The 55236-nt window shown below is 72.9% G+C and carries 56 protein-coding genes, 3 pseudogenes and 1 riboswitch; of the genes and pseudogenes, 24 read left to right on the forward strand and 35 right to left on the reverse strand.

Annotated features, from left to right (window positions below; genetic code table 11):
• From panC to ACYVPE_RS21680, 4 genes are all read right to left on the reverse strand, one after another.
• A partial coding sequence (gene panC / locus ACYVPE_RS21665) for a pantoate--beta-alanine ligase (protein WP_461035322.1) occupies positions 1–715 on the reverse strand: 715 nt, incomplete at its 3' end.
• Positions 712–1680: a Rossmann-like and DUF2520 domain-containing protein gene (locus tag ACYVPE_RS21670; protein ID WP_461035323.1), complete on the reverse strand. Its 969-nt coding sequence runs from the start codon at positions 1678–1680 to the stop codon at positions 712–714. The genes panC and ACYVPE_RS21670, both read right to left, overlap by 4 nt.
• A gap of 111 nt (positions 1681–1791) precedes the next feature.
• Positions 1792–2469, reverse strand: a complete 678-nt coding sequence (locus ACYVPE_RS21675; protein WP_461035324.1) for a response regulator — start codon at positions 2467–2469, stop codon at positions 1792–1794.
• A gap of 28 nt (positions 2470–2497) precedes the next feature.
• On the reverse strand, positions 2498–3718 hold the full coding sequence (locus ACYVPE_RS21680) for a sensor histidine kinase (RefSeq protein ID WP_461035325.1): 1221 nt from the start codon (positions 3716–3718) through the stop codon (positions 2498–2500).
• A gap of 92 nt (positions 3719–3810) precedes the next feature.
• Between ACYVPE_RS21680 and ACYVPE_RS21685 the strand changes: the two genes are divergently transcribed.
• Entirely contained in the window at positions 3811–4812 is a 1002-nt protein-coding gene (locus ACYVPE_RS21685) for an SAM-dependent methyltransferase (RefSeq protein WP_461035326.1), read from the forward strand.
• Positions 4813–4861: 49 nt separating this feature from the next.
• On the opposite strand, the gene ACYVPE_RS21690 is transcribed toward ACYVPE_RS21685, so the two are convergent.
• Positions 4862–6013: an NADH-quinone oxidoreductase subunit D gene (locus ACYVPE_RS21690; protein ID WP_461035373.1), complete on the reverse strand. Its 1152-nt coding sequence runs from the start codon at positions 6011–6013 to the stop codon at positions 4862–4864.
• Between the two features lie 47 nt (positions 6014–6060).
• Between ACYVPE_RS21690 and ACYVPE_RS21695 the strand changes: the two genes are divergently transcribed.
• Positions 6061–6573 (forward strand): PH domain-containing protein, encoded by a 513-nt coding sequence (locus ACYVPE_RS21695; protein ID WP_461035327.1) that lies wholly within the window; start codon positions 6061–6063, stop codon positions 6571–6573.
• 22 nt (positions 6574–6595) lie between these two features.
• Positions 6596–8014, forward strand: a complete 1419-nt coding sequence (locus ACYVPE_RS21700; protein WP_461035328.1) for a PH domain-containing protein — start codon at positions 6596–6598, stop codon at positions 8012–8014.
• A 126-nt stretch (positions 8015–8140) separates the two neighbouring features.
• Here the strand turns inward: ACYVPE_RS21700 and ACYVPE_RS21705 are convergent, their stop codons facing one another.
• Together ACYVPE_RS21705 and folP are read right to left on the reverse strand one after the other, a co-directional pair.
• Positions 8141–8647, reverse strand: a complete 507-nt coding sequence (locus ACYVPE_RS21705; RefSeq protein WP_461035329.1) for a nuclear transport factor 2 family protein — start codon at positions 8645–8647, stop codon at positions 8141–8143.
• Positions 8644–9513, reverse strand: a complete 870-nt coding sequence (folP, locus tag ACYVPE_RS21710) for a dihydropteroate synthase (RefSeq protein WP_461035330.1) — start codon at positions 9511–9513, stop codon at positions 8644–8646. The genes ACYVPE_RS21705 and folP overlap by 4 nt, the downstream gene beginning before the upstream one ends.
• Before the next feature lie 242 nt (positions 9514–9755).
• Between folP and folB the strand changes: the two genes are divergently transcribed.
• From folB to ACYVPE_RS21725, 3 genes are all read left to right on the forward strand, one after another.
• Positions 9756–10115, forward strand: coding sequence for a dihydroneopterin aldolase (folB, locus tag ACYVPE_RS21715; protein ID WP_461035331.1), 360 nt, complete (start codon positions 9756–9758; stop codon positions 10113–10115).
• Positions 10112–10723, forward strand: coding sequence for a 2-amino-4-hydroxy-6-hydroxymethyldihydropteridine diphosphokinase (folK, locus tag ACYVPE_RS21720; protein ID WP_461035332.1), 612 nt, complete (start codon positions 10112–10114; stop codon positions 10721–10723). Before folB ends, folK begins: the two co-directional genes overlap by 4 nt.
• A 65-nt stretch (positions 10724–10788) precedes the next feature.
• On the forward strand, positions 10789–11295 hold the full coding sequence (locus ACYVPE_RS21725) for a DUF3180 domain-containing protein (protein WP_461035333.1): 507 nt from the start codon (positions 10789–10791) through the stop codon (positions 11293–11295).
• A 30-nt stretch (positions 11296–11325) separates the two neighbouring features.
• Here the strand turns inward: ACYVPE_RS21725 and ACYVPE_RS21730 are convergent, their stop codons facing one another.
• Complete coding sequence (locus tag ACYVPE_RS21730) at positions 11326–12498, reverse strand: ABC transporter ATP-binding protein (RefSeq protein ID WP_461035334.1); 1173 nt, start codon at positions 12496–12498, stop codon at positions 11326–11328.
• Between the two features lie 50 nt (positions 12499–12548).
• On the opposite strand from ACYVPE_RS21730, the gene ACYVPE_RS21735 reads away from it, so the two are divergent.
• From ACYVPE_RS21735 to ACYVPE_RS21750, 4 genes and pseudogenes are all read left to right on the forward strand, one after another.
• The gene (locus ACYVPE_RS21735) at positions 12549–13313 is read left to right on the forward strand and encodes an ABC transporter permease (protein ID WP_461035374.1); all 765 of its coding nucleotides are present in this window, start codon (positions 12549–12551) and stop codon (positions 13311–13313) included.
• Position 13314: 1 nt separating this feature from the next.
• A pseudogene (locus tag ACYVPE_RS21740) lies at positions 13315–14073 on the forward strand (ABC transporter permease); the annotation flags it as partial.
• A gap of 181 nt (positions 14074–14254) precedes the next feature.
• On the forward strand, positions 14255–15262 hold the full coding sequence (locus ACYVPE_RS21745) for an ABC transporter substrate-binding protein (protein WP_461035335.1): 1008 nt from the start codon (positions 14255–14257) through the stop codon (positions 15260–15262).
• Between the two features lie 121 nt (positions 15263–15383).
• Positions 15384–16343: a hypothetical protein gene (locus ACYVPE_RS21750; protein ID WP_461035336.1), complete on the forward strand. Its 960-nt coding sequence runs from the start codon at positions 15384–15386 to the stop codon at positions 16341–16343.
• 35 nt (positions 16344–16378) lie between these two features.
• Here ACYVPE_RS21750 and folE read toward each other — a convergent pair whose 3' ends face one another.
• The 6 genes from folE to dacB all read right to left on the reverse strand — a co-directional run bounded on the left by folE (position 16379) and on the right by dacB (position 23896).
• Positions 16379–16993: a GTP cyclohydrolase I FolE gene (gene folE, locus ACYVPE_RS21755; RefSeq protein WP_461035337.1), complete on the reverse strand. Its 615-nt coding sequence runs from the start codon at positions 16991–16993 to the stop codon at positions 16379–16381.
• Between the two features lie 120 nt (positions 16994–17113).
• Entirely contained in the window at positions 17114–19108 is a 1995-nt protein-coding gene (gene ftsH, locus ACYVPE_RS21760; protein ID WP_461035375.1) for an ATP-dependent zinc metalloprotease FtsH, read from the reverse strand.
• 161 nt (positions 19109–19269) lie between these two features.
• Positions 19270–19860, reverse strand: coding sequence for a hypoxanthine phosphoribosyltransferase (hpt, locus tag ACYVPE_RS21765; RefSeq protein ID WP_461035338.1), 591 nt, complete (start codon positions 19858–19860; stop codon positions 19270–19272).
• A 55-nt stretch (positions 19861–19915) separates the two neighbouring features.
• Positions 19916–21079 (reverse strand): tRNA lysidine(34) synthetase TilS, encoded by a 1164-nt coding sequence (gene tilS / locus ACYVPE_RS21770; RefSeq protein WP_461035339.1) that lies wholly within the window; start codon positions 21077–21079, stop codon positions 19916–19918.
• Positions 21080–21253: 174 nt separating this feature from the next.
• Positions 21254–22378, reverse strand: a complete 1125-nt coding sequence (locus ACYVPE_RS21775) for a zinc-dependent metalloprotease (protein WP_461035340.1) — start codon at positions 22376–22378, stop codon at positions 21254–21256.
• A gap of 66 nt (positions 22379–22444) precedes the next feature.
• Positions 22445–23896 (reverse strand): D-alanyl-D-alanine carboxypeptidase/D-alanyl-D-alanine endopeptidase, encoded by a 1452-nt coding sequence (dacB, locus tag ACYVPE_RS21780; protein ID WP_461035341.1) that lies wholly within the window; start codon positions 23894–23896, stop codon positions 22445–22447.
• A gap of 85 nt (positions 23897–23981) precedes the next feature.
• On the opposite strand from dacB, the gene ACYVPE_RS21785 reads away from it, so the two are divergent.
• A complete protein-coding gene (locus ACYVPE_RS21785) occupies positions 23982–24479 on the forward strand; it encodes an inorganic diphosphatase (protein WP_461035342.1) in 498 nt (165 codons plus the stop codon).
• 40 nt (positions 24480–24519) lie between these two features.
• A riboswitch (guanidine-III (ykkC-III) riboswitch) is annotated at positions 24520–24584 on the forward strand.
• Positions 24585–24598: 14 nt separating this feature from the next.
• Positions 24599–24913: a DMT family transporter gene (locus tag ACYVPE_RS21790; protein ID WP_461035343.1), complete on the forward strand. Its 315-nt coding sequence runs from the start codon at positions 24599–24601 to the stop codon at positions 24911–24913.
• Between the two features lie 64 nt (positions 24914–24977).
• Here the strand turns inward: ACYVPE_RS21790 and ACYVPE_RS21795 are convergent, their stop codons facing one another.
• The 4 genes from ACYVPE_RS21795 to ACYVPE_RS21810 all read right to left on the reverse strand — a co-directional run bounded on the left by ACYVPE_RS21795 (position 24978) and on the right by ACYVPE_RS21810 (position 29228).
• Positions 24978–26633, reverse strand: a complete 1656-nt coding sequence (locus ACYVPE_RS21795; RefSeq protein ID WP_461035344.1) for a threonine/serine exporter family protein — start codon at positions 26631–26633, stop codon at positions 24978–24980.
• 64 nt (positions 26634–26697) lie between these two features.
• Positions 26698–27477, reverse strand: coding sequence for a MerR family transcriptional regulator (locus tag ACYVPE_RS21800; protein WP_461035345.1), 780 nt, complete (start codon positions 27475–27477; stop codon positions 26698–26700).
• Between the two features lie 90 nt (positions 27478–27567).
• Positions 27568–28311 (reverse strand): ABC transporter, encoded by a 744-nt coding sequence (locus tag ACYVPE_RS21805; protein WP_461035346.1) that lies wholly within the window; start codon positions 28309–28311, stop codon positions 27568–27570.
• Positions 28308–29228, reverse strand: a complete 921-nt coding sequence (locus ACYVPE_RS21810; RefSeq protein WP_461035347.1) for an ABC transporter ATP-binding protein — start codon at positions 29226–29228, stop codon at positions 28308–28310. The genes ACYVPE_RS21805 and ACYVPE_RS21810 overlap by 4 nt, the downstream gene beginning before the upstream one ends.
• Before the next feature lie 111 nt (positions 29229–29339).
• On the opposite strand from ACYVPE_RS21810, the gene ACYVPE_RS21815 reads away from it, so the two are divergent.
• Positions 29340–30818 carry a sensor histidine kinase gene (locus tag ACYVPE_RS21815; RefSeq protein ID WP_461035348.1) on the forward strand — a complete coding sequence of 493 codons (1479 nt, stop codon included), beginning with the start codon at positions 29340–29342 and terminating at the stop codon, positions 30816–30818.
• Positions 30819–30833: 15 nt separating this feature from the next.
• The gene (locus ACYVPE_RS21820; RefSeq protein ID WP_461035349.1) at positions 30834–31523 is read left to right on the forward strand and encodes a response regulator; all 690 of its coding nucleotides are present in this window, start codon (positions 30834–30836) and stop codon (positions 31521–31523) included.
• Between the two features lie 21 nt (positions 31524–31544).
• Here ACYVPE_RS21820 and ACYVPE_RS21825 read toward each other — a convergent pair.
• Both ACYVPE_RS21825 and ACYVPE_RS21830 read right to left on the reverse strand, forming a co-directional pair.
• Positions 31545–32405, reverse strand: a pseudogene (locus tag ACYVPE_RS21825) (ABC transporter permease).
• Entirely contained in the window at positions 32402–33418 is a 1017-nt protein-coding gene (locus tag ACYVPE_RS21830) for an ATP-binding cassette domain-containing protein (RefSeq protein WP_461035350.1), read from the reverse strand. The pseudogene ACYVPE_RS21825 and the gene ACYVPE_RS21830 overlap by 4 nt, the downstream one beginning before the upstream one ends.
• A 149-nt stretch (positions 33419–33567) precedes the next feature.
• Between ACYVPE_RS21830 and ACYVPE_RS21835 the strand changes: the two genes are divergently transcribed.
• Positions 33568–34191 (forward strand): PadR family transcriptional regulator, encoded by a 624-nt coding sequence (locus ACYVPE_RS21835; RefSeq protein WP_461035351.1) that lies wholly within the window; start codon positions 33568–33570, stop codon positions 34189–34191.
• Positions 34192–34233: 42 nt separating this feature from the next.
• On the opposite strand, the gene ACYVPE_RS21840 is transcribed toward ACYVPE_RS21835, so the two are convergent.
• The gene (locus ACYVPE_RS21840; RefSeq protein WP_461035376.1) at positions 34234–35073 is read right to left on the reverse strand and encodes a helix-turn-helix domain-containing protein; all 840 of its coding nucleotides are present in this window, start codon (positions 35071–35073) and stop codon (positions 34234–34236) included.
• A gap of 377 nt (positions 35074–35450) precedes the next feature.
• On the opposite strand from ACYVPE_RS21840, the gene ACYVPE_RS21845 reads away from it, so the two are divergent.
• Positions 35451–35972: an ATP-binding protein gene (locus ACYVPE_RS21845; protein ID WP_461035352.1), complete on the forward strand. Its 522-nt coding sequence runs from the start codon at positions 35451–35453 to the stop codon at positions 35970–35972.
• Positions 35973–36097: 125 nt separating this feature from the next.
• Here ACYVPE_RS21845 and ACYVPE_RS21850 read toward each other — a convergent pair whose 3' ends face one another.
• The 4 genes and pseudogenes from ACYVPE_RS21850 to ACYVPE_RS21865 form a co-directional block, all read right to left on the reverse strand.
• Positions 36098–36334 (reverse strand): DUF397 domain-containing protein, encoded by a 237-nt coding sequence (locus tag ACYVPE_RS21850; protein WP_461035353.1) that lies wholly within the window; start codon positions 36332–36334, stop codon positions 36098–36100.
• Positions 36335–36666: 332 nt separating this feature from the next.
• Positions 36667–37812, reverse strand: coding sequence for a CobW family GTP-binding protein (locus ACYVPE_RS21855; RefSeq protein ID WP_461035354.1), 1146 nt, complete (start codon positions 37810–37812; stop codon positions 36667–36669).
• An 86-nt stretch (positions 37813–37898) separates the two neighbouring features.
• Positions 37899–38138: pseudogene (locus ACYVPE_RS21860) on the reverse strand (type B 50S ribosomal protein L31); the annotation flags it as partial.
• A gap of 245 nt (positions 38139–38383) precedes the next feature.
• The gene (locus ACYVPE_RS21865) at positions 38384–39541 is read right to left on the reverse strand and encodes a glycoside hydrolase family 43 protein (protein WP_461035355.1); all 1158 of its coding nucleotides are present in this window, start codon (positions 39539–39541) and stop codon (positions 38384–38386) included.
• 224 nt (positions 39542–39765) lie between these two features.
• Between ACYVPE_RS21865 and ACYVPE_RS21870 the strand changes: the two genes are divergently transcribed.
• A complete protein-coding gene (locus ACYVPE_RS21870) occupies positions 39766–41181 on the forward strand; it encodes a cytochrome P450 family protein (RefSeq protein ID WP_461035356.1) in 1416 nt (471 codons plus the stop codon).
• A gap of 86 nt (positions 41182–41267) precedes the next feature.
• Here ACYVPE_RS21870 and ACYVPE_RS21875 read toward each other — a convergent pair whose 3' ends face one another.
• The 6 genes from ACYVPE_RS21875 to ACYVPE_RS21900 all read right to left on the reverse strand — a co-directional run bounded on the left by ACYVPE_RS21875 (position 41268) and on the right by ACYVPE_RS21900 (position 44778).
• Positions 41268–41963 carry a fascin domain-containing protein gene (locus tag ACYVPE_RS21875; protein ID WP_461035357.1) on the reverse strand — a complete coding sequence of 232 codons (696 nt, stop codon included), beginning with the start codon at positions 41961–41963 and terminating at the stop codon, positions 41268–41270.
• Positions 41964–42092: 129 nt separating this feature from the next.
• The gene (locus ACYVPE_RS21880) at positions 42093–42347 is read right to left on the reverse strand and encodes a helix-turn-helix domain-containing protein (RefSeq protein WP_461035358.1); all 255 of its coding nucleotides are present in this window, start codon (positions 42345–42347) and stop codon (positions 42093–42095) included.
• Positions 42347–42844 carry a DUF2975 domain-containing protein gene (locus ACYVPE_RS21885; RefSeq protein WP_461035359.1) on the reverse strand — a complete coding sequence of 166 codons (498 nt, stop codon included), beginning with the start codon at positions 42842–42844 and terminating at the stop codon, positions 42347–42349. The genes ACYVPE_RS21880 and ACYVPE_RS21885 overlap by 1 nt, the downstream gene beginning before the upstream one ends.
• A gap of 31 nt (positions 42845–42875) precedes the next feature.
• Complete coding sequence (locus tag ACYVPE_RS21890; RefSeq protein WP_461035360.1) at positions 42876–43622, reverse strand: isopentenyl transferase family protein; 747 nt, start codon at positions 43620–43622, stop codon at positions 42876–42878.
• Between the two features lie 104 nt (positions 43623–43726).
• On the reverse strand, positions 43727–43948 hold the full coding sequence (locus ACYVPE_RS21895) for a DUF397 domain-containing protein (RefSeq protein ID WP_461035361.1): 222 nt from the start codon (positions 43946–43948) through the stop codon (positions 43727–43729).
• The gene (locus tag ACYVPE_RS21900) at positions 43927–44778 is read right to left on the reverse strand and encodes a DUF5753 domain-containing protein (protein WP_461035362.1); all 852 of its coding nucleotides are present in this window, start codon (positions 44776–44778) and stop codon (positions 43927–43929) included. Before ACYVPE_RS21900 ends, ACYVPE_RS21895 begins: the two co-directional genes overlap by 22 nt.
• A 136-nt stretch (positions 44779–44914) precedes the next feature.
• Between ACYVPE_RS21900 and ACYVPE_RS21905 the strand changes: the two genes are divergently transcribed.
• Positions 44915–45133, forward strand: a complete 219-nt coding sequence (locus ACYVPE_RS21905) for a hypothetical protein (protein ID WP_461035363.1) — start codon at positions 44915–44917, stop codon at positions 45131–45133.
• A 10-nt stretch (positions 45134–45143) separates the two neighbouring features.
• Here ACYVPE_RS21905 and ACYVPE_RS21910 read toward each other — a convergent pair whose 3' ends face one another.
• From ACYVPE_RS21910 to ACYVPE_RS21925, 4 genes are all read right to left on the reverse strand, one after another.
• Complete coding sequence (locus tag ACYVPE_RS21910; protein WP_461035364.1) at positions 45144–45938, reverse strand: ABC transporter permease; 795 nt, start codon at positions 45936–45938, stop codon at positions 45144–45146.
• Positions 45935–46930 carry an ATP-binding cassette domain-containing protein gene (locus tag ACYVPE_RS21915; protein ID WP_461035377.1) on the reverse strand — a complete coding sequence of 332 codons (996 nt, stop codon included), beginning with the start codon at positions 46928–46930 and terminating at the stop codon, positions 45935–45937. Before ACYVPE_RS21915 ends, ACYVPE_RS21910 begins: the two co-directional genes overlap by 4 nt.
• Positions 46931–47006: 76 nt before the next feature.
• Entirely contained in the window at positions 47007–47855 is an 849-nt protein-coding gene (locus ACYVPE_RS21920; protein WP_461035365.1) for a DUF4097 family beta strand repeat-containing protein, read from the reverse strand.
• Positions 47856–47947: 92 nt separating this feature from the next.
• Positions 47948–48472 carry a hypothetical protein gene (locus ACYVPE_RS21925; RefSeq protein ID WP_461035366.1) on the reverse strand — a complete coding sequence of 175 codons (525 nt, stop codon included), beginning with the start codon at positions 48470–48472 and terminating at the stop codon, positions 47948–47950.
• A 208-nt stretch (positions 48473–48680) separates the two neighbouring features.
• Here ACYVPE_RS21925 and ACYVPE_RS21930 point away from each other — a divergent pair, with 208 nt between their 5' ends.
• The 6 genes from ACYVPE_RS21930 to crcB all read left to right on the forward strand — a co-directional run.
• The gene (locus ACYVPE_RS21930) at positions 48681–50759 is read left to right on the forward strand and encodes a dynamin family protein (protein WP_461035367.1); all 2079 of its coding nucleotides are present in this window, start codon (positions 48681–48683) and stop codon (positions 50757–50759) included.
• Positions 50760–50836: 77 nt separating this feature from the next.
• On the forward strand, positions 50837–52786 hold the full coding sequence (locus tag ACYVPE_RS21935) for an ABC transporter ATP-binding protein (protein WP_461035368.1): 1950 nt from the start codon (positions 50837–50839) through the stop codon (positions 52784–52786).
• Between the two features lie 36 nt (positions 52787–52822).
• Entirely contained in the window at positions 52823–54019 is a 1197-nt protein-coding gene (mreB, locus tag ACYVPE_RS21940; protein WP_461035369.1) for a rod shape-determining protein MreB, read from the forward strand.
• 61 nt (positions 54020–54080) lie between these two features.
• Entirely contained in the window at positions 54081–54530 is a 450-nt protein-coding gene (locus ACYVPE_RS21945; protein WP_461035370.1) for a fluoride efflux transporter FluC, read from the forward strand.
• On the forward strand, positions 54527–54835 hold the full coding sequence (locus ACYVPE_RS21950; RefSeq protein WP_461035371.1) for a DUF190 domain-containing protein: 309 nt from the start codon (positions 54527–54529) through the stop codon (positions 54833–54835). Before ACYVPE_RS21945 ends, ACYVPE_RS21950 begins: the two co-directional genes overlap by 4 nt.
• The coding region (crcB, locus tag ACYVPE_RS21955; RefSeq protein WP_461035372.1) for a fluoride efflux transporter CrcB at positions 54832–55236 on the forward strand (405 nt) is incomplete at its 3' end. The genes ACYVPE_RS21950 and crcB, both read left to right, overlap by 4 nt.

Consider the following 55236-nt stretch of genomic DNA (forward strand, 5'->3'; position numbering starts at 1 on the left):
CGACGGCCGCCGGGCCGCGGTCGGCGGCGGCCGCGCCGGCGCGCAGCGCGCCGCTGAGGGCGAGCGCCGAGGCGCGTTCGGCCGGGGAGAGGTAGCGGTTGCGGCTGGAGCGGGCCAGGCCGTCGGGGTCGCGGACGGTGGGGGTGGCGACGATCTCGACCGGGAAGTCGAGGTCGCGCACCATGCCGCGGATCAGCGCGAGCTGCTGGGCGTCCTTCTCGCCGAAGAGCGCGTGGTCGGGGCGGGTGAGGTGGAGCAGCTTGGCGACGACGGTCAGCACGCCGTCGAAGTGGCCGGGCCGGGAGGCGCCCTCGAGGCGCTCGCCGAGCTCGCCCGCCGAGACCCGCACCGCGGGCGGCCCGGCCGGGTACATCACGGCGTCGCTCGGCGCGAAGACGAGGTCGGCGCCGGCCTCGGCGGCCAGTGCCACGTCGGCTTCGAGGGTGCGCGGGTAGCGCTCGTAGTCCTCGCCCGGGCCGAACTGGAGCGGGTTGACGTAGACGGTGACGACCAGCTGTCCGCCGGGCGGCAGCAGCTCGCGGGCGGCGCGGATGTTGGCGGCGTGGCCCTCGTGGAGCGCGCCCATGGTCATGACCACGGCGCGGCTCGCCTCCGGCGCGTAGTGCCGGTGCAGCTCCTTCGCGTCGTGGGCGACGGGTATCGGCGTCCGCCCGGTCGCCCCGGTGGTCTCCGTCGTGCCGGCCATCTCGGTCATCCCTCTCCTCCCTCGGCTGGCCCCTCGGCTGGCCCCTCGTCGGCACGGTCGGCGCCGTCGGCCAGGACGCCGAGCAGCGCCTCGGCGAGCTCCGGCTTGAGCAGCCCGTGGTCGAGGGCGCGGTCCGCGGTGGTGCGGGCCATCGCGAGGTAGCCGGCCAGCGCGTGCGGGGCGTGGGCGCGCAGCTCGGCGAGGTGGGCGGCCACGGTGCCGGCGTCGCCGCGGGCGACCGGCCCGGTGAGGGCGGCGTCCCCGGAGCGCAGCGCGTTGTCCAGGGCGGCGCCGAGCAGCGGGCCGAGCATCCGGTCGGGTGCCGAGACGCCGGCGAGCCGCAGCAGTTCGAGGGACTGCGCGACGAGCGTGACCAGGTGGTTGGCGCCGAGCGCCAGAGCCGCGTGGTAGAGCGGGCGGTCCTTCTCCTCGATCCACTCGGGCTCGCCGCCCATCTCGATGACGAGCGCCTCGGCGGCGAGCCGCAGCTCGGCGGGCGCGGTGACGCCGAACGAGCAGCCGGCGAGCCGCTGGACGTCGACCGGGGTGCCGGTGAACGTCATCACCGGGTGCAGGGCGAGCGGCAGCGCGCCGGCGCGGAGCGCGGGGTCGAGGACGGCCGCGCCGTAGCGGCCCGAGCAGTGCGCGAGCAGCTGCCCGGGGCGGACGGCGCCCGTCTCGACGAGGCCGGCGACAAGACCGGGCAGCGCGTCGTCGGGGACGGTGAGCAGCACCAGGTCGGCGCGGGCCAGCACCTCGTCGGGGGCGACCAGCGGCACGCCCGGCAGCAGTTCCTCGGCCCGGCGCCGGGAGGCGTCGGAGACGCCGGAGGCGGCGACCGGCCGGTGGCCGGCCAGGGCGAGGGCGGCGGCGAGCACCGGGCCGACCCGGCCCGAGCCCACCACGCCGACGCGGAGCCGCGCGGGTCTGTCCCGCGGCTCGGTGCTCCGGGGCGCGTTGGGGGCGGCGTTCACGACGGGTGGTGCCTCTTTCGACTCAGGCGTTCCGGTCCCTGTGGTGGGTACCGGACGACGAGGCCATGCTACGGCGCGCGGGCGCCGCTGTGTCCTTCGGCGGAGCCGGCGTCAGTGCCCGCCGGCGCGCACCAGGCCCGTCTCGTAGGCGAGGACGACGGCCTGCACCCGGTCGCGCAGCCCCAACTTGCCCAGGATGCGGCCGACATGGGTCTTGATGGTGGCCTCGGAGACGAACAGCCGGCCGGCGATCTCGCCGTTGGAGAGGCCCTGGGCGATCAGGGTCAGCACCTCGCGCTCCCGGTCGGTCAGCAGGGCGAGCCCGGGGTGCGGCGCCGTGTCGGCCGTGGGCAGCAGGGGGACGAAGCGGTCGAGCAGCCGGCGGGTGGTGGAGGGGGCGACCACCGCGTCGCCGCTGTGCACGGAGCGGATGGCGGCGAGCAGTTCGTCGGGCGGCACGTCCTTGAGCATGAAACCGGCCGCGCCCGCCTTGAGGCCGCTGAACGCGTACTCGTCGAGGTCGAAGGTGGTGAGGATGAGCACCTTGGGGTCGCCAGGGCCGCCGGCGCCCTCCTGGCAGATCCGGCGGGTGGCCTCCACGCCGTCGAGCCTGGGCATCCGGACGTCCATCAGCACGATGTCGACCGCGGTGTTCCGCAGCGCCCCGATCGCCTCCAGGCCGTCGCCCGCCTCCGCCACCACCTCCATGTCCGGCTGGGCGGCCAGCACCATCTTGAAGCCGGTGCGCAACAGGACCTGGTCGTCCACCAGCATCACGCGGATCGCCATCGGATCCTCCCCCTTCTTCGCTGTTCGTTCATCGCCCGGCGTCGCTGCCGGTCAGCGGCAGCGTGGCGCTGATGCGGAAGCCGCCGCCCGGCCGTGGGCCGGCCACCAGCACGCCCCCGACCATGCCTACCCGCTCCCGCATGCCGATCAGCCCCTGACCCCGCCCGTCCGCGCCGCGCTCCTCGTACAGCTCGCGCTGGGCGCCGCGGCCGTCGTCCTCGGCGAGCACGGTGAGCTCGTCGAGATCGTAGGAGAGCCGGACGATGGCGCCCACGTCCGGGCCGCCGTGCTTGCGGGTGTTGGTCAGGGCCTCCTGGACGATGCGGTAGGCGGTGAGCTCCACGCCGCTCGGCAGCGGGCGCGGGGTGCCCTCTATCCGGAAGTCGACGGGCAGGCCGGTGTCCCTGACCTGGTCGACGAGGTCGGCCAACTGCTCGACGCCGGGCTGCGGGACGTAGTCCTGGCCGGTGACCTGGCCGCCCTCGCCGCGCAGCACACCGAGGAGCCGGCGCATCTCGGTGAGGGCCTGCCGGCCGGTGCCCGAGATGGTGTGCAGCGCGTTGCGCGTCTGCTCGGGGGCCGTGTCGAGGACGTAGGCGGCGCCGTCCGCCTGCACCACCATGACCGACACGTTGTGCGCGACGACGTCGTGCAGCTCGCGGGCTATTCGGGCGCGCTCGGCGGCGACCGCCATCCTGGCCTGGGTCTCGCGCTCCTGCTCCAGGCGGTTGGCCCGCTCCTCGAGCTCCGCGTAGTAGGCGCGGCGGGTGCGCAGCGAGTCGCCGAGGACCCAGGCGAGGAGGAAGGCGATGGTGAGGAAGACGGTGCCGGCGATGGTGTTGGCCAGGCCGCTCTCCTCCGAGTCCTCGGGCCAGCGCAGCACGGAGACGGTGGGTGCGAGCAGCGACATGGCGAGTGCGACCCTGGAGGGCCAACGCCTGGGGAGGGAGGCGACGGTGAAGGCGATGGCGAGGAACGCGAAGTCGGACGGCAACGGCCGGACGTCGGCGACCAGTTGGAAGAGGCCGATGGCCAGCGCGAGCACCAGCATCCGCTCGGGCACGACCCGGCGCAACGTCATCACGGCCCACGAGGCGAGCATGACGATCAGCGCGGCCCACTCGTCGCCCGCGTAGGCGCCGGTGCCGGGGGCCGTGATGACGACGAGCGACATGAACAGCGGCAGCAACGACCAGCAGCCGTCCACCCAGGTGGGGTGGCGGCGGATGAAGTCGTAGAGCTGGTTCACGTAACCCAGCGTAGGCAATCTGTGCGGCTCGGGAGTCAGCCCGTCGGCCGATACACGAAGCCGTCAACTACTCCTCAAGGTGGATGATGCGTGTGAGTGGGATCCCTGAGGTCATCCCCGACGAACGGCCTGAGGGCTGGCGCGCGGCGACCGAGCGCGCGCTGTACGGGCCCGGCGGCTTCTTCGTCAGCCAGGCGCCGGCGGCGCACTTCAGGACCGCCGTGCACGCCTCGTCGCTCTTCGCCGGCGCGGTGGCCGAGCTGCTGTTGCGGGTGGACGCGGCGCTGGGCAGGCCGCCGGAGCTGGCGCTGGTGGACGTCGGCGCCGGCCGGGGCGAGTTGGCGGCCGGGGTGCTTGCCGCGCTGCCGGCCGAGCCGGCCGCCCGGCTGCGGGTGCACGCGGTGGAGCGCGCCCCGCGCCCGGCCGGCCTCGACCCGCGGGTGGCCTGGCGGTCCGCGCCGCCGGCTGGCGCGGTGGGGCTGCTGTTCGCCAACGAGTGGCTGGACAACGTGCCGCTCGACGTGGCCGAGGTGGACGGCGCCGGGGTGGCCCGCCACGTGCTGGTCACGCGAGACGGCGAAGAGCGACTCGGCCCGCCGGTGCGGGGCGCGGACGCCGACTGGTTGCGCCGCTGGTGGCCGCTGGACGGCGCGCCGCCCGGCACCCGCGCCGAGATCGGGCTGCCCCGCGACGTCGCCTGGGCCGGCGCCAGGGCCAGCCTGGCGCGGGGGCTCGCGGTGGCCGTGGACTACGCGCACACCCGCGACCGCCGCCCGCCGCTCGGCACCCTGACCGGCTACCGGGACGGCCGTGAGGTGCGGGCGGTGCCGGACGGCGGCTGCGACCTGACCGCCCACGTGGCGCTCGACGCCTGCGCCGGCGCGGACGCGGCGCTGCTGACCCAGCGCGCCGCGCTGCGCGCGCTCGGCGTGGACGGCGCGCGCCCCCCGCTGGAGGCGGCGTCCCGCGACCCGGCCGGCTATCTGCGCCGGCTGGCCAGGGCCGGCGAGGCGGCCGAACTGACCGATCCGGCGGGCCTCGGCGGCTTCAGCTGGCTGGTCGAGCCGGTCGGGATCCCGGACCCGCTGGCCTGATCGGCCGGGCCCGCCGTCGTGTGCGGATCACCCGTCGATCACCCGTCGATCACTTGTCGATGTCGCCGACCACGAAGAAGAAGGAGCCGAGGATCGCCACCATGTCCGCGACCAGCGTGCCGGGCAGCAGCTCGCGCAGCGCCTGGATGTTGTTGAACGAGGCGGACCGCAGCTTCAGCCGGTACGGGGTCTTCTCCCCCTTGGACACCAGGTAGTAGCCGTTGATGCCGAGCGGGTTCTCCGTCCAGGCGTAGGTGGCGCCCTCCGGCGCCTTGAGCACCTTGGGCAGCCGCTGGTTGACCGGTCCTGGCGGCAGCTCGGCGAGCCGGTCCAGGCAGGCGTCCGCGAGGTCGAGGGCGTTCTTCGCCTGCTCCAGCAGCACCTCGAACCTGGCCAGGCAGTCCCCCGCCTCCCTGGTGACCACCCGCAGCACGTCGCCCAACTCGCCGTAGGCCAGGTACGGCTCGTCCCGGCGCAGGTCGAAGTCCACGCCGCTGGCCCTGGCGATCGGCCCCGAGATCCCGAAGGCGTGCGCCGTCTCCGGCCGCAGCACCCCGACGTCCCTGGTGCGGGCCCGGAACACCTCGTTGCCGAGCACCAGCTCGTCGAGCCTGGTCATCCCGGCGCGCACGTCGGCCACCGCGTCCCTGGCCCGCCCCGTCCAGCCGGCGGGCAGCTCGTCCTTGAGCCCGCCCACCCGGTTGAACATGTAGTGCATCCGGCCGCCCGAGACCTCCTCCATCACGTGCTGGAGGCTCTCGCGCTCGGTGAACGCGTAGAAGATCGGCGTGATGCCGCCCAGCTCCAGCGGATAGGAGCCGAGGAACATCAGGTGGTTGAGCACCCGGTTGAGCTCGGCGAGCAGGGTGCGCAGCCAGACCGCGCGCTCCGGCACCTCCATGCCGAGCATCCGCTCGACGGCCAGCACGACGCCCAGCTCGTTGGAGAAGGCGGACAGCCAGTCGTGCCGGTTGGCCAGCACGATGATCTGCCGGTAGTCGCGCGCCTCGAAGAGCTTCTCCGCGCCCCGGTGCATGTACCCCACGACCGGCTCCGCGCTGGAGATCCGCTCGCCGTCGAGTACCAGCCGCAGCCGCAGCACCCCGTGCGTGGAGGGATGCTGGGGGCCGATGTTCAGCACCATGTCGGTGCTCTCCGCGGCGCCACCCACCCCGATCACCGTCTCCGTCATGCGCGTCAGTCTTTCACTCCTCCGTGTCGCGCGCCGCCCCTCTAAGATGCATTGGTATGGACACGAGGGCTGAGAATCCGGCCCCGGCGGGGGCGGTCTCGGGGGCCGGCGACAGCTGGCGGCCCGTGGCGGGCGCGCTGCTGCGGATGCGGCGGCTGCTGTTGGTCGGCTGGCTCGCACCGCCCACCGTGGCGCTCGCCGTCCTGCTCGCGCTGCTCGCCGGCGGCCCCTGGGCGCTGTTCGCGCTGGTCCCGGCCGGCGCCGCGCTCTGGGGCTGGGGCGCCCTCGCGCGGAACTGGCGTTCCTGGGGTTACCAGGAGCGGGACGACGACCTGCTGATCAGGCGCGGCGTGCTGTGGCGGCAGCTGACCGTGGTGCCCTACGGCCGGATGCAGTTGGTCGAGGTCACCTCGGGCCCGCTGGAGCGCAGGTTCGGCCTGGCCACCCTCCAGCTGCACACCGCGGCCGCCGCCACCGACGCCACCATCCCCGGGCTGCCGCCCGCCGAGGCCGAGCGCCTGCGAGACCGCCTGACCGAGCTGGGCGAGGCCCGCTCGGCCGGGCTGTGAACCGGACGGGGGCGGGGGAACCGTGAGCGCGTTGACCGAGCGGCGGACCCGCGGCGAGGACGGCGAGCCCGGGGAGCCCGGGGAGCCAGGGGAGCCCGGGGAGCCGGGCGAGGGCGGCGAGCGCGGCGAGATACCCGCCGGCCAGGGCCACCGGCTGCACCCGGTGACGCCGTGGCGCCGCACCTGGGCGCCGTTGGCCGGGCTCGGCGCCGTCGCCGCGCAGAACGTGCAGAACCTCGACGACTGGACGAGCTCGCTCGGCCTAGTCCAGCTGGCCCTGCTGCTGCTCGCGCTGGTGCTGTGCGCCGCCGGCTACGGCTACCTGTCCTGGCGCGTCACCCGCTACCTGGTCACCGACACCGAGCTGCGGATCCGCACCGGGCTGCTGTTCCGCCGCTCCGCCCACCTGCGCCTCGACCGGATCCAGGCCATCGACGTCTCGCGGCCCATGCTGGCCAGGCTGCTCGGGGTGGCCAAGCTGAAGATGGACGTGGTCGGTTCGAGCGCGTCGGACGAGCTGGCGTACCTGTCGGAGGCCGAGGCCGTGCGGCTGCGCGCCGAGTTGCTGGCCCGCGCCGCCGGCATCGCCCCGGAGGCCGCGACGACCGCCGGCGAGGCGCCGGCCCACGAGCTATCCCAGGTGGACACCGCCACCCTGATCAGGTCGTTGGCGCTGCTCGGTACCGGTTGGGGCCTGTTGGCGATCGCGCTCGGTGTGACCTCGCTCGTCTGGTGGGGCAGCGACAGCATCGTGGCCGCCGTGTTGGCCGGGCTGCCGCTGCTGGCCGGCGCCTGGCAGTCGAGCTTCGGCGCGTTCCTCACCCAGTACGGCTGGACCGTCAGCGAGTCGCCCGACGGGCTGCGACTCGACCACGGCCTGCTCCAGCGCGACCACGCCACCGTGCCGCCAGGACGGGTGCAGGCGGTGCGGCTGGTCGAGCCGCTGCTGTGGCGGCGGCGCGGCTGGGTGCGGGTCGAACTCGACGTGGCGGGCGCGGGGAACGAGGGCGGGCTGCTGGTGCCGGTCGCCACCCGCCAGCTGGCGGCGGCCCTGGTGGGCCGGATCCTGCCGGACGTCGACATCCCGGCGGCCCTGGCCGCCATCAACCCGGCACCCGGCCGGGCCCGTTGGGCCTTCCCGGTGGGCCGGGTCGGCTACGGGCACGGGGTGACGGAGTCGGTCTTCGTGGCCAGGCACGGCCGGCTGCGGCGCGTCCACGAGCTGGTGCCGCACGCCAAGGTGCAGAGCGTCAGGATGACGCGGGGCCCCTGGGCGCAGCGGCTCGGCCTGGCGCACATCCACGTGGACCACGGCGCGGACGGCACGGCGAGCGCGCGGTTGCAGGACGAGCGGTACGTGGCGGCCGAGGTGGCCGCCCAGGCCGAGCGATCCCGGCTCGGCCGGCGTGCGGCGGCGCCGGAGCGCTGGCTGACGGGTTAGCCCCACCCACCCACCCGCTTTTCCGCGCTTCGCGCGGGGGAGGTGCGCGGCTGGCCTGCGGCGCCGTCGTGGCTGGTCGCGCAGTTCCCCGCGCCCCTTACGGGGCGCAGCCCTCAACGGGGCGCGTCAGCCGATCGCCGTGCCGCCGACGTCGCCGTCGTCGTCCTCGTCGATGTCGGCCTCGGCCGCGTCGGCCTCGTCGTCGTCCTCCTGGTCGAGCAGCACCGGCGAGCCGTGGTGTGCCCACACCTTCCACTCGCCGGTCTCGGTGCGGCGGAAGATGTTGGTGGCGACCACCATGCCGCCGACCAGCGGCCCGGCCGAGCCGTCCTCCTCGGCGGGGCCGCCGCTCAGGATGTTCTCCGTGCAGGTCACCAGCGCCGTGTCGCCCTGCACCGCGACCTCGACGTCGGTCAGGAAGAACTGGATGTACTCGGTGTTGGCCATGATCAGCGCGTAGGAGCGCATCACCTCGCCGCGCCCGCTGATCACCGGCCAGCCGGGGTGCACCACGCTGATGTCCGCGTCCAGCCAGCGCTCGGCCATCGCGTCCAGGTCGCCGCGCTCCAACGCGTCGTAGAGCCCGGTGTTGGCCGCCGTCACGGCCTCCACGTCCGTGCTGGCGCCGCTCACGCCGCCCCCTCCCCCGCCGCCGAGACGGCCCTGGCCACCCGCACCGCGTCCGCGCTGGCCCGCACCTCGTGCACCCGCACCGCCCAGGCGCCGTCCCGCGCGGCGAGCGCGGTGACGGCGGCCGTGGCCGCGTCCCGCTCCCTGGCCGGCGGCGGCCCGCCGCCGGGACCGGCGAGCACCCGGCCGAGGAACCGTTTGCGGGACGCCGCCACCAGCAGCGGCAGCCCGAGTTCGGCGCGCAGCCGCCGGGTGGCGGCGACCAGCGCCAGGTCGTGCTCGGCGTTCTTGGCGAAGCCGAGACCCGGATCGACGATCAGCCGGTCGGACGTGATCCCGCCCTCGACGGCGCGCGCCACGCTCTCCCGCAGCTCCGCGAGCACCTCGGCCACCACGTCCCCGTAGACCGCGCGGTCGTTCATGTCGACGCTCTGCCCGCGCCAGTGCATCACCACGAACGGCACCCCGGCCGCCGCGACCACCGGCACCATCCGGGGGTCGGCGCGGCCGCCGCTGACGTCGTTGACGAGCCGCGCGCCGGCCGCGACGGCTTGCTCGGCGACCCCGGCCCGCATCGTGTCGACGCTGACCACCACGCCCTCGCGCGCCAACTCCCGCACGACGGGGATGACCCGGCGCAGCTCCTCCGGCTCGTCCACCCGGGTCGCGCCCGGTCGGGTCGACTCGCCCCCCACGTCGACGAGGTCGGCGCCCTCGGCCACCAGGTCGAGGCCACGTTTCACCGCGGACTCGGCGTCGAACCAACGCCCCCCGTCCGAGAACGAGTCCGGTGTGACGTTGACCACCCCCATGACCGCGCAGCGATCCCAGCTGGGCAGCCCGGTCACGTGGCCGTACGAGATGTTCATGCGTCAAGGGTAGGGGCTCACCGGCCGCCGGAGCGGGCCGAGAAGCGACCTGGTGCCGCGCCGTGCCAGGGCGTAAGGCACCATCGGGCGGTGTGTCCCCGGGTAGGGGAAGCCGATCGCCCCGCGCGGGTAGATTCGAACGCCTCGGAGGGGTTTCATGCCCTTGGCACCTGCGACCATCCCCGGGCATGACGAGACCTGGACCAGCGTTCAAGCAGCGAACGACGAGAGGGAGTGACGCCGTGGACGTGATCGCCCTGCACGGGCTGAGCGCCAAGGGCTACCACGGGGTCCTCCCGCACGAGCGCGCCGAGGGGCAGACCTTCGTGGTCGACGTCCGACTCGGCGTCGACACGCGCGCGGCCGCGGCCGACGACGACCTGGCGAAGACGGTGCACTACGGCGTGCTGGCCGAACAGATCACCGCGGTCGTCACCGGCGAACCCTGCGACCTGATCGAGACGCTGGCCCAGCGGATCGCCGACCGGTGCCTCGGGCATCCGCCGGTCCAGTGGACCGAGGTCACCGTGCACAAGCCGCGGGCGCCCATCGCCGTTCCCTTTGACGACGTGACCATCACCATCAAGCGGAGCCGAGCATGACCCCCAGCAACGCCGCTTCTTCCCCCGACCCCACCGTCCAGCCCGTGCCCGCCTCCGTCGTCCAACAGGTCGACGCCGCGGACTCGACCCTGCACAACCCGCAACGCGCCGTCATCTCCCTCGGCAGCAACCTCGGCAACCGCCTGGAGACCCTCCAGGGCGCGATCGACGCCCTCGAGGACACTCCCGGCGTGCGCGTGAAGGCCGTGTCGCCGGTGTACGAGACCCAGCCGTGGGGGGTGGATCCGGGCAGCCAGCCCACCTACTTCAACGCGGTGGTGATCGTGAAGACGACGCTGCCGCCGTCCTCCCTGCTGGAGCGGGCGCACGCCATCGAGGAGGCGTTCGAGCGGGTGCGGGACACCCGTTGGGCGCCGCGCACCATCGACGTGGACATCGTCTCCTACCAGGGCGTGGTCTCCGACGACCCGACGCTCACCCTCCCCCATCCCCGCGCCCACGAGCGGGCGTTCGTGCTCGTGCCGTGGCACGATGTCGATCCGGGGGCGGAGGTTCCCGGCCATGGCCCGGTGGCCGGACTGCTGACCGCGCTCCCGGAACAGGGCGTCGTCGCGCGCCCCGACCTCACCCTGGTGCTGCCCGACTGAGCGAGCCCGTCCGCGCCCACCACGAGCCCAGCCTCCCGGACTGATTGGGACCGAAGTTCACCGTCATGAACCAACTGCGGATCCGCACCCTGGCCGGCCTGTTCATCGCCGCTGCGGCGCTGTGTTGGGCAGCGGCCGGGCTGTGGGACTCCCTCGACAACACACTGCCCGCGGTGCCGCTGCTCGCGCCGGTCATCCTCGCGCTGATCGCGGTCGTGCTGCTGGCCACCGCGCTTTCGCTGCGGTCCCGGCTGCGCGCCCAGCGCGAACGGCGCCCCGGCGCGAAGCCGGTGGACCGGATGATGGCGGCGCGCGCCGTGGTCTTCGGCCAGGCGAGCGCGCTGGTGTCGGCGCTGGTGGCCGGCGGGTACGGGGGGTTCGGGCTGTTCCTCCTGATGTACCGGATGGACGTGGCCAACCGGCGCGATCAGGCGCTCTACGCCGGCCTCGCGGTGGTGGCCGGGCTCGCGGTGGTGGCGGCCGCGCTCTACCTGGAGCGCGTCTGCCGGCTGCGGGACGGGGACGACGACGAGGGCCACGGCGGCCGGGGGCCGATAGGCCACCGCGCGTAGCCCCCGGCCCCAGCGGCCCCAGCGGAGCGGTTACGCGCCGCTGACCGCGTCGAGGTCGACGGCCGAGCGGGCCACGTCGCGCGCGTCGGCGTCGATGGAGCGGCGCAGCGCCTCGTGCAGCCCGCTGGGGGTGAGCACGCCGAGGAAGCGGTCGTCGTCGCGCGGGTCGAGCACCGCGATCCAGCCCGCGTCGTACTGGAGCATGGTGCTGAACGCCTGCTTGAGCGAGGCGCCGAGCGGCAGCGTGGCGTCCATCCGACGCGCGTAGCCGGCGACCGGGCCGACCGCGTCCATACCGCCGGCGTCCGGTATCGGCACCCAGCCGTGCAGCGCCTCCCGCTCGTCGAGCACCACGGCCCACCGCACGCCGTCGGCGCGCATCAGGGCGGCGGCCCGGTCCATCGGGTCGGCGAGGTGCACCACCGGCGGCCGCTCCAGGTCGCCCTTCTCGACGGGCGTCACCGAGAGCCGCTTGAGCCCGCGGTCGCTGCCGACGAAGGCCGCCACGTGGTCGTTGGCCGGGTTGCCGAGCACGGCGGCCGGCGAGTCGAACTGCTCGACGCGGCCCTGCCCGAAGACCGCCATCCGGTCGCCGAGCCTGACCGCCTCCTCCACGTCGTGGGTGACGAACAACACGGTCTTGCGCATCTCGGCCTGGAGCCGCAGGAACTCGTTCTGCAGCCGCTCGCGCACCACCGGGTCGACGGCGCCGAACGGCTCGTCCATCAGCAGCACCGGCGGGTCGGCCGCCAGCGCCCTGGCCACGCCGACCCGCTGCCGCTGCCCGCCGGAGAGCTGGTCGGGGTAACGGCCGCCGTAGACGGCGGGGTCGAGGCCGACGAGTTCGAGCAGCTCGGCGGCGCGGCGGCGTGCCTCGGCCTTCCGCCGGCCGAGCAGCAGCGGCACGGCTGCGGCGTTGTCCAGGACGGTGCGGTGCGGAAAGAGGCCGACCTGCTGGATGACGTAGCCGATCCGGCGGCGCAGCCGCACCGGGTCCTGGCCGGCGATGTCCGCACCGCCGAGCAGTATCCGGCCGGACGTCGGCTCCTCCAGCCGGTTGACCAGCCGCATCGTGGTGGTCTTGCCGCAGCCCGAGGGACCGACGAGCGTGACCAGCTCGCCCTCGGCCACCTCGAGATGGAGGTCGTCCACGGCGAGCGTGCCGTCCGGGTAGCGCTTGGAAACGTGGTCGAACTGCAACATGTTCATCAGTCTGTCAGGTTTCCCGGCTAGGGTGCTTGAACATGAGTGCGGTGAGCGCCGAGAACTGCCTGGCGGCGAACGAGTGGATCTGCGGAGAGTATGTCCGCAGTCGTGGCCAGGAGCTGACCGACGCCACCCTCGAACACGTCGTGATCGCCACCACGTCGGTGGGCATCGCGATCCTGGTCGCCTTCCCGCTGGCCCTGCTCGCCCGCCGGTGGCGGCCGGCCGCCGGCTCGATCCTGGGCCTGACCACCGTGCTCTACACGATCCCGTCGCTCGCCATGTACGCGCTGCTCCTGCCGGTGTTCGGGCTCACCGCCTCGGTGGTGATCTGCGGCCTGGTGCTCTACTCACTCACCGTGCTGGTCCGCAACATCCTCACCGGGCTCGACTCGGTCCCGGCCGAGGCCAGGGACGCGGCCCGGGGCCTGGGCTACGGCCGCTGGCGGCTGCTGTTCGGCGTCGAACTGCCGCTCGCGGTGCCCGCGCTGATGGCCGGGGTGCGGATCGCCACGGTCTCCGCCGTCTCGCTGACCACGGTCGGCGCCATCGTCGGCCACGGCGGGCTCGGCAACCTCATCCACACCGGCATGCGGAGCTACTTCAAGGCGCAGGTGCTCACCGCCTCCGTGCTGTGCGTGCTGCTCGCCGTGCTGGCCGACCTGCTGCTGCTCGCGCTGCAACGGCTGCTGACGCCCTGGACCAGGGCGGCCGCCACCGGCGGCGGGCGGCGCGCCAACCGCGCGGCACGGCGAGGCCGCCGGGAGGCCGTCGGGCAGGAAGCGGCGCTCGACGCCAAGGGGGCGATCTGACATGGGTGTCTTCGCCGACGCGTGGACCTGGCTCACCACCGGCGCGAACTGGTCGGGCGACGCGGGCGTCTGGCACCGGCTCGCCGAACACCTCTCCCTCACCGGGATCTCGCTGCTCGTCTCCTGCGCCGTGGCGCTGCCGCTCGCCTGCTGGCTCGGCCACGCCGGCGGGCGCCGGATCGGCGGCGCGCTGGCCATCAACATCTCCAACGTCGGGCGCGCGGTGCCCACCTTCGCCGTGCTGGTGCTGCTCACCCTCGGCCCGCTCGGCCGCCACGGCGACCTGCCGGTCCTCGTCGCGCTGGTGCTCTTCGCCGTGCCGCCGCTGCTCACCAACGCCTACGTGGGCATCTCCGAGGCCGACCGGGACGTGGTCGGCGCGGCGCGCGGCCTCGGCATGTCGCGCTGGCAGTTGTTGACGCGCGTCGAACTGCCGCTGGCGTTCCCGCTGATCATGACGGGCGTCCGGACGGCGGCGGTGCAGATCGTCGCCACCGCCACGCTGGCCGCGCTGCCGGGCGGCGGGGGGCTCGGCCGGATCATCACCGCCGGCTTCGCGAACTACCGCACCGCGCAGGTGGTCGCGGGCGCCGTGCTCGTCGCCGTGCTGGCGCTGGCCGTCGAGGGGGCGCTCACGCTGCTGCAACGCGCCATCGACCCGGCGCGGCGGCGCAAGCGCCGTACCCGGGAGCAGGGCGCCACCGGCGCCGCCGACGGCGGCGGCCAGCCGGACGGCGGCCCCAAGGCCGGCCCGCCAGCGGGCCCGAGCCCCGGCACCGGCCCGGCCGACGCACCGGCCACGCCCCACCCCACCGCCGCTGGCGTCAGCGCCTCCCGCGCCCAGGCCCGGGCCGCACGCGCGGCCCCCGAGTCCACGCCAGGCGCCACAGACGCCGTCTGAGCCACCGAAGTCGTCGAATAACCCGAACGAGGGAGACCCCGTGACCGCGACCACCAAGCGCGCCCGCACCCGTGCCAGCCGACTCGGCGTCGGCGGCATCGCCGCCCTCGCCCTCACCCTGTCCCTGGCCGCCTGCGGCGGCGACAGCCTCGAATCCGAGGGTGACAGCGGCGGAGGCGGAGGCGGCGGCGAGCAGAGCGGCAGCGACGCCGGCGGCTCGCTGACCATCGGCGGCGCCAACTTCACCGAGGCCACCATCATGGCCGAGCTCTACGCGGGGATCCTCGCGGACGCCGGCTACTCGACCACCGTCACCACCGTGGACAGCCGCGAGATCTACCAGCCGGAGCTGGAGAGCGGCGGCATCGACATCGTGCCCGAGTACGCCGCCACGCTGACCGAGTTCCTCAACGCCCAGACCAACGGCCCGGACGCCGAGCCGGTGGCGAGCTCCGACGTCGACGCGACCGTCGCGGCGCTGCGCGAACTCGCCGAGCCGCGCGGCCTCACCGTGCTGGACGCCGGCGAGGCCGCGGACCAGAACGCGTTCGCCGTCAGCGAGGAGTTCGCCGCCGAGCACGACCTGACCACCCTCTCCGACCTCGGCGAGTCCGGGCTGCCGATCCGGCTCGCGGCCGGCGACGAGTGCGCCGAACGCCCCTTCTGCCAACCGGGTCTCGAGGAGACCTACGGCATCGACATCACCGAGATCGACCCGCGCGGCGTCGGCACCGTCCAGGCCAAGCAGGCCGTGGCGGACGGCCAGGACGACATGGTGCTGACCACCACCACCGACGCCACGCTCGACCAGTTCGGCCTGGTACTGCTGGAGGACGACCTGAACCTCCAACTCGCCGACAACCTGCTCCCGGTCCTCAACTCCGAGAGCGCGGGCGACGAGGAGATCGCCGCGGCCCTCGGCCGCCTGACCGAAACCCTCACCACCGACGACCTGATCGAGCTCAACCGGCAGGTCGACTCGGAGCGCCGCACGGCCGAGGACGTCGCGGGCGACTATCTCGCCGATCGGGGTCTGATCACCAACTGACCCATCGCCGCAGGTGGTTGGGGGATCAGCGCGCCGGCCGGAGAATCCGCGAGGTAACCGGCCGGCCACAACCCGCCGGGTGCCCTCCCACGGGTCGTCCGCGTCACGGTAAGTTTCGACCATGGCACGTGGACGTCACCGTAACGCGGCACTGCACCGGGTGTTGATCCCTTCCGCTCTCGGCGGCTCCGCGCTGCTGTGCGCGGCGCTCGCCTGGGTGCTCGGCGGCACGGCGGCCAGCGCGCTGGCGACCGTCGCCGCGTTCGCCGCGGTGACGGCGTCGGCGCTGCTCCGCCGCTGGGACCTGGAGGCGGGGCGGACGGTCGCCCGGGAGCGGGCGGCGAAGGCGGGGATGAGCTGGCAGGTCGACGAGCGGCAGGCCGAGCTCGAAGAGGCCCAGGAGCTGGTGAGCCAGCTGGAGGACAAGATCCGCGGCAAGCGGGCCGACCTCGGCCGGCTGCGCTCGGAGCACGCCGACCTGCTGCGCCGCTACGCCACCGCGGAGAGCGAGCGGGCCAGGGCCCTCGAAGGCCGCAGGCGGCTGGCCCTGGAGGCCTCGGAGCCGGCCAGGGAGCTGACCTCCGAGCCCACCGACCACCGCACGGCCGCCGGCGCCCCGACCCGGCTCACCTACCTCCAGGCGTACGAGGCGCTCGGCCGGCTCTCCCGGAGCGCCGCCCGCCAGCGCGAGGCCGTGCCCACGGCCGCGGCCGAGCTGCCGGCGGCGTCGGCCGCGGAGGAGAAGGCCGCGGAGGAGACGTCGGCCGAGGAGACGGCTGCGGAGGAGACGTCGGCGCGTCCGGCGGCCGAGCCGGAGCGCGACTCCTCGAACGCGCCGGCGCTCAGCCGGCGGGAGGAGCGCTGGCAGCGCGAGCGCCGGGAGGTCCCGGCGCTCCCGGCGCAGGGCGGTAGCCCCCGCCAGGCCGACGCGGGCGGCTCCCGGTTCAACTTCTTCGGCTCGCCGGCCGCCCCGGCCAAGGCCGGGACCCGCCGCACGCCGGCGCACGACGAGCCCGAGGGCGACACCGCCCCCGAGCGCGAGCCGGCCAGCGCGCTTGACGAGGCCCGCGAGAGCCGCTGACGCGACTCCGGGCCACCGGCCAGCGGCCGAGCCCGTCAGCGGGCCAGGATCAGGCTCATCGCCTCGGCCCGCGTCGCCGCGTCCCGTAGCTGGCCCCGCACCGCCGAGGTGGTCGTCTTGGCCCCGGGCTTCCGCACCCCGCGCATCGTCATGCACATGTGCTCGCACTCCACCACCACGATCACCCCGCGCGGCTCCAGGATCCGCATCAGCGAGTCGGCGATCTGGGTGGTGAGCCGCTCCTGCACCTGCGGCCGGCGGGCGAACACGTCCACCAGCCGCGCCAGCTTGGAGAGGCCGGTGATCTTCCCGCTGGCCGCCGGGATGTAGCCGATGTGCGCGTAGCCCACGAAGGGCACCAGGTGGTGCTCGCAGGACGACAGCACCTCGATGTCCTTGACCAGCACCATCTCGTCGTGCCCAAGGTCGAACGTGGTCGTCAGCACGTCCTCGGGGCGCTGCCAGAGGCCCGCGAATATCTCCCGGTAGGCCCGCGCCACCCGCGCCGGGGTGTCCCGCAGCCCCTCCCGGTCCGGGTCCTCGCCGACCGCGATCAGCAGTTCGCGGATGGCACTCTCGGCGCGCTTCTCGTCGAACTCGCCGATCGGCCCAGGCCCGGACTGGTCCGGCAGTGTCACCGGGTCGGTCATAGCGTTCCTCGTTCCTTGATCACGACGCGCACCGTGGCTCCGCACACGTCCGCGCCCCTCACCATAGAACGTGAGGGGCGCGGACGGACATTCCGGGACCAGCCGGCGAAGAACCCCGGATCAGTCCTCGGTGCGCTGGTCCTCCAGCGGGGGCACGGCCTTCTCCAGGCTCCCGTTGGCCAGGTTGATCTCCTTCACCGGGAAGGTGACCGGCGGCCGGGTGGACGGCGTGCGCCGGTTGGACCCCGTCCACGCCGGGCGGGCCGGGCGCTTCACGACGCCGGCGAAGATCTCGGCGAGGTCCTCCTTGTTGAGGGTCTCCCGCTCGAGCAGCGCCAGCACCAGGTTGTCGAGCACGTCCCGGTTCTCCACCAGGATCTCCCACGCCTCGTTGTGCGCGGTCTCGATGAGCGTCTTGACCTCACCGTCGACCACGCCGGCGACCTCCTCCGAGTAGTCGCGCTGGTGGCCCATGTCCTTGCCGAGGAAGGGCTCGGAGCTGTCGGTGCCGAACTTGATGGCGCCGAGCCGCTCGGTCATGCCGAACTGGGTGACCATCGCCCGCGCGGTGGCGGTGGCCTTCTCGATGTCGTCGCCTGCGCCGGTGGTCGGGTCGTGGAAGACGAGCTCCTCGGCCGCCCGGCCGCCCATCATGTAGGCCAGCCGGTCGAGCATCTCGTTCCGCGTGGTGGAGTACTTGTCCTCCTCGGGCAGCACCATGGTGTAGCCCAGGGCGCGGCCGCGGGAGAGGATCGTCACCTTGTGCACCGGGTCGCTGTTGGGAGAGGCCGCCGCGACCAGGGCGTGCCCGCCCTCGTGGTACGCGGTGATCATCTTCTCCTTCTGGCTCATGATCCGGGTGCGCTTCTGCGGGCCGGCGACCACCCGGTCGATGGCCTCGTCCAGGAACTTGTTGTCGATCGACTTCGCGTTGCCCCGGGCGGCGAGCAGCGCCGCCTCGTTGAGCACGTTGTTCAGATCGGCGCCGGTGAAGCCGGGGGTGCGCCGGGCGACGGCCGACAGGTCGACGTCCGGGGCGACCGGCTTGCCCTTCTGGTGCACCTTGAGGATCTCCAGCCGGCCCTGCATGTCCGGACGGTCCACCGCGATCTGCCGGTCGAAGCGGCCGGGACGCAGCAGCGCCGGGTCCAGGATGTCCGGCCGGTTGGTGGCGGCGATCAGGATCACGCCGCCCTTGACGTCGAAGCCGTCCATCTCGACCAGCAGCTGGTTCAGCGTCTGCTCGCGCTCGTCGTGCCCGCCGCCCATGCCGGCGCCGCGGTGCCGGCCGACGGCGTCGATCTCGTCCACGAAGACGATGGCCGGCGCGTTGGCCTTGGCCTGCTCGAACAGGTCGCGGACCCGGGAGGCGCCGACGCCGACGAACATCTCGACGAAGTCGGATCCGGAGATGGAGTAGAACGGGACGCCAGCCTCGCCGGCCACGGCGCGGGCCAGCAGCGTCTTACCGGTGCCGGGCGGGCCGTAGAGCAGGACGCCCTTGGGGATCTTGGCGCCGACGGCCTGGAACTTCGCGGGCTCCTGGAGGAATTCCTTGATCTCCTGGAGCTCCTCCACGGCCTCGTCGGATCCGGCCACGTCGGCGAAGGTGGTCTTCGGCGTGTCCTTGGTGATCAGCTTGGCCTTGGACTTGCCGAAGTTCATCACCCGCGAGCCGCCGCCCTGCATCTGATTCATCAGGAACAGGAACACGATGATGATCAACAGGAACGGCAGGATGGAAAGCAGCATGCCCACGAACGGGTTCTGCGACTTCGGCGAGACGGTGTACCCGTCCGTCAGCTGGCCGTCCTGGTACTTCGACTGGAGCATCGAGGCGAGGTTCTCGCCCTGCCCGTCGATGTAGCTGGCCTGGACGCGGGAGCTGCCCTCGATCTCCCGGCCGTTCTCGAGCTCGATCCGGATCATGTTCTCGTCGCCGGTGGTGAGCTCGGCGGACTTCACATGATTCTGGCTGATCGCCTGTACGACCTCGCCGGTGTCCACCTTCTTGTAGCCCTCGGAGGAGCTGAACACCTGCATCAGCAGAATTACGGCGAGGACGGCCAGCACGATCCACATCACTGGCCCACGGAAATAGCGCTTCACGTCTATCCATACGGGGCGGCGAGGCCCCGTCCCTCCTGCCACATCTAGGCACAGCGCCCGGAAGGGATCTGCTGTGCGTGCGGTGTCCTTGTCTTCATCCAACGGTAGGGGATGAACCGGTGTTCCCGGCCATCCCCTGCGTTCCGGCCCCGCCCGGCACTACCCCGCTAGGAGCTGTAGACGTGCGGGGCCAGCGTTCCGACGAAGGGCAGATTGCGGTACTTCTCCGCGTAGTCGAGGCCGTATCCCACCACGAACTCGTTGGGGATGTCGAAACCGACCCACTCCACCTCGATGTCGACCTTGGCCGCGTCCGGCTTGCGCAGCAGCGTGCAGACGCGGATCGAGGCCGGCTCCCGCGAGCCGAGGTTCGACAGCAGCCAGGAGAGGGTGAGTCCTGAGTCGATGATGTCCTCGACGATCAGCACGTGCCGGCCCTTGATGTCGGTGTCCAGGTCCTTGAGGATCCGCACCACGCCGGAGGACTGGGTGCCGGCGCCGTAGGACGACACCGCCATCCAGTCCATGGTGACCGGCGACGACAGGGTCCGTGCGAGGTCCGCCATGACCATCACGGCACCCTTGAGGACCCCCACCAGGAGGAGTTCCTTCCCGGCGTACTCGGCGTCGATCCTGGCGGCCAGCTCCCGGAGCTTGGCATCGATCTGTTCCTTGGTGATGAGCACCGACTCCAGGTCGGCCCCCAGGTCCGTCTCTCGCACCCGCGCCACTGCTCTCTTCCGGCTCTTCCCGCTCATCCGGGTCTGGCTCCGCTGGCCGCAGGTCCGTGCCGAAACTCGCCCCTCGACTCGCCTACTGACTCGCCTGCTGGATCACCAGTCTGCCACCCTGCCTGCTGGCCTCGACGCGGCCCGGCAGATTCAGCGGACGCTGGCCCCGCCACGCCGTGATCAGCCGGTCGGTCTCCTCGATGTGCCGGGCGAAGAGCGAGCCCGGGGGCGAGCCGGCCGCGATGGCCGCCCGGCGCAGCACCCGGCGCCGCACGGCGGGCGGCAGGGCGCTCAACTCCGCCACGCCGAGCGCGCCGTCGGGGCGGGTGGCCGCCCGGTGGGCGCCCTCCGCCCAGGCGTCGAGGGCGTCGGCGTCGTCCCTGGAGAGCAGCGCGGTGCGGGCCAGGGCCTCGACCACGCCGCGGCCGAGCGCCTTCTCCAGGGCGGGCAGCGCCTCGTGGCGGACGCGGGAGCGGGTGTAGGACGGGTCGGTGTTGTGCGGGTCGTCCCAGACGGGGAGCGACTGCACGAGGCAGGCCTTGCGGGTGGTCTGCCGGTCGATGCCGAGGAACGGGCGCCGGTAGCGGAGGGCGGTGCCCTGGGCGCCGGAGAGGCTGCCTGAGACGGCGGCCATGCCGGCGAGCGAGCGGGTGCCCGAGCCGCGGGCCAGGCCGAGGAGCACGGTCTCCGCCTGGTCGTCGCGGGTGTGGCCGAGGAGCACGGCCGCGGCGCGGTGGCGCTCGGCCGTGGTGTCGAGGGCGGCGTAGCGGGCGCTGCGGGCGGCCGCCTCGGGGCCGCCGGCGCGGCCCACGTCCACCGGGACGACGTCCACCGGGTCGAGGCCGAGGGAGGAGAGCCGCTCGGCGACCTCGGTGGCGCGGAGGTCGGAGCCGGGCTGGAGGCCGTGGTCGACGGTGACGCCGCCGGCGCGGACGCCGGCCTTCGGGGCCTCGAAGGCGAGGGCGGAGGCGAGGGCCATGGAGTCGGCGCCGCCGGAGCAGGCCACCAGCACGAGGGGCTGGGGGAAGCGGGAGGGGCGGCCGGCGGACGAGGGGCGGGGGGCCTCGTCGGCGCTGCGGGCGTTGTCGGCGCTGTCGGCCTTGTGGTGATCGGCCTTGTGATGTTCGGCCTTGAGGTGATCGGCCTGGTCGTGATCGGTGTCGGCCTTGGCGGCCTCGTTCAGGATGTCGTGAAGCACGCGGCGGACCGCCAGGCGTATCGCGGCGACCGAGGGGTGGGGACCCATATCCGAATCACTTCTTTCTGCGGGGTGCTCGGGAAGTACTGTCACACCGAGTGCTGTCACGCTGAGTGCGTAAATGGTGACAGAGAAGGTCTGTTACCCGAGCATCGCACGCCCGGCATTGCCGCCACGGTCCCTCGTACGGGTGATTTTGGGGCGTTTGGCCGGCGGCTCGGACTAGGCGGGGCCGGGGCCGACCCTGGCCAGCCACCGCTCCGGGTGGGAGATCTCCTCCTTGGTGGGCAGCGTGTTCGGCGAGGTCCAGACCCGGTTGAAGCCGGCCATGCCGCCGGCCTCGACCACGGTGCGGACGAACCGCTCGCCGTCCCGGTACTGCCGCAGCTTGGCGTCGAGGCCGAGCAGCCGGCGCAGCGCCCGGTCGAGCCGGCCGGCGCCGGCCTGCCGACGCTTGGTGAACTTCTCGCGGATCTCGGCGACGGACGGCACCACGGCCGGCCCCACGCCGTCCATCACGTAGTCCGCGTGCCCCTCGATCAGCGACATCACGGCGGTGAGCCGGTCCAGGATCTCCCGCTGACGCGGGGTCTGCACCAGGTCGACGATGCTGGGCCCGCCGGCGCGCTCCGCCGCCTCCGCGGCCTCCTCCGCGCCCCGGCCGCCCACCGACTGGGCGGCCCGCCGCAGCCGCTCCACCAGGGTGGCCGGGTCCACGTCCGCCTCGACGAGGAACGCCTGGATCTCGCTCTCCAGGTGGTCGCGGAGCCACGGCACCGCGGTGAACTGGGTGCGGTGGGTCTCCTCGTGCAGGCAGACCCAGAGCCGGAAGTCGTGGGGGTGGACGTCGAGTTCGCGCTCGACGTGGACGATGTTGGGCGCGACGAGCAGCAGCCGGCCGGCACCGGGGCCCGGCAGGTCCGGGCCGGCGGGCGCGAAGGTCTCGTACTGGCCGAGCACCCGGGAGGAGAGGAACGCCAGCAGCATGCCGACCTCGACGCCGGTGACCTTGCTGCCCATGGCGGTGAGCGCGGTGCCGCCGGGCACCGCGGCGCGGCGCTCCCGCATCCGGGACATCAGCGGCCCGAGCACCTCGCGGAACCCGGCCACGTTGGCCCGCACCCAGCCGGGCCGGTCCACGACGAGCACCGGCGTGTCGACGCCACCGGAGTCGAGCGCGGTGAACTCCCGCACGTGGCGCTCGGAGGAGACGGCGTGCCGGCGCAGCTCGGCGACGACCGAACGGGCCTCCTCCCGACTCACCTCGGGGCCCGGCCGCAGCACGCGGGTCGCGGTGGAGACCGCCAGCTTCCAGTCGACCAGGTCGGTACCGCCGAGTGACGTCATGCCCCCCACGGTACGGCGCCCCTCACCCCAGGGCTAGCGGCCCAGGGGCGGCGGGCGGGCCAGGCGTCAGTGGGCCAGGCCGGCGAGGGCGGCGGCGGCCTCGTCGAGTGCCGACTCGGCCGCGGCCGGGTCCCGGGTGTCGGAGGCGAGGAAGGCGAAGGCCAGCACCCGGCCGTCGCTCGTGGCGACCGTGCCGGCAAGGCTGTTGACCCCGGTGAGGGTGCCGGTCTTGGCGCGCACCACGCCGGCGCCGCCGACGCCGGACTCGCCCGCGTCGTACCGGCCGGCCAGCGTGCCGGAGAAGCCGGCCACCGGCAGGCCGGTGAGGGCGGTCCGCAGCTCGGGCCGCTCCGGGTCGGCCGCGACCGCGAGGGCGCGGGTCAGCAGGTCGGCGGTGACCCGGCCCTCCCGGTCGAGGCCGCTGGCGTCGACCAGGCGGGCGCCGTCGAGCGGCAGCCCGAGCCCGTCGAGCCTGGCGTGGACGGCGCGGCTCGCGCCGCGGAAGTCGGCGGGCTGGTCGCCGGCGAGTGCGGTGTGCCTGGCCAGCGCCTCGGCCAGGTCGTTGTCGCTGTTCGTCAGCATCCGCTCGACCAGCGCCGACAGGGGCGCGGAGCGGTGGGCGGCCAACTCGTCGGCGTCGTCGGGGGCGTCGCCGCGCTTCGGCTCGCCGCCCTCGACGTCGAGCCCGGCGTCCCGCAGGGCGTCGGCGAAGGCGTCGGCGGCGTCGGCCGCCGGGTTGTCGGCGCGGGGCGCCGGGCCGCTGGTGCTGTCGTCGAGACGGCCCTCGTTGAGCTGGAGCGGGGTGATGATCGCGATGTTGTCGTTTACTCCGATGGGGTGACGCTGCTCGCGCGGGTAGAGGGAGACGTCGTAGCCGACCCGCGCCGCGTCCACGCCCCGGTCGGCGAGGGCACCGACGGTGCTCCTGGCGAGGTCGGTCAGGTCGTCGGCGGTGAGGGTGGGGTCGCCGCCGCCGACCAGGACGACGCTCCCGGCCTCCTCGTCCCAGCGGACCGTGGTGGCGAGCCGGTGGTCAGGGCCGAGCGCGTCGAGGGCGGCGACGCCGGTGAGGATCTTGACGGTGGAGGCCGGCGTCCGGCTGGTGCCGGCCTGGTCGGCGTAGAGCGAGTCGCCGGACTCCAGGTCGATGACGGCGACCCCGACGTCCTCGCCGAGCGCGGAGCCCCGCAGCAGCGGGCCGAGCACCCGCTCCACCACCTCGGCGGCCGGCCCGGTGCCCTCGCCGTCCAGCGGCACAAGCACCGGCTGCGCCCCGGGGACGGTGCCGGCGATCCGCTCGGCCTCCGCGCGCCGCTCGTCGCCGGCGGTCGCCTGGTCGTGCTCGGCCGAACGCTTGCCCGAGTCCCAGGGGCCGGCGAGGGCGACCACCAGCGCGGCCACCGCGAGACCGGCCGTGCCGGCGGCGATGACGAGGCGCCAGGTGGCCTGGTGGGCACGGAGGTTGTCACGGAGGAACCGTCGCACCACCGCAAGCGTCTCCGCCGCCCTGTGCACCACGGACCAGCCCCTTTCGCGAGCAGACACCCCCGTGAGGGACACTTAACCACCTGTCGCGTGCATAGATCGGTTAAGGAGTCCCTCAGTGGAGTTCGACGTCACCATCGAGATTCCGAAGGGTTCGCGGAACAAGTACGAGGTGGATCACAAGAGCGGACGCATCCGTCTGGACCGCCACCTCTTCACCTCGACGGTCTACCCGGCCGACTACGGCTTCGTCGAGGGAACCCTCGGGGAGGACGGCGACCCGCTGGACGCGCTGGTGCTGCTCGACGAGCCCACCTTCCCCGGCTGTCTGATCCGGTGCCGGACGATCGGCATGTTCCGGATGCGGGACGAGGCCGGCGGCGACGACAAGCTGCTGTGCGTGCCGGCGTCCGACCCGCGGATGGAGCACCTGCGCGACATCCACCACGTCAGCGAGTTCGACCGGCTCGAGATCCAGCACTTCTTCGAGGTCTACAAGGACCTGGAGCCCGGCAAGTCGGTCGAGGGCGCCAACTGGGTGGGCCGCGCCGAGGCCGAGGCCGAGATCGAGGCGTCGTACAAGCGGGCCGCGGAGGCGGGCGAGGGCCACCACTGAGGCACGACGCACCCGCCGGGCCGGCTGTGAGACGCTGAAGGCAGAGCCCGGACCGGCTCCTGGACGAGGTGCGCCGTACCCAGCCCCACGACAAGACGGCGCGGGGAGTCGTGTCTGTCATGGCGTGGATTCTGCTGATCGTGTCCGGAGTGCTCGAGGCCGTCTGGGCGACGGCGCTCGGCAAGTCCGACGGATTCTCCAAGCCGCTGCCGACCGCGGTCTTCGCGGTCGGCCTGGCGCTGTCGATGACCGGTCTCGCGCTGGCCCTGCGCTCCGTGCCGGTGGGCACGGGGTACGCGATCTGGGTGGGCATCGGTGCCGTGCTCACCGCCGGCTACGGGATGGTGTTCGGTGGTGAGTCGGCTTCGCTGCTGCGGGTGGCGCTGCTGGCCGGCATCGTCGGCTGTGTGATCGGCCTCAAGCTGGCCCACTGATCCCTGGCCGGGCCTTCCTGGCCCGGCGGTTCCTGGCCGGGCCTTCCTGGGGCCCGGCGGGTGCTCAGAAGCCGCGGGTGCGCTTGGCGCCGCGGCGGCCGATCGGCGTGATGAGCCCGGGGGTTCCGATGAACAACCGGGCCATCTCGCTGCCCAGGTTCACTCCGACGGCGATGGCGAGCGCCAGCGTGATCGCGGTGAGCAGGTTCTGGATGCCGGCGTCCACGTTGCCCTGGGCGAAGCCGAGCAGGCCGAGGTAGACGGCGCCACCCGGCAGCAGCGGGCCGATCGCCGCCGTGACGTACGGCAGTGACGAGGTGAACCGGTAGCGGGACTCGAGCTGGCCGAACAGGCCGACCATGCCCGCGCCGACGGCGGTGGCGGCGAACGGCGAGAGGCCGGCCGTGTCGTGCATGGCGCCGTAGATCAGCCAGGCGATGCCGCCGTTGAGGGTGGCGGGGACGATGGTGTGGCGGGCCTGCTGGAGCAGCACGCAGAAGGTGAGCGACAGCAGCAGCGCGGCGGCCAGTTGGACGGCGGGGCGCGTCTCGCGCTGGACCACGTCGGGCTCCAGGCTCACGCCCGAGGTCTCGCCCATGTAGAGGACGGCGATCACCCCGCAGACGATGCCGACGCTGAGGTAGACCACCTCGAGCAGGCGGGCCGAGGCGGTGAGGTAGTAGCCGGTGAGGCCGTCCTGGACGCCGGCGACCAGGGCCCGCCCGGGGATCACCGCGAACAGGCCGCCGGTGACCATGGCCGCGGCCTGGATCTCCCCGGAGCCGGAGGTGTGGCTGGCCGCCCAGCCGACGCCCACCAGCGCGGGCGCCATCGCGGACGCGGCGAACTGGTAGAACTCCGGCAGGCCGCGGCTGGCGGCCAGCCAGGCCAGCCGGTCGCCGACCATCGCGCCGAGGGCGGCGAGCAGGAAGACCTGCCAGTTGCCGCCGACCAGGGTGCTGGCGGCGCCGGCCAGCAGGCCGCTGGCGATGGTGAGCTGCCACTTGGTGAACGGGTGCCGGTTCCGCCGGATGGTGGCCAGCCGGCCGTACGCCTCCTCCAGCGTGACCTCGCCGGAGGAGATGTCGTCCACCAGCTGGAAGACGGCGGCCAGCCGGGTGTAGTCGGTGCCGCGCCGGCGGACGGTGCGGCTGAGCGACACCGGCGCGTCGACCAGCGACGGCTGGTGGGTGATCTCGATCAGGGTGAACGTGACGGTGGCGTCGCATCGGTCGAGGCCGTAGGCGTGCACCACCCCGAACATCGCGGCCTCGACGTCCTCCGCGCCCTCGCCGCCGGCGAGCAGCAGCTCCCCGATGCGCAGCGTCAGGTCGAGCACCCGGGGCACGGCGAGCGGCGCCTCGCCCTCCTCGCGTGGCACGTACTCCGGGGCCGGCCGCTCGGCCAGCGGCAGCCGGACCATGCTCCGCATGCGGTCCTGCCAGTAGGTGCCGCGACCGGCCTCGAGGCCGGCCACCCGAGCTATCCCCTGGGCCGGGGTGCCCGTCAGGCCGGGGCCGGCACCGCGCGGCGGGGCGAACCCCTCGGGGACGGCGAACTCCGACGTCGGATGGTCGCCCTCGGCGGCGGACAGCTCGAGCCCTACCGGGACCGCGAACTCCGAGCTGGGGTGGTCGCCCTCGGGAACGGGCAGCTCGAGCCCCTCGGGGACCGCGAACCCGGAGTTCGACTCCTGGTCCACCGCTTCCTCGCCGCCCACGACCGATCCCGCTCCTCACTACGCCGGGTGGGGCCCTCCGGAAGGCCCCCGCCGCAGCATAGGGTCATTCCTGGGGATTCGCCCGGCCGGTGTGGCGGGCCGCGTTGGCCAGGATGGCGGCCCGCAGGAAGCGGGCGAGACCGGGCCGCAGGGCGTCGATGTTGCGGGTGAAGCGCTCGTCCGCGACGTACATCTCGGCGAGGGCGGTGTGCATCTCGTGGCCGCACTCGTAGAAGTGCCGCGAGATCTGGAGCCGGTGCTCCTCGGCCGCGGCCATCGCCTCGGCCGACTCGGCCGCCGCACCGGCCTCCAGCAGGGCGACGAGGCGGGCGTTCAGCTCGTCGCCCTCGGCCTTGATCCGCTGCCAGTCCTCCTTTCGATAGCTCGCCGCCCGGCGCTGGGACTCCCGGTACGCCTCGGTGTCGCCCCAACGCCGCTCGGCCTCGTCGGCGTACTGCTCGGGCTCGGATTCGCCGAAGACCTCGAACCGCTCCTCGGGGGTGAGGTTGATGCCCATCTTCCGTGCCTCCATGGCTCGTTCGACGGACGTGGCCATGGCGCGCAGCCGCTCGATCCGCTCGGTCAGCAGCGCGTGCTGGCGGCGCAGGTGTTCCTGGGGGTTCGCCTCCGGGTCGTCCAGCAGGACGGCGATCTCCTCCAGCGGGAAGCCCAGCTCCCGGTAGAAGAGGATCCACTGCAGCCGGTCGAGGTCGGCGTCCACGTATCTGCGGTGCCCGGCCGGGGTGCGCTCGCCCGGCACCAGCAGCCCGACCTCGTCGTAGTGGTGCAGCAGCCGCACCGTGACCCGAGCGAACCCGGCGACCTGTCCCACCGAATAGCTCACGTCCGTCTCCTTTCGCGTTCCCCCACCACGGTGCGCCATCACGCGGCGTGAGGTGCAAGCCGGCGTGCGGGGCGAGCCCGGCGCCGGCCGCTACGCGTCCCGGGCGCGCAGCACCGCGTATCCCGCCGCCAGCGCCGCCGCGGACCAGGCCAGCAGCACGGCGACCGCGATCCCCGCCCCGTAGGGCTCGTGGTCCCGGGTGATCAGCACCACACCGGCGCTCGACGGCAGGTGGTCGGCGACGCCCTCCAACCACCTGGCGCCTATCGCGCGCAGCAACTGGGGCACGGCCAGCTGCAACAGGACCAGGCCGGTGATCGCGCCCGCCGCGCTGCGCAACATGGTGCCGACGCCTATGGCCAGCAGGGCCAGCGCGGCCAGATAGCCGCCGGCGCCCGCCGCGGCCGCCGCCGCGTCGGCGGCCGTGAACGCGCCGTACTCCCGCATCACGGGGGCGGCGCAGGCCGTGCCGAGGAGGCCGAGCAGCACGCCGAGCGCCGCCGCCACCGCCGCGACCACGGCCGCCTTCCCGAGTAGCAGGCGCCAGCGGACCGGGACGCTCTGCAGCGTGGTGCGGATGGATCCGCTGGCGTACTCGCCGGTGACGGCCAGGGTGGCCAGCACGACGACGGCGAGCTGGGCGACCATCAGCGCGTCGGCCACCGTGTGCGGTGCCGGCCTTGCGGTGTCGAACCCGTTCTCCGCGCTGGCGAAGGCCGACATGCCGACCACGACGGAGGCGGCGGCGGTGAGCAGCCCGGCGGCCACCAGGCTCCACCAGGTGGAGCGCACGCTCCACAGCTTGGTCCACTCGAAGGCGACGGCCCCCCTCATCGCGACTCACGCTCCCCGTACTCGACGCTGTTCTCGGTCAACTCCAGGTAGGCCTCCTCGATGGACGCGCGGCGCTCGCCGAGCTCGTGGACGGGCACCCCGTGTCGGAAGGCGAGGTCGCCTATCTCGGCCAGGGTGCCGCCGAGGACCAGGATCTCGTCGCCGCCCCCGCCGTCCGGCTGGCGCACGGTGAGCCCCGCCCCGGCCAGGTGGGGGAGCAGGTCGCCGAGGCGTGGGCTGCGGATCCGGATCGCGTTCTCCGAGCCGCGCTCGATGAGGCTGGCGATGGGCTCGTCCGCGATGAGGCGGCCGCGCCCGATCACCGCCACGTGGTCGGCCGTGTCCTGCATCTCGCTCATCAGATGGCTGGACAGGAAGACCGTGCGGCCCTCGGCGGCGAGCGAGCGGATCAACCGGCGCAGCCAGCGCACCCCGTCCGGGTCGAGGCCGTTGACCGGCTCGTCGAGCAGCAGCACCGGCGGGTCGCCGAGCAGGGCGGCGGCGATGCCGAGGCGCTGGCGCATGCCGAGGGAGAAGGAGCCGACGCGGCGGTCGGCCACGGCCGCCAGCCCGACCGTGTCGAGCACCGCCGCGACCCTGGCCCTCGGGATGCCGTTGCTGCGGGCCATGCCCACCAGGTGGGCGCGCGCGGAGCGCCCCGGGTGCGCGGAGCGGGGGTCGAGCAGGGCGCCGGCCTCGCGCAGCGGGTGGCGTAGCTCCGCGTAGGGGCGGCCGTTGACCAGGGCCCGGCCCGAGGTGGGGGCGTCGAGGCCCATCACGATCCGCATCGTGGTGGACTTCCCCGCGCCGTTGGGGCCGAGGAAGCCGGTGACGCGACCGGGCCCGATCTCCAGCGAGAGGGCTTCGACCGCCGTTCTCGCTCCGTGTCTCTTGGTGAGGTGACGCATGCTGATCATGTCGCCGAGGCTAGGAACGGGGCGTGGTGCGGCGCTGCTGTCGATCGTCAGGAGAATCACCTGACTTTCGTCAGTTACGCAGAGCGACGGCTCGTTGTTAGCGTGCCGGCCATGAAGCCCTGGTTTGTACTGATCCTCCTCACCCCGATGGCGCTCGACACAGAGGGCGCCCGCCCACTGCCGACGCTGGCGGCGGCGGGGACGATAGTGCTGGGCGCGGCGATCAGCCGCCGGGCGCCGGCGCTGGGGCTGACGGCCGCCGGGGTGCTCGGGGTCTTCGTCGTGGTGGGCGGGGTGAGTCCGGGATCGCCGCTGAGCGCCGCGGTCCTGCTCAGTCTCCTGGCCGGGCGGCACATGACCCAGCTGTGGCGGGCGCAGTACGCCTTCATCGCCGCGGCCAACGTCGGGTTGGTGGTCGCCGTGGCCGACGGCGACCTCAGCGGCTGGATCGTCATCCTCTTCACCCAGTTCGGCACGGCGATGCTGCCGTGGTGGGCCGGCACCTGGTGGCGGCAGCGTGCCGCGCTGATGCGCGCGGGCTGGGAGCGCGCGGAGCAGGCGGCGGAGCAGGCCAGGCTGCGCGAGCGGGCCAGGATCGCGCAGGACATGCACGACTCGTTGGGTCACGAGCTGAGCCTCATGGCTCTGACGGCCGGGGGGCTCGAGCTGTCGCCCGGCCTGAGCGAGGGGCAGCGGGCGATGGCCACGCGGTTGCGCGAGGGCTCGGTGGCGGCCACGGAGCGGCTGCACGAGGTGATCGGGCTGCTCGGGCAGGGCGAGGAGCCGACCGGAGACGAGATCCCCGATCTGGTGGAGCGGGCGCGGCGCTCCGGGGTGTCGGTCGAGTTGTGCGAGGAGGGCGGGCCCAGGGAGTGGGGCACCCCGGTCCTGCGGCACGCGGCGCGGCGGGTGGTGCAGGAGGCGCTGACCAACGCGGTCAAGCACGCGCCGGGGTCGCGCATATCCGTCCGGGTGGCCCACTCGGAGTCCGAGTCGGTCGTCGGGGTGACCGACACGGGTTCGCCGGCCGACGCCGAGGCCGGTCCCGCACCGGTCGGCAGCGGCACGGGCCTGATCAGTCTCGACGAGCGGGTGCGGCTGGCCGGCGGCACGTTGCGGGCCGGGCGGCTGGGGGCGGGCTTCGAGGTCGTCGCGCGGCTGCCGCGCACTCCGCCGGAGGGCGCGTCGGCGCCGTCCGGGTGGGCGGCCCGGCCGACCGAGATGGTGGCGGCACAGCGGCGGGCTCGGCGGGATCTGCTGCGGTCGTCGGCCCTGCCGTTCGGGCTCGGGTTCGCCCTGCTGGTGGGGTTGTTCACCGTCTACGCGATCTCGGTGACGCGGACGTCCCTGGCGCCGGCCGAGTTCGACGGGCTGCGGCTCGGGCAGGAGCGGTCGGAGTTCGCGTCCGTGCTGCCGCACTCGATCAGCGCGCCACCGCCGGTGCTGGCCGAGCCGCCCATACCGTCCGGGGCCAGCTGCGAGTACTACCGGGCCGGGCACAGCCTGCTAGACATCTCGGAGACGATGTTCCGGCTGTGCTACGAGGACGGGGTGTTGGTAGCGAAGGACACGCTGCGGCGTGGCGACTGATGGGGGGTGCGCGAGATGGTTCGGGTCCTGATCGCCGATGACGAGGCGATGATCCGCGCGGGGATCCGCGGGATCCTGGCCGCCGATCCGGCGATCGAGGTGGTGGCGGAGGCGGCGGACGGCAGGGAGGCGGTGGAGTTGGCCCGCCGGCACCGGCCGGGCGTGGCGCTGTTGGACATCCGGATGCCGGGTTCCGACGGGCTGACGGCGCTGCGGCACCTGCGGGAGCAGGTGCCGGAGACCGGGGTGATCATGCTCACCACGTTCGGCCAGGACGACTACATCACCCGGGCGTTGGATCTCGGTGCCGCCGGCTTCCTGTTGAAGGCGTCCGATCCGCGGGAGCTGATCGCGGGGGTGCACGCCGTGGCGGAGGGCGGCGCGTGCCTGTCGCCCCGGGTCACCCGCCGGGTGATCGGCGAGCTGCGGCAGGGGACGATCGCGCGGGACCGGGCGCGGGAGCGGGTGGCCGGGTTGAGCGAGCGGGAGCGGGAGGTGCTGGCGCTGATCGGGGCCGGCCTGTCCAACGCGGAGATCGGGCGGCGGCTGCATCTGGTGGAGGGCACGATCAAGGCCTATGTCAGCGCGGTCCTGATCCGGCTCGGGGTGCGCAATCGGGTGCGGGCGGCGATCGTCGCGTACGAGGCCGGTCTGGTGGCGGACCCCTCGGCCCCCGGCGGGGCCGGGGGCCGGGCGGGTGGTTGAGCGCCGGGCCCGGTCCGGGGGCTAGTCGTTCAGTCGGGAGAAGCGCCGCATGGCCAGTGGGGCGCAGAGAGCGAGGAGGAGCAGGGGCCAGGCGACGGCAAGCGGGACGGGGTGGGTGGCGGCCCAGCTGTCGCCGGACCAGCCGGGGTTGCCGAAGAGGTCGCGCACCGCGCCCGCGGTGGCGGACATCGGGTTCCTCCCCCAGGCATGGCGGCCTGGGAGGTGCCCCCATGGCGATGGCGCCGATCCAGCCGGGCATGGTGTCCGGTGAGGTGAAGGCGTTGGAGAGGAAGCCGACCGGCCAGACGAGGATCTGCACGGCCTGCACCATCTCGGGCCGCCGGCGACCAGGCCCAGGTAGATGCCGACCCAGAGCATGGCGAAGCGGAGCAGCAGGAGCAGGCCCACGGCGGCCAGCGCCTCGGCCGGGGTGCCGTGCCAGCGCCAGCCGATGGTGAGGCCGGCGCCGATCATCACCAGCAGGCCGGCGGTCGACTCGAGCATGTCGAGCAGGCTGCGGCCGACCAACACGGAGGAGGGAGCTATCGGCATCGAGCGGAAGCGGTCGAGGATGCCGCGGTTGATGTCCTGGGTGAGGGCGACCATGGTCGACTCCAGGCCGAAGGCCATGGTGAGCGCCAGCATTCCGGGCACGAGGTAGTCGGTGTCGTCACCGGAGGCGCCGCCCTCGACGGCCATGCCGCCGCCGAGGAAGTGGGCGAACATCACCAGCATCATCACCGGGAAGACCAACCCGGTGGCGAGGGCGCCGGGTTGGCGGGCTCAGTGGGCCAGCCCGCGGCGGGTCATGGTGGCGGAGTCGACGAGGGCGCGGCTCAGCCGGCCCGTCGGGGGTGCGACGGGGGTGGCCGTCGTGGTCATGCGGAGACCTCCGAGTGGTCGCGGGCGTCGCCGGGCGTGCCGTCGGCGGCGGGGTCGCCGGGGCTGTCCCCGGTCAGGTGGAGGAAGACCTCGTCGAGGGTGGGCCGGCGGAGGGCGATGTCCTCGGCGTCGATGGCGGCGGCGGTCAGGGCGCGCACGGTCTCGGCCAGGGCGGCCATCCGGTTGGTGACGGGCGCGCTGACCAGCCGGCGGTCCGGGTCGGTGTGGGTCTCGGCGGCGCCGGCGGCCATGCCGACCACCGAGGCGGCCTCGGCCAGCCGTGCCCGGTTCCGCACCACCACGTCGATGTGGTCGGCGCCGATCCGGGCCTTGAGCTCGTCGGCGGTGCCCTCGGCGATCCGGCGGCCGCGGTCGATCACCGAGATGCGGTCGGCGAGTTGATCGGCCTCCTCCAGGTACTGGGTGGTGAGCAGCACGGTGGTGCCACCGTCGGCGAGGGTGCGGACGGCGTTCCACACCTCGGTGCGGCCGCGTGAGTCGAGGCCGGTGGTCGGCTCGTCGAGGAAGAGGACCTCGGGTCGGGTGATCAGGCTGGCGGCCAGGTCGAGCCGGCGGCGCATGCCGCCGCTGTACTGGCGGACGGCGCGGCTTCCGGTGTCGGCGAGGCCGAAGCGTGCCAGCAGTTCGGTGGCGCGGCCGGCCGCGCCGCGGCCGCCGAGGTGGTAGAGCCGGCCGAAGAGTTCGAGGTTCTGCCGGCCGCTCAGCTCCTCGTCGAGCGCGGCGTGCTGGCCGAGCAGCCCGATCCGGTAGCGGACCTCGTCCGGCTGGCGGGTCACGTCGTGGCCGGCCACCACGGCGCGGCCGCCGGTGGGCCGTAGCAGGGTGGTGAGGATGCGGACGGCGGTGGTCTTGCCGGCGCCGTTGGGGCCGAGCACGCCGTGCACGGTGCCGCGCTCGACGGCGAGGTCGAGCCCGGCCAGCGCCGTCTTGGTCTCCTTGGTGCGGCGGTAGATCTTGGTCAGGTCCTCGGTCAGGATCGCGTGATCGGACACGCACGCCTCCCGGTAGTCACATTTGATGAGCGAGAGCGGCCGAGGGTAACTTCCCCTTCTCCAGCTAGTCAAACTTGATTAGTCACGCGGTGAGAGACTGCGCCCCAGGACACTGATCAGCACGGAATGCAAGGGGAAGGCGGCAGCGGATGTCGGCCATTCGGCTCCTGGTGCTCGGCGCGGTGCGCCAGCACGGCCGGACGCACGGCTACCAGGTGCGCAACGACCTGGAGTTCTGGGGCGCGCACGAGTGGTCGAACGCCAAGCCCGGGTCGATCTACCACGCCCTCAAACAGATGGCCAGGCAGGGCCTGCTGATCGCGCACGAGATGGCCCCCAGCCCCGCCGGCGGCCCGCCGCGCACCGAGTACGAGCTGACCGACGCCGGCGAGGACACCTATCTGGAGCTGTTGCGGGAGTCGCTGCGCGCCCACGACCAGCGCATCGATCTGCTCACCGCCGGCGTGGGCTTCATCGTCGACCTCCCCCGCGACGAGGCGATCGAGCTGCTGAGCGAACGGGTGGCCGCGCTCGAGGGCTGGCGCGAGGAGGTCGAGAAGCACTGGGCGCCACCGGGGAACACGCCGGCCGAGTGGGGGCACATCGGCGAGGTCATGCGGCTGTGGGTACACAACTCGCACAGCCAGGCCGAGTGGACCCGTGGGCTCATCGACCGGCTGCGGGGCGGCGCCTACGTGATGGCGGGCGAGGGCGAGCGCAGCGTCGAGGTGCTGCCGCCCGACGTGAAGAACCCCTTCGCGCAGGACGCGTAGGACGCGTAGGACGCACCGGGCTCTGGTTCAGGGGCCCGCGGTTCAGAGGATGCGGCGCATCTCCGCGAGGAGATCCCGGGTGCCGTCCGGGCTGAGCGCGAACTCGGCGAGCCGGTCGAGCACCACCTGGTAGGCCGCGACCTCCTCGCGCTTGTCCAGGTACAGCGCGCCGGTCAGCTGCTCCAGGTAGATCAGGTCCGACAGCTCCCGCTCCGCGAAGCGCAACAGCGTGAAGGCGCCCGACTCGGCCACGTGCCCGCCCTGGGCGAAGGGCACCACCTGCAGGGTGACGTTCGGGTACTCCGCGAACTCCAGCAGCGAGGTGAGCTGTTCGGCCATCACCTCGCGCCCGCCGTGGTGCCGGCGCAGCGCCGACTCGTCGAGGACGCAGTGCAGGTGCGGCGCGTTCTCCGACACCAGCAGCTTCTGGCGGGCCAGCCGCAGCGCGATCCGCCGGTCCACCTCGGACCGCGGCAGCCGCCCCTTGTGCCCGCCGACCACCACGGCGTGCGCGTACGCCTCGGTCTGCAACAGGCCGTGTACGAACTGGAGTTCGTAGGTGGAGATGCGTTCCGCCGCCGCTTCGAGGCCGATGTAGGTCTGGAACCAGCTCGGCAGCACGTCGTTGTAACTGTGCCACCACCCCGCCTGACCCGAGGAGCGGGCGAGGCCGAGCAGGGGCTCGCGCTCGGCGTCGTCGGTCACTCCGTACAGCGTGAGAAGATCGGCGACGTCGCGCGGCTTCACGCTGACGCGCCCCAGCTCCATCCGGCTGATCTTGGACTCCGAGGCCCGGATCGAGTAGCCGGCCTCCTCACGGGTGACCCCACACGCCTCGCGAAGCCGGCGCAGCTGTGAGCCGAGCAGAATCCGACGCACCATCGAGCCATCCGCGGCCTCGGGAGGGTTGGCGACCCCGGTGGCCGCGCCGGTGCCCTCCGCCATCCGTTGAGAACTCATGAGACTCACTGCCCTCCACCTCCGACCGCAGAAGTCTGCCACGAATGAGTCTCATTCGGTGTGCGCATGATTACAGTCCATCAAATTTTTTCGTGCACGTGCATCTGCCCTTGCATTTGCCGTAAGCCTTGGGAAGCATGAGTCCTACGCGCTGGGAACCGGTGCGTCAGCTTGGCCCTGCCGCGCTCAACCGCGTCTGGCGGGGTTCGGAGGACCGGACTCGACGTCGGCCCCCGACGACAGCAGTGCCGCCGCCGCAACGCCAGGAGTGCCGCGCCATGGGGACCAGAGGAACGCCCATGCTGGACCAGTTAGGGCAACCCTTTCCGCCCGTAGACCTGCGCACGCTCTCCGGCACGGCCACCCTCGGTCTCACCCAGCGCCCCGAATCGGTGCGCCGGGCACGGGAGTTCACCCGCAGCACGCTGATGGGCTGGCGGATACCCGAGCACTTCGACTCGGTCGGCCTCGTCGTCTCCGAGCTGGTCACCAACGCCCTGCGGCACGGCGTCGGCCCGCGGCCGACCGCCGGTTCTGGCGGCGGCGTCCCGTCCCAGTCGACCGGTCAACCGGCCGCGGCCGTGACCGTCTCCCGACCGCTGGTCGAGCTCGAACTGATGCGCTGCGCACGGCGGTTGATATGCGCGGTCCAGGACCCGAGCGGCGCCCTGCCGAGGACGAGCCAGCCAGGCGGCATGGACGGCTCGGCGGAGTCGGGGCGCGGGCTGCACCTCGTGGAGTGTTTCAGCGACGGCTGGGGCTGGCGGATGCTGACCAGCGGTCGCGGCAAGGTCGTCTGGGCCGTCTTCCAGACCGACTGACCCGCGGCGAACCAGGACCAAGTCCAAGACCAGGACCAGAGAACCAAAGAACCAAGATCCGAGACCGGCGGCCAATCGGCCGGCCGGTCACGGTCGTTCGGCGGTCGAGTCGACCGATCACGCGCTCACGCGATCAGGTGGTCGAACTCGCCGTCCTTGACGCCGCGCAGCAGCGCCTCGACTTCGGCCGGCGTGTAGACCAGGGCCGGCCCTTCGGGAAAACGGGAGTTGCGAACGGCAACGTCCCCACTGGGCAACTTCGCGAACTCCGCGCAGGTCCCCTGGGAGTTGCTGTGGCTGCTCTTGAGCCACACCACGTCCCGGAGTTCGTGCGCGGCAATGCCGTTGTACGCGTCGGGCACTGGACTCTCCCGGGTCGTGCTCGTGATGCAACAAGAGCCTCACGCGTCAACATGAGACTCAACTGACCCAGATACTAACGTCGTTCAATTGCATATGCACGCGCGAATGCACGTGCACGACGGGCTGTCGCCAGCCCGTCACAACTCATTGGTCCGTGCCAAGGATGAGACGACGCGGGCCCGCATCCGGTTCCATCACATCCGCCGGAAATCGGTACAGCGCAGGGGAAGCGAACGAGTACGGCGCGCGTGCCCCGTGAGGTGCGTCACGCCTCGCGTTCCCGTCGCGGACTCGACGGTCGCAACGACGTACGTCACCTCACGGGTCGGCGTCAGGACACCGGGTCGAGCAGTTCGTCGAACGCCGAGGCGAGCTCCCGCCACGCCGCCCGGCCGCCCGCGTACTCGGAGTCCGTCAGCAGACAGGACCGCAGCCGCGCCCGCAGCCCCTCCCGATCCAGTCCCGGCGCCGTGAAGACCAGGTGCTGCACCCGATCCCCGACCTCCTCGTCCCAGTCGATCGCGGCCGCCACCCGGCGGACCGCAGGCGCCATCTCCCAGGCGGCGTCCGGCACCGCGGCGAGCCACGGCCCGACGTTGTCGACGCAGAGCGCACCACCCGCCGCGTCCCAGGAGAGCAGCGTGTCGGGCCGGTCGGCCAGCCAGAACCGGCCCCGGCTGCGCGGCGCGGCGCACGTCAGCTCCTCCAACGCCGTGTACAGCCGCTCCGGGTGGAAAGGCCGGCGGTGCCGCCACACCAGCGTGCTGACGCCCGCGTCCTCCGCCTCCTGCGGCAGCAGCGCGCTCGCCGGGTGCTGGCGGGCGGCCGCCGACTCGACGTCGAAGCCGGACGCCGCGTACCGCGGGAACTCCGGATCCGCGACCAGCACCCGCCTGGCCGTGGGGTGCAACTGCGTGAGCAGCGCCCGGTCCAGGTCGTCGGCCGGCTGGTCGCCGCCGACCAGCGCCAGCGTCGGCGCGTACTCCAACTGCCGCGCCCAGGTGTCCGCGACCGTCCGCTGGTCGGTCCTGGCGGTGGCGAGGCCGACCTCGGACAGGTCGTCGCCGTTGGCGAGGTACGGCAGCACCAGCGCCGGGTCGACGGCGGTGAGCACGCCCGTGACCAGCAGCCGGCCGGCCCCGTGGGTGGCGATCACCTCGACCATGGACCGCGCCTCGACCGAGTCCCACAGCTCGACCACCGCGAGGCGGCACCGGTCGTCGTCCGCCAGCCGCAGCAGCTCGGGCACCAGGTCCTCGCGCAGCGCGCAGCAGGCACAGTCGTTGACCAGCGGGGTCTCGCCGGAGCTCAGCGTGGCCCCGGCGTCCCGCACCAGGCGGGTCACCGTGCCGGTGGACGCCGCTCCGGTCAGGTCGTGGTGCAGGGCCACGCTGCCCGGCACCCCCGTGAGCAGCCGCCGCACGGCGGTGCGGCGGGCGTCGGCGTGCAGTCCGCCGACGATGACGACCGGCAACATCAGCTCTCCTCGCCCTCGTTCTCGCGGGTGTCGTGGTTCCCGCCGTTCCCGTGGTTCCCGTCGCCCGTGTCGCTCGTGTCGTTCTTACGGCCGTACCGGCGCTCGAACCGCTCCACCCGGCCGGCGGTGTCGACCACGCGTCGACTGCCGGTGTAGAAGGGGTGGCTCGCCGAGGAGGTCTCCACGTCGACCACCGGATAGGTGTGGCCGTCGTCCCACTCGATGGTCTGGTTACTGTCCGCGGTCGAGCGGGTCAGGAACGCGTACCCGGCGGTCCGGTCACGGAAGACGACGGGCCGGTATTCGGGGTGTGTTCCGGACTTCATGGCTGACCTCTCTTCCCACGTTCCTCATGTTCAGCACCGCGCTCGCGGGCACCGGGCTGGCTACGGGTACCCGATCCGCGCCGGTGGATCCACGGAAGCGACTTCCAGTCTACCGAAACGGAAACCATTTTCATTAAGAAGAGGATCACACCGCCGCGCGTTCGGACGGAGGCGCGCGTCGGCCGCCCCACCGTCGGGCGGTGGGGCGGCCGGGAGGGGGAAGGCGCCGGGTGGTGGGGCCGCGGTTACTCGCCGGCGGGGCCGGTCAGCGAGACTCCGTTGCCCACCGGAGTGCCGAAGTTCGGCGTGCCGTCCGCGTTCCACGAGATGCGCTGGGCGCGGGTGGTGCGGGTGCCGCCGCAGCCGTCGGAGGCCGAGGAGTTGGCGTGGTAGACGATCCACGTCTCGGCGCCGTTCGGCGAGGTGAAGAACCCGTTGTGGCCCGGCCCGTAGACGCCGGCCGCGTCGTTCCGCTGGAAGACCGGGTTCGCGAACTTCCGCCAGGACGCGGCGTTCATCGGGTCGGAGCCGACCAACTCCAGCATCCCCAACTTGTAGTCGGGCGTGTTGCAGTGCGACGCCGAGTAGACGAGGAACGTCCTGCCGTTGCGCCGCAGGATCACCGGCCCCTCGTTGACGCCGGAACCCGACCGTTCCCAGGCGTAGTTCGGGGACGAGATGCGGACGCCGCGTCCCGACGCCGTCCACGGGTTGGCCATCGGCGCGATGTACAGGTTCTGGGTTCCGCCCTCCCAGAACGAGTGCAGCAGGTAGAGCCGGCCGTCCGGCATGGTCAGGTAACTGCTGTCGATCATCCAGCGGTTGTCGCCGTACGGGTCGACCTGCCCCCGGTAGGTGTACGGGCCGAGCGGGTCGTCGCCGGCACTCTCCAGCACGTGGACGTGCTGGTTGTCGATGTTCGCGGCGACGCCGGCGCTGTAGGTCAGGTACCAGCGGGTGCCGTTCGGACCGTTGAGCCGGTGCAGCTCGGGGGCCCAGAAGTTGCAGCAGCGGCTGGCGTTGGTCTCCCGGTAGACGGTCACCGGGGGCGCGTTGCGCAGGCCGGCCAGGGTGGTGGCGCTGCGCATCTCCCAGTGGGAGGCCCAGGTGGTGCCGAGGTGGTAGTAGCGCCCCTGGTAGTAGGTGACCCAGGGGTCGGCGCCGTTCTGGCTGACGATCGGGTTGGTGAACGCGGCGGTCGGCCGCGGGCCGTCGTCGGCGGTCGCGGCGGTCGCGGCGGTCGCGGCGGTGACGACGGGGGCGTCGGCCGTGGCGGGCTGGCCGGCGGCGGCCGGGCCGCCGTTCTGCACCAGCAGGGCCATCGCGCAGGCGACGACCAACGCCATCAGCAACGCGACGCGCGGGCGCGGGCGGCCGCGCGTCAGGGTGGGGGTGGGGGGCATGGCGGCTCCTGTGAGTTCGATATCTCGAACGAACTTCGGAACTGCGGACACGGCGGAAGTTAGGGACGCCGCAGGAACGGGTCAAGGGAGGAATCCCGCCGAACCGCCGCACCGCAGAACGCGGGCGGGAGCGGCCCGAGTCGTTATCGAACGCAACATCCGCTACGAGAGGTATGGCCGTTAGGCTGTCCGGCACTTGACGAGATGATCAAGGGAACGGCGCCATGGAACCGCACACCACCACCACGTCGGAGCTCGCCTCGCTGCCCGCGGAGCCCCTGATGACCAGGGACTACGAGACCCGGCCGGCGCTCGTCTACGAGCGGCTTCGGAACCGGTTCGGGGCGGTGGCCCCGGTCGACCTGTACGGGGTCAGGGTGTGGCTGGTCGTCGGCTACCACGAGGTGATGGAGGTGCTGCGGGACGAGTCCGTGTGGAAGGCGGACGCGGCCCACTGGCGCGCCCTCCAGGAGGGCCAGGTCCCGGACGACTGGCCGATGTTGGCCGGCTACCGCGTCGACCACCTGCTGCACCAGGACGACGAGCGGCGCCGCACCACCCGCGCGGCCGTGGAGGCGGCGCTGCATCCCTTCCAGGACTCGGGCCGGCCGCAGGGGGTGGAGCTGCGGCTCACCGTGGAGCGCTACGCGGACGAGCTGATCGCCGTGTTCGCCAACGGCCGCTCCACCGGGTTCGTCGACCTCTCCCCGCAGTTCACCCGCCCGCTGCCGCTGATGGTGATCAACCGGTTGTTCGGCTTCCCCGTCGAGCAGGGCGACGACATCGTGATGGACGCCTGGCGGATGGCCGACTCCGCGCCCGACGCGGGCGCGGCCATCAAGCGGCTGATCGCCGCCGCGACCGACCTCGCCCGCTACAAGCGTGAGCACCCCAGCGACGACCTGACCAGCCATCTCATCGCCGCCGCACCGGAGTTGACGCCCGAGCAGATCGCCATCGAGCTCTACGCGATCATCGTCTACTCCGACTACATCGGCCAGACGATCACCAACACCGCGCTCGAGGTGCTGACCGGCAGCGACCAGGCGTGGCAGAGCCTGGAGAACGGCGCCTACGACGAGTTGGTCAACCGGGTGCACATGGCCTCGCCGCCGTGGGCCAACCTGCCGCTGCGCTACCCGGTCTCGGACGTCGTGCTCGGCGACCGGCGGATCGCGGCGGGCGATCCGGTGATGCCCTCGGTGGCCGCGGCGCACGGGGATCCGCTCTTCGCGGCGGCGCTCCACGACAGGTCGCTCAAGAGCAGCCGGGCCCACCTGGCCTGGGGCGCCGGCGTACACCAGTGCCCCGCCCAGGAGTTGGCGGAGATGGTGGCCACCACGGCGGTGAGCCGGCTGTTCGACCGGTGCGAGCTCGAACTGACGCTGCCGGCCGACCAGATCCCGTGGCGGCTCTCGCCGTACGCGCGCGGCGTGAAGTCGCTCCCCGTCCGCTTCCGCACCCTGCCAGGCGCCGGCCCCCTGACGACGCGGCCGCCGCTTCCCGAGACCGGCGGACCGGCCGAGCCGGACGCCCGACCAGCCCCGACCCCGACCCCGACCCCGGTGCCTGAGGCCGGCGGCCGGTCCCGGCTGTGGCGCTTCCTGTCCAGCCTGGTCTCCGGGCAACCTGGTGAGTAGGCCCCGACGACCCCGGTCAGCGCGCCGGCCCCACCGGCGAGTCGCCGATGGGGCCGGGTGTCACGAACGCGGGTGACCCGGGTGGGTCAGTCGATGACCTGGTAGATGTTGAACGCCTCCCACGACCCGGCCGGCTCGGCGGAGCGGGCGCGCAGCGTGTACTGGAGGGCGCCGGTGTAGTTGTTCTCCATGGCGACCCACTGCCCGTTCAGCATCGACAGGATCGCGAACTCGAGGGTCTCCTCGTCCTGGTACAGCTCGAACCGCTCCCAGCCGCCGACGCTCGCCGAGCGGGCGCGCAGCATGTTCTGCCGCTCGCCCGTGAAGTTCTTCTCGACCGCGACATAGAGGTTGTTGGCCCGCGACCGCATCGCGAAGGTGCCGTTGGTGTCGTCCCAGACGAAGTCGAACTCCTCCCAGGCTCCGAAGACGCCCCCGGAACGGGCGCGCGTGACGCCGGTGTTCGGGGCCGCGTAGTTGATCTCCGTGGTGACGAAGTTCCAGTTGCGCACCGACTCGATGGCCAGGCGCTCCTCGACGTACACGTCCTGGGCGGCGAACCCGGACTCCGCCTGCCCCGCCGGCGCTTCCAGCGTGGACCCGGCCAGCACCTCGGCCAGCTCGGCCTCGCTGCCGATCCTCTCCCACCCCTCCGGCACGACGGCGCTCGCCGCGGCCGGGGCCGCGGCCGGCGAGGCCGCGGTGGCCGTGGTCGACGCGCCGAGCGCCGAGGCGGCCAGCAGGCCGCACACACTTGCTATGACTGCGATCTGGCGTCTCACGTTCATCCTTCTGCCAGTCACGGGCCGGTCACCAATCCCCCCACCCGTGAGCACCAAGTCGAACTCCTGGCGCAATTCTGGTACATGAGGTGATCATCCGTCACATGATTTGCGACATCGGCGTGTCGTTCATGTGTCGACGCGAGCGGAGACCGGCCCTTCGTCGTTCGCCGGGTCGTCGTCCGGCACCCAGCGGAGCACGTCGCCCGGCTGGCAGCCCAGCGTGCGGCAGATCGCGTCGAGCGTCGTGAACCGCACCGCCTTCGCGCGGCCGTTCTTGAGGACGGCGACGTTGGCCGGCGTGATGCCGACCGCCTCGGCGAACTCGCCGACGGACATCCGGCGTCTGGCGAGTTGGACGTCGAGGTCGACGACGATCGCCATCAGACGACCTCGGCCATCTCGGCCTGGAGGTCCGTCGCCTTGCGCAACAGGGTCCGCAGGACGACGACGAGCATGATGAACGCCGCCCCAAGGCCGACGCAGGCGGTCGCGCCGGCCAGCGCGCCGAGGACCTCCATGCTGCCGTCGGGCTCCGGGATCTCGGCCAGCGACAGATGCCCGGCCACCCCGACCGCCAGCAGCGTCGCCACGGCCGCGGCGCCGATGATGACGTCGACCCACCGGAAGGCCCCGGCCGTGAAGATCGCGTCGCGTTCGACCATGGCGAGCAGCATCCACACGGCCGCGAGCGCGACCTGCACGCAGACGACCCCGACGATCGCCACCACCACGTACGGCACCTGGAACGGGGCGTAGGGCGGGAAGCGGTCGACCTCGTCGGCCGCCGTCGCCGGGATGACCACGAGCTGGCCGAAGAGCCCGGCCAGGACGGCCAGCGCGATGCCGGCGCGGAGCAGGACGATGAAGTACCTGTGCATGGATCGATTTTCGATAGATCTCTATCGAGAGTCAATCGATGTCGGCGGCGGGCTCCCCGCACCACCCGTCGAAGACCATGGAGAAGATGCGGTCCTGGAGCACCCCGTGCTCGGCGTGCCGAAGCGCCACCATGCGGGACAACTCCCCCAACTGCTCCTCCGTCAGCGCCGCCGAGGCCAGCGACTCCACGGCGAAGGAGTGCGTGGCGCACCATTCCAGGATCGCCTTGAATCCGTTGATGGACGCGACGAACGACCGCTGCTCGACGCTTTTCCAGGCGATCGCGAGTTCCTCGATCGCGCTCGTGGCCGCCCCCTCGGGAACGAGCATCCCGCGCGCCCGCCGGGTCAGCCCCGCCACGTATTCCCCGCGGTCGGCTATGTGCATCAGCCGCACCGTGGCCCGGAATCCGAGCTCCGGCAGCAGTTCGGCGAAGTCCCAGAGCAGCGAGATGGAGCCGCCCTCGACGATCACGAAGGGGTGGCGCTCACGGAGCCCACGCAGCGTGCCGATCAACGACTCCAGGGCGTCGGCGACGGCGAAGTCCCCGTCCGCCACGGCGCGTTCGTCCAGCCAGATCCGCTCCACGTCGGCGGCCTCGCCACCGGCCCTGGCACTCGTGGTGGCCAACTCGGGGAAGCACTGGATCCGATCCGCCACCACGATCGGCGCCCCGGTCGCCCGCGCCAACTCGGTGGCGGCGGCGCTCTTCCCGATGCCCGTGGGACCCGCGATGATATGGATGACCTGTGTGTGTTCCGCGTCGGCGTCGGACACGATTTCCCCCTTCGGCCGTTTTGCCTGACCACCTCTCACGATAGGCCGGGTTTTCGACGGCGATTCACCCGCTGAGGCATTTACTGTGCCAACGGCGAGGCAAGTCAGTAAAGATTGGCCCTCGTCACACAGCGGCGACTCCTGACGAACGCGTTCCACGCGGGCGTGGGGAACAGCAGCGACGGCCCCGCAGGGGCCGCCTTGCTGTCCCGCACGGGGACGATGGCGGCGAAGCCGTCCGCGATCTCCAGGCAGTTACCGCCGTCAGGGTTGCTGTAGCTGGACTTGCGCCACTCGGCCGCGCTCAGTTCTGGGGTGGCTCGCACGGGTTGAAGTCCTCCATCGCGGTCTTGATCCGCGCCGCGGAGTCTCGCGGCGACAGGGCGTACGCCCTGAGTAGATCGTAAGACCGCCGATACTTCACGACCGTTTCCGGCACCTCCACAAGCTGGCTGTCGGCAACTCCCTCGAAGTAGGCGACAGTTGAGCGATTCGGCAGAGTCAGCAGGGTCAGTGGACCGGCGAGCAGCGCGTGTTCCCCGTGGCCGAAGGGAAGGATCTGGATGTTGCAGCGCGTGCTCTCCGTGAGCGGCAGCAGTTTCGCCAGTTGCTCGTACATCACGGCGCCGCTTCCGATCGGACGGCGCAGAACCGCCTCGTCGAGGATCGCCCACAGGTAGGGCGCCGCGTCCGTGCTCAGTCGGTCCTGTCGGCTCATGCGGGTCGAGACGCGCTCCTCGATCGCGGTAGCCCCCTCTTCCGGGTGCCCCACGCGTAGCAACGCCCGTGCGTAAGCCTCGGTTTGGAGCAGGCCCGGCACCATGTGGCCCGCGTACTCGCAGATGTCCGTCGCCTGGGCGGCGAGTTCCATGAAGCGGCGGTAGCGGTCGGGGTACTGCTCGCGTTCGATGACGCGCCAGAGGCCGTCGAAGAGGCGGTCCGTGCCGAACGCTGCGTCGAGTTTGGCGGGGAGGGGTGGGAAGGGGATCCGTTCGGCCGTCTCCACGCCGTGCAGCTGGGTCTTGCTGTAGTTCACCACGTCCGCCAGCGAGTCCAGGGACATGTCGCCGTTGAGTTCGCGCTGTCGCCGCTGCTCCGCGCCGAAGAGGTGGCGGGCCGAGCGTGTGGGGTCCAGCTTGCGAGGGGGAGTGACCATCCGTGAAGCCTTCCGCATTCCTTGTCCGGGTATGGAACAGGATGAGCCTGTTGGGCCCGGTGTGCCGAGCGCAACCATTGATGCACCCACGGTGAACGATCGGATGTTTCGCCGTCAACAGTGCCTGGAGGCAGGGATGCGGGAGTTGGAGATCGGCGCCGCCGCCTACGACGAGCGGGTCGGCCGCTACGGGGTGGTCATGGACCACGAGGCCGGCCGCGTCTATCTGCGGCCGCCGGGCGGTGGGTTGGAGTGGGAGGCGGCGGCGGAGCACGTGCGACCGGCTCGGGTGAGCGAGGTGCTCGCCGAGCCGGTCGCGGAGGCCAACGCGCGGAGTCGGGGGGAGAGGTTGTGACCTGCCGCCGTCACTGCCGGGTGGCGCGGGCGAAGGCGACGCGCGCCCAGACGTAGCCGGCGACGGTGAGGGCCAGGCACCAGGCGACGGAGATCAGGCCGCTGTTGCCGATCTCGGTGCCCAGCATCAGGCCGCGCAGCGTCTCGATCATCGGCGTGAACGGCTGGTACTCGGTGAACCACCGCATCGAGTCCGGCATCGAGTCGGCGGGGACGATCGCGCTGCCGAGGAACGGCATGAACGTCAGCGGCAGCGGGGTGTTGCTCGCCGACTCGGGCGTCTTGGCCACCAGGCCCATCGCCGCGGCCAGCCAGGTGAGGGCCAGGGTGACGAGGCCGAGCAGGCCGAACGCGGCGAGCCACTCCAGCGCGTCGGCGTTCGGCCGGAAGCCGATGGCCAGGGCGACGCCGACGACCAGCACCAGGCCGATCATGGTCTGGAGGACGCTGCCGACGACGTGCCCGGCCAGGATCGCGGCGCGGGAGACCGACATGGTGCGGAAGCGCTTGACGATGCCCTGGGTCATGTCGACGCAGACGCTGACGGCCGTGGCGACGGCGCCCGAGGTGGCGGTCATCAGGATGATGCCGGGGGCGACGTAGTCGATGTACTCGACGTCGCCGACGCCGCCCATCGTCGTGATGCCGGTGCCGAGGGTGTTGCCGAAGGCGTAGTTGAAGAGCAGCAGCATCATGATCGGCATGAGCAGGACCGAGAACGTCATGGCCGGGTAGCGGACCGCGCGCCTGAGGTTGCGGCGGAGCATGGTGGCCGAGTCGGTCACGGTGAGGGCGAGGGCGCTCATCGGGCGTTCTCCAGTCGGGTGGCGGGCTCGGCCTGGCGGCGGGACGAGCCGGTGAGGGCGAGGAAGACGTCGTCCAGGTCGGGGGTGTGGACGGTGAGTTCGGCCGCCTCGACCGAGGCGGAGTCGAGGAGGTCGATCACGGAGCGGACCATCGGGAGCGAGCCGTCGCTCGGGACGCGCAGAGTCAGCGACTCCTCGTCGGCCTCGGCCACCTCGAACACCCGGATGGCGGCGGCGAGTTGCCGCGGGTCGGGGAAGCGGAGCCGGATGTGGCCGCCGGGCATCCGCCGCTTCAGCTCCTCCGCGGTGCCCTCGGCGACGAGCTTGCCGCCGTCCAACAGGGCGATGCGGTCGGCGAGTTCGTCGGCCTCGTCCAGGTACTGGGTGGTGAGGAAGATGGTGACGCCCTGGTCGGCGACGAGGCCGCGGATGATCTCCCACATGGTGCGGCGGCTGCGCGGGTCGAGGCCGGTGGTGGGCTCGTCGAGGAAGATGACGCGCGGGTCGCCGATCAGCGTCATGGCGAGGTCGGCCTTGCGGCGCATGCCGCCGGAGAGCTCGGCGCCGGCCTTGGCGGCGGCCTCGGTCAGCTCGAAGCGGTCCAGGAGTTCCGCGGCGCGGCGGCGCCCCTCCTCGCGGCCGAGGTGGTGCAGGTCGGCCATCAGGATCAGGTTCTCCTGAACGGTGAGCAGCTCGTCGACGGCGGCGAACTGGCCGGTGACGCCGATCGCGGAGCGCACCCCCGCCGGGTCGGCGGTCAGGTCGTGGCCGCCGACGCTGGCCCGGCCCTCGTCGGCGCGGACGAGGGTGGCGAGGATCTCCACGGTGGTGGTCTTGCCCGCGCCGTTGGGGCCGAGCAGGGCGAAGACGGTGCCCTCGGGGATGTGCAGGTCGATGCCGTCGAGGACGGTCTTGTCGCCATAGGACTTGCGGAGGCCCTGGACGGATATCGCGGCGGGCGACCGTCGGCCCTCTCGACTGGACGTGGGCATGACAGATGAAGGCATGGAGTCCTCCCTTTCGAGGGCTGAAGTGACGGGGAAGGTGGGCGAGTCGAGGCCGCCGAGCTCAGCTCTTGGCGCGCAGGATGTCGATGTTGCCGAAGCGGGTACGGGCCCGGATCTCGACGGTCTCCGCGGCCCCCTCGGGGGCCTCGGCGGAGGCGAGCGCGTTGCGCACCTGGCCGGCGCCCGAGCTGACGTCGAGCCAGGCGGCCGTGCCCTCCCGGACGCCGACCGCGATGGCGCCGTAGGAGGTCTCCAACTGGATGGAGCCACGGGCCACTTCGCCCAGCCGCACGGCGCCGTGGGCGGTGGTGGCGCTCACCGAGTCCTCGGCGCGCCGGATCTCGATGTCGCCGTGGGCGCCGCTCATCCGCAGCTCGCCGGTCACGGCGTCGACGGTCGTGGAGCCGTGCGAGTTCTTCAGAACGGCCGGGCCGTCGACGAACCCGACGCGCAGGCTGCCGACGCTGGTGGTGATCTCGGCCCTGCCCTCGACCCGGTCCACGGTGATCGAGCCGTGCGAGGCGATCAGTTGCAGCGGCCCCGTCGTGTCGAGGCGGACGTCGCCCGACGAGGTCTTCACGCGGACCTCGCCGAGCCGCCCCTCGCCGAGCACCTGGGTCCAGGCGCCGGTCACCTCGACGTACGAGCCCGCGGGCAGTTCGACCGTCACGTCGACGGTGCCGGTGCGGCCGAGGCCGAACAGGTTGGACTTGGGCGTCCTGACGACCAGCTCGCCGTTCGCGAAGCCGACCTCGGTCTGGTCGGCCCGCCGCACGTCCCGGTCCTTCTTCGGGTCGCGGGGCCGCACCTCGACAACGGTGTCGAGCCGGTCGCCCGCGATGAACTGGATGGAACCGGCCTCCACGCGCACCGTGGCCGAGATCGGTTCTGGAGTGTCGAAAGAAGGCATGGCAGTCCCGTCCTCTTGGGTCTTCAGCACGTCCCCGCTGGTGGGACGCGGTGTGTGGGTGAGGTGCTGCGGCAGGGGCAGGGGCAGGGGGGCTAGCGGACCCAGCCCGTGAAACTCTGCCCCATGGCCCGGGTCTTCTCCGGCGCCCGCGGCCGGACGCCGCCGTCGACCGCGGCCGACACGGCGCGCACCAGCCAGGCGTTGACCGACAGGCCCTCGCGGGTCGCGGCCTCCTCGACGAGGGCCTTGAGGTGGGCCGGCAGGCGCAGGTTGACGCGGGCGGTGCCGCCCTCGTCGCCGTCGGCCGCGGCCTGGGCCGGGGTCCTGAACGGTTCGACGGGCGCGGCCGGCTCCGTGGGGGCGCCGCCCTCGGCGGGCGGCGGCGTCACGACGAAGTCGGGGTCGAGCCCACGCAGCCGCACGTCGACCGAGCCGGGGGCGAGTTCGCGGGTGATCTCGTCCATCGCGGCGGAGAGCACGTTGAGCATGGTCAGCCGGGTCGCCGACTCCAGGGGGGCGGTGAGCCGGTCGGCCAGCTCGCGGGCTTCGTCGCCGCCGGCCTCGGCGGCCACCGCGAGTTCGCGGCGGAGGGAGTCGACATACGGCGTGAGGTCCATGACGTCATCATGGCACCACTATGGCGCCATACGCAAGACGATGGCGTCACCAATGCGCCATGACGGCACATCGTGGCGCCAGAGATGCGCCGGCGAGGCGCCATCAGGTGCCACGCGGCGCCAGCACCGGCACCACAGCCCGCGCCGGAGGCGGCGCCTTTCTTCCCAAAAGGGCGCGCACCCGGGCGCGCCGCGCTATAACTCGGCTGTGACGACCACAACGGGGCTGGAAGAACTGCGGGTTGAGCTGCACGAGGCGTTGGAACGCGGCACCGCGTGGCTGGAGGCGGTGTCCGCCGCGCCGACGACCACCGAGGAGTGGCGCGCCGAGGCGGGGCGGGACGCGGGCGCCATGCGGCAGCTGCGCACCCGCGCGGCGTCCTCGCTGATCAACGTGGCGCTGCTCGGCGCGTTCTCCTCGGGCAAGAGCTTCCTGCTCAGCGGCCTCCAGGGCGGCCTCAAGCTGCACCAGGGCACCGGCCCCGACGGGCTGCCGGCGGAGAAGTTCGTCGGGCTGCTGCCCTCCTCGCCTGTGCCGACCACGGCCTGCCCGGCCACCGTGGCGCCGGTGGCCACCGGCGCCGAGGGGCCCGACACCAGCGGTTCCGGCTTCCTCCGCGTCCAGTTCGCGGACTCGGCCGAGGGCGAGTGGGAGGACGTGGGCAACTCGCCAGCGCCGCCCGTCGTCGCGGCCTACGCCATGCAGGACGCGGAGGTCACCAACCGGCTGCAGCCGCACTGGTACCGCGAGGTGGCCGAGATCGAGATCCTGATCTCCTCGTTCCGGGTGCCGGCCAAGCTCTACGACCTGCCGGGCTTCGGCTCGCCCAACGCCCTCCACGACGCCATCGTCAAGCAGGCCATGGGCCAGGCCGACTGCTTCATCTACGTCTCGCACGCCTCCCGCACCCTCTCGGAGAACGAACTCGACCTGATCCGCGCCCTCTACGCCCACTTCCGGGTCTACCGGAAGCCGGTGCTCTGGGTCCTCACCGCCATCGACCTGGCCACCCAGCTCGACCACCGCAACGTGCCGGCCTGGCAGGCCACCATCAACCGCAACAACGCCTATCTGCGGGAGCACTTCACCGTCGACGGCCGGCCCGACGCGGAGTTCATCGGTGAGGGCTTCGTGCCCGTGGCGCCGGCCGCCGAGGCGCGCGCCGCCCTGTTCGAGGCCCAGGAGCAGACGGCGCTGGCCAGGCGGCAGGCCGCCGAGAGCCGAATGGACGCGCTGCGCGGCACCCTGGAGACGCTGATCGAGCGCGGCTCTGGCCGCTACCACCTGGGCAAGGTGGCGGACGAGGCACGCGGGCTGCTCGGCCCCAGGGTCTCGCTGCTCGGCGAGCGGCTGCGCACCGAGCGGATGCCGATCGACGAGCTCCAGGGCCGGCTCGACGCGCTGGCCGGACGCCGGCGGAAGGTCGAGACCGTCGCCCCTCGGCTGCGCGAGGAGTTGGAGCAGCGGCTCAAGGAGCACGTCAGGCGCGCCGCCCGGCCGTTCAGCCGGCTCGCCGGGCACCTGCACGCCACGCTCGACGCCGAGATCCTGGCCGCCGACGTGCGCCGGCCGACCAGGGCCAACCAGATCCAGGTCGCCAAGACGCAGGCGCTGCACGACTGGATCGAGGCGCCCGAGGGGCCGGCGCGGATCTGGGAGCGGCAGCTGCGGCAGTTCAAGGACGTGGTCACCGAGCGGGTGCGGGCCGAGTTCGGCGCCGAGGACCCGGCGGCCGCGCTGCCCGGCTACCGCTTCGACATCAACGACCTGACGATGCCGCGTCCCCGCAGGAACCGGACCACGGCGCAGGACGTGCTCCAGCGCACCGCCGCCTTCCTCGGCATCTCGGCGCCCCTGGTGGCCACCGGCTCCTGGATCGGCGGGGCCGCCACCGCCGGCCTGGTGTTCCCGCCGGCCGCCGCCGTGCTCGGGCTCTCCGCGCTGGTCTACATGGGGATCCAGCACCGCAAGTCGCGGCGCACCTCGCTCGAGGTCACCCAGCAGGAGTGGATCGACGAGCTGGACGCGGAGGCCCAGCAGGTGCGGGAGTCGTTCGAGCTCGCGGTCGGCCTCCAGGGAATGGACATGCTGGACAACCTGACCGACAACCTGCTCCGCTACGGCGACGAGCTGGAAGACGGGATGGAGCGGGTGCGGGAGCGGATGTCCCGGCCGGAGACCCAGGACCAGCAAGCCCTCGTCGACCAGCTCGGGTCGGTCGTCGAGGAGGGCGAGGCGGTGGTGGCGGCGCTGCGCGGGCTCGGCGCGCCGCGCGCCGCGGGGTGACGCCGCGGGGTGACGCCGCGGAGTGATTCCACGCGCGGGTTGACCTCAAGTTAACTTGAGGTCCTAGGCTCGGCGCCATGAGCATGGAGATGACCGCCTGGCACGCGCTCTACAACGCCAGGCACGCCACCGAGGACCAACGCCCCTTCTCCCGAGCCGTGTTGCGACGGATCGGCACCTTCGCCCGCCCGCATCGGCGCGAACTCGGCTGGTTCCTGGTGCTGAGCGTCGGCGGCGCGGTGCTGGCCGTGGCCACCCCGGTGCTGGCCGGCCGGGTGGTCAACGCCATCACCGAGGGCCATGCCAGGGGCACCGTCGTCACGCTCGCCCTGCTGATCGCCGGGATCGCCGTCGCCGAGGCCGCCTTCGGGCTGCTGACCCGCTGGCTCTCCGCCCGGATCGGCGAGGGCCTGATCCTCGACCTGCGGACCACCGTCTTCGACCACATCCAGCGGATGCCGATCGCGTTCTTCACCAGGACCAGGACCGGGGCGCTGGTGAGCCGGCTCAACTCGGACGTGATCGGCGCGCAGCGGGCGTTCAGCGACACCCTCTCCGGGGTGGCGGGCAACCTGGTGATGCTGCTGCTCACCCTCGGCGTGATGGTCTCCATCTCCTGGCAGATCACGCTGCTCGCGCTGCTGCTGCTCCCCGTCTTCGTGCTGCCGGCCCGCCGGATGGGCGCCCGTCTCGCCCGGCTCTCCCGGGAGGCCGCCGACCACGACGCGGTGATGGCGACGCAGATGACCGAGCGGTTCTCGGCCCCCGGCGCCACCCTCGTCAAGCTGTACGGGCGGCCGGCCGAGGAGTCGCGGGAGTTCGCGCTGCGGGCCGGCCGGGTGCGGGACATCGGGATCCGCTCCGCGATGCTCCAGATGGCGTTCGTCACCGCGCTCACCCTCGTCTCGTCGCTGGCCCTCGCCCTGGTCTACGGCCTCGGCGGCTACTACGCGCTGCGCGGCAGGCTCGACCCGGGCGCGGTGGTGTCGCTCGCGCTGCTGCTCACCCGGCTCTACGCGCCGCTGACGGCCCTGGCCAGCGCGCGGGTCGAGGTGATGACGGCGCTGGTCAGCTTCCAGCGGGTGTTCGAGGTGCTCGACCTGAAGCCGCTGATCGAGGAGGCGCCGGACGCGCGCCGGGTGCCTGACGGGCCGGTGGCGGTGGAGTTCGACGACGTCGACTTCGGCTACCCGGCCGCCGACCGGGTCTCGCTCGCCTCCCTTGAGGAGGTCGCCACCCTGGACTCACGGGGCGGCGAGCAGGTGCTGCACGGCGTCTCGTTCCGCGCCGAACCGGGGCAGCTGGTGGCGCTGGTCGGCTCGTCCGGCGCCGGCAAGTCGACGATCGCGCAGCTGCTGCCCAGGCTCTACGACGCGGACGCCGGCACGGTCCGGGTGGGCGGGGTCGACGTGCGCGAGCTGACCGCCGACTCGCTGCGGGCGACGTTGGGCATGGTCACCCAGGACGGCCACCTCTTCCACGAGACCATCGGCGCCAACCTGCGGCTCGCCGCCCCCGGCGCCGACGAGGCCGAGCTGTGGGACGCGCTGCGGCGGGCGCGGCTCGACGACCTCGTCGCCGCGCTGCCCGACGGGCTCGACACGGTGGTCGGCGAACGCGGCTACCGGCTCTCGGGCGGCGAGCGGCAGCGGCTCACCATCGCCCGGCTGCTGCTGGCCAAGCCGCGGGTGGTGATCCTGGACGAGGCGACCGCGCACCTGGACGCCACCTCGGAGGCGGCGGTGCAGGAGGCCCTGGCCGAGGCGCTGGCCGGCCGCACCTCGGTGGTCATCGCGCACCGGCTCTCGACCATTCGGGCGGCCGATCAGATCCTGGTCGTCGAGGCCGGCCGGATCGTCCAACGCGGCACGCACGACGAGCTGTTGGCGGCCGGTGGGCGATACGCCGAGCTGCACGCGACGCAGTTCGCCGACGCCGCCGCCGAGCGTGCGACGGCTGAGGTCGAGGCGGGCGTCGAGGCCGACGCCGCGTCTGACGCGCCGTCTACTCCGGTCGGCGCACAATGACGGGCTTTTCACCCTCCGTGCACACAAGATTACCTTATGACCCTCAGCCTTGATCATCTTCGCCGCTGCACCCTGGCCGTGGACCTCGGTGCCGCCCGCACCCGCGTCTACCTCAAGCAGTCCGGACTGATCGTCGACGAGCCGTCGGTGGTCGCCGTCAACACCCAGACCGGCGCCCTGATCGCCGTCGGCAGCCCGGCCGAGCGGATGTCCGGCCGCACCCCGGCCAACATCCGGGTGATCCGCCCGATCAACAACGGCACGGTCGTCGACATCGACGTCGCCCAGCGGATGCTGCGCGCGATGGTGGGCAACAAGCTCCGCCGCGCCTGGCGGCGCAAGCCGCTGCTGCGCGCCGCCGTCTGCATCCCGCACGACGCCGACCCGCTGGCGCGGCGCGCGGCGCTCGAGACCCTGATCGGCGTCGGCGCGCGCCGGGTCGAACTGGTGGACAGTCTGGTGACGGCGGCCGTGGGCTGCGGACTGCCGGTCGAGGAGCCGGAGGCGACGATGATCGTGCAGTGCGGCGCGGCCACCACCGAGGTGGCCGTGCTGTCGCTCGGCTCGATCGTGGCCGCCGAGAAGGTGCCGATGGGCGGCGAGACGGTGGACCGGGCGCTGATGCAGTACCTGCGCAACGAGCACGAGCTGCTGCTCCCCAGCCAGGCCGTCCGGCCGCTGCACGAGGCGCTGGCCGACCCGCTGCACCACATGGCGGAGGTCGCCGGCCGGGACGTGGCCACCGGCCTGGCCCGCACCGTCAAGATCGACCCGGTGTCGCTGCGGGCCGCCGTCACCCCGCCGCTGACCGCGCTCCTCGACACCATCCGCGCGGTGCTGCACCGCTGCCCGCCCGACCTGGTCGCCGACCTCGGCGACCGGGGCGTGATGCTCACCGGCGGCGCGGCGGGGCTCCCGGGGCTCGACGAGATGATCAGGCAGTCGACCGGGATGCCGGTCAACGTGGCCGAGGAGCCCGGGCTGTGCGCCGTCCAGGGCCTGGGCGCGATGCTGGAGGGCCGGTACCGGCAGCGGGAGATCGCCGAGCCGAACTTCCGCCGCCACGAGACCGGCGGCGGCCGCGGCGACCTCAAGCGGCGCTTCCGCCGCCAGGTCAAGGCATCGGGCAAGGCGGCCGGGAGCGCGTCGGGTAGCGCGTCGGGTGGCGGTGGCGCCGGCGGGGCGGACGACGCGCTCGTCGACTCGATGCCGGAGCCGACGAGCCTGGCCTGACCACCGGGCCTGCGATTGGCGGCCTGTGGTCGGCTATCGCGGCGGCCTACGATGCCGGAACATGAACGACGCCAGCACCACGCCGCCGCCCGCGCCCTCGCCGTGGCGCGGGCAGGGGCCCGTGCTGGCGGCCGTCGCCGCCGGCGGCGCGATCGGCACGGCGGCCCGCTACGGCGCCGGCCTGCTGTGGCCGACGCCGGCCGACGGCTTTCCCTGGGCCACGCTGCTGGTCAACGTGGTCGGCTGCGCGCTGATCGGGGTGCTGATGGTGCTGGTCACGGAGACGGGCCCGGGCGTCGCGCCGCACCGGCTGGTGCGGCCGTTCCTCGGCACCGGCGTGCTCGGCGGGTTCACCACGTTCTCCACCTACGCGGTCGACATCGAGCGCCACCTGACGGGCGGTCGGCCGGTGACGGCCGTCTGCTACCTGCTGCTGACGCTGGCCGGCTCGCTCACCGCCGTCCTCGTCGCGGCGACCGCGACCCGCCGACTGCGGCGGAGGCCGGCGTGACGGGCCTCCGGCTGACCGTGCTGCTCGGCGAGGACGACGCCTGGCACGGGCGTCCGCTCTCCACCGAGGTCGTCCACCGCGCGCACCGCGCCGGCCTGGCCGGCGCGAGCGTCTTCCACGGCGTCGAGGGCTTCGGCGCGTCGTCCGTGGTGCACACGACGCGGCTGCTGTCGCTGAGCGAGGAACTGCCGGTGGCCGTCCTCGTCGTCGACGCGGAGGACCGCGTCCGCGCCTTCCTGCCCGAACTGACCGAACTCCTCGCCGGGCGCGGCGTCGCCACGGTCGAGCCGGTGGAGATCCTGTGAACTGGCTGCTGGTCCTGGCGGGCGGCGTGGTCGGCGCCCCCCTGCGCTACCTGACGGACCGGGCGGTGCAGTCGCGCCACGACTCGGTCTTCCCCTGGGGGACGCTGACGGTCAACGTGACGGGCTGTCTGGTGCTGGGTGTGCTGACGGGCGTCGCGCCGTCCGAGTCGCTGCGGCTGCTGCTGGGCACGGGGTTGTGTGGGGCGTTGACGACGTACTCGACGTTCTCTTACGAGACGCTGCGGTTGGTGGAGGGTGGGGGGCGGGGGTTGGCGGGGGCCAACGTGCTGCTGAATGTGGCGGCGGGGTTGGGCGCGACGTTCGCGGGGGTGGGGGTGGGGAACGTGGTGGCGGGCGAGGGGCGCCTCCCCCCCCCCCCCCCCCCCCCCCCCCCCCCCCCC

The organism is Streptomyces mayteni (assembly GCF_054783955.1).

Bases quoted from the DNA above. Each gene is read 5' to 3' on its own strand.
- ACYVPE_RS21865 (WP_461035355.1), bottom strand. From the start codon at position 39,541: ATGCCCCCCACCCCCACCCTGACGCGCGGCCGCCCGCGCCCGCGCGTC.
- folP (WP_461035330.1), bottom strand. From the start codon at position 9,513: ATGAACATCTCGTACGGCCACGTGACCGGGCTGCCCAGCTGGGATCGC.
- ACYVPE_RS21840 (WP_461035376.1), bottom strand. From the start codon at position 35,073: ATGGTGCGTCGGATTCTGCTCGGCTCACAGCTGCGCCGGCTTCGCGAG.
- ACYVPE_RS21835 (WP_461035351.1), top strand. From the start codon at position 33,568: ATGTCGGCCATTCGGCTCCTGGTGCTCGGCGCGGTGCGCCAGCACGGC.
- ACYVPE_RS21905 (WP_461035363.1), top strand. From the start codon at position 44,915: ATGCGGGAGTTGGAGATCGGCGCCGCCGCCTACGACGAGCGGGTCGGC.
- ACYVPE_RS21855 (WP_461035354.1), bottom strand. From the start codon at position 37,812: ATGTTGCCGGTCGTCATCGTCGGCGGACTGCACGCCGACGCCCGCCGC.
- ACYVPE_RS21775 (WP_461035340.1), bottom strand. From the start codon at position 22,378: ATGACGTCACTCGGCGGTACCGACCTGGTCGACTGGAAGCTGGCGGTC.
- hpt (WP_461035338.1), bottom strand. From the start codon at position 19,860: ATGAGCGGGAAGAGCCGGAAGAGAGCAGTGGCGCGGGTGCGAGAGACG.
- ACYVPE_RS21880 (WP_461035358.1), bottom strand. From the start codon at position 42,347: ATGGCGATCGTCGTCGACCTCGACGTCCAACTCGCCAGACGCCGGATG.
- ACYVPE_RS21945 (WP_461035370.1), top strand. From the start codon at position 54,081: ATGAACGACGCCAGCACCACGCCGCCGCCCGCGCCCTCGCCGTGGCGC.
- folE (WP_461035337.1), bottom strand. From the start codon at position 16,993: ATGACCGACCCGGTGACACTGCCGGACCAGTCCGGGCCTGGGCCGATC.
- ACYVPE_RS21900 (WP_461035362.1), bottom strand. From the start codon at position 44,778: ATGGTCACTCCCCCTCGCAAGCTGGACCCCACACGCTCGGCCCGCCAC.
- ACYVPE_RS21925 (WP_461035366.1), bottom strand. From the start codon at position 48,472: ATGGACCTCACGCCGTATGTCGACTCCCTCCGCCGCGAACTCGCGGTG.
- ACYVPE_RS21870 (WP_461035356.1), top strand. From the start codon at position 39,766: ATGGAACCGCACACCACCACCACGTCGGAGCTCGCCTCGCTGCCCGCG.
- folK (WP_461035332.1), top strand. From the start codon at position 10,112: ATGACCCCCAGCAACGCCGCTTCTTCCCCCGACCCCACCGTCCAGCCC.
- ACYVPE_RS21750 (WP_461035336.1), top strand. From the start codon at position 15,384: ATGGCACGTGGACGTCACCGTAACGCGGCACTGCACCGGGTGTTGATC.
- ACYVPE_RS21910 (WP_461035364.1), bottom strand. From the start codon at position 45,938: ATGAGCGCCCTCGCCCTCACCGTGACCGACTCGGCCACCATGCTCCGC.
- ACYVPE_RS21805 (WP_461035346.1), bottom strand. From the start codon at position 28,311: ATGAGGGGGGCCGTCGCCTTCGAGTGGACCAAGCTGTGGAGCGTGCGC.
- ACYVPE_RS21845 (WP_461035352.1), top strand. From the start codon at position 35,451: ATGCTGGACCAGTTAGGGCAACCCTTTCCGCCCGTAGACCTGCGCACG.
- tilS (WP_461035339.1), bottom strand. From the start codon at position 21,079: ATGGGTCCCCACCCCTCGGTCGCCGCGATACGCCTGGCGGTCCGCCGC.
- ACYVPE_RS21790 (WP_461035343.1), top strand. From the start codon at position 24,599: ATGGCGTGGATTCTGCTGATCGTGTCCGGAGTGCTCGAGGCCGTCTGG.
- ACYVPE_RS21730 (WP_461035334.1), bottom strand. From the start codon at position 12,498: ATGTTGCAGTTCGACCACGTTTCCAAGCGCTACCCGGACGGCACGCTC.
- ACYVPE_RS21920 (WP_461035365.1), bottom strand. From the start codon at position 47,855: ATGCCTTCTTTCGACACTCCAGAACCGATCTCGGCCACGGTGCGCGTG.
- ACYVPE_RS21675 (WP_461035324.1), bottom strand. From the start codon at position 2,469: ATGGCGATCCGCGTGATGCTGGTGGACGACCAGGTCCTGTTGCGCACC.
- ACYVPE_RS21725 (WP_461035333.1), top strand. From the start codon at position 10,789: ATGAACCAACTGCGGATCCGCACCCTGGCCGGCCTGTTCATCGCCGCT.
- ACYVPE_RS21935 (WP_461035368.1), top strand. From the start codon at position 50,837: ATGAGCATGGAGATGACCGCCTGGCACGCGCTCTACAACGCCAGGCAC.
- ACYVPE_RS21815 (WP_461035348.1), top strand. From the start codon at position 29,340: ATGAAGCCCTGGTTTGTACTGATCCTCCTCACCCCGATGGCGCTCGAC.
- ACYVPE_RS21885 (WP_461035359.1), bottom strand. From the start codon at position 42,844: ATGCACAGGTACTTCATCGTCCTGCTCCGCGCCGGCATCGCGCTGGCC.
- ACYVPE_RS21820 (WP_461035349.1), top strand. From the start codon at position 30,834: ATGGTTCGGGTCCTGATCGCCGATGACGAGGCGATGATCCGCGCGGGG.
- ACYVPE_RS21915 (WP_461035377.1), bottom strand. From the start codon at position 46,930: ATGCCCACGTCCAGTCGAGAGGGCCGACGGTCGCCCGCCGCGATATCC.
- ACYVPE_RS21695 (WP_461035327.1), top strand. From the start codon at position 6,061: ATGGACACGAGGGCTGAGAATCCGGCCCCGGCGGGGGCGGTCTCGGGG.
- ACYVPE_RS21810 (WP_461035347.1), bottom strand. From the start codon at position 29,228: ATGATCAGCATGCGTCACCTCACCAAGAGACACGGAGCGAGAACGGCG.
- mreB (WP_461035369.1), top strand. From the start codon at position 52,823: ATGACCCTCAGCCTTGATCATCTTCGCCGCTGCACCCTGGCCGTGGAC.